At 72.0% G+C, this 56074-nt stretch carries 51 protein-coding genes and 1 riboswitch (1 of these 52 running past the window's edge); of the genes, 15 read left to right on the top strand and 36 right to left on the bottom strand.

Translation table 11 applies throughout. The annotated features are described in order from the left end of the window. Positions 1-121: 121 nt before the first annotated feature. Positions 122-1474, bottom strand: coding sequence for a class I SAM-dependent RNA methyltransferase (locus ACFYYN_RS06805; protein ID WP_500544934.1), 1353 nt, complete (start codon positions 1472-1474; stop codon positions 122-124). 77 nt (positions 1475-1551) lie between these two features. Further along, positions 1552-3603 (bottom strand): APC family permease, encoded by a 2052-nt coding sequence (locus ACFYYN_RS06800; protein ID WP_500544933.1) that lies wholly within the window; start codon positions 3601-3603, stop codon positions 1552-1554. Between the two features lie 137 nt (positions 3604-3740). Here ACFYYN_RS06800 and ACFYYN_RS06795 point away from each other — a divergent pair, with 137 nt between their 5' ends. Together ACFYYN_RS06795 and ACFYYN_RS06790 are read left to right on the top strand one after the other, a co-directional pair. After that, the gene (locus tag ACFYYN_RS06795; protein ID WP_026251763.1) at positions 3741-4409 is read left to right on the top strand and encodes a potassium channel family protein; all 669 of its coding nucleotides are present in this window, start codon (positions 3741-3743) and stop codon (positions 4407-4409) included. Beyond that, positions 4406-5083, top strand: a complete 678-nt coding sequence (locus tag ACFYYN_RS06790) for a potassium channel family protein (protein WP_500544932.1) — start codon at positions 4406-4408, stop codon at positions 5081-5083. Before ACFYYN_RS06795 ends, ACFYYN_RS06790 begins: the two co-directional genes overlap by 4 nt. A gap of 93 nt (positions 5084-5176) precedes the next feature. On the opposite strand, the gene ACFYYN_RS06785 is transcribed toward ACFYYN_RS06790, so the two are convergent. From ACFYYN_RS06785 to ACFYYN_RS06735, 11 genes are all read right to left on the bottom strand, one after another. Then, entirely contained in the window at positions 5177-5935 is a 759-nt protein-coding gene (locus ACFYYN_RS06785; protein WP_500321906.1) for a DUF3159 domain-containing protein, read from the bottom strand. 3 nt (positions 5936-5938) lie between these two features. Continuing rightward, a complete protein-coding gene (locus ACFYYN_RS06780) occupies positions 5939-6337 on the bottom strand; it encodes an OB-fold nucleic acid binding domain-containing protein (RefSeq protein ID WP_499514517.1) in 399 nt (132 codons plus the stop codon). A 39-nt stretch (positions 6338-6376) separates the two neighbouring features. Continuing rightward, positions 6377-7060 (bottom strand): response regulator, encoded by a 684-nt coding sequence (locus ACFYYN_RS06775; protein ID WP_500544931.1) that lies wholly within the window; start codon positions 7058-7060, stop codon positions 6377-6379. 58 nt (positions 7061-7118) lie between these two features. Next, positions 7119-9662, bottom strand: a complete 2544-nt coding sequence (locus ACFYYN_RS06770) for a DUF4118 domain-containing protein (protein ID WP_500544930.1) — start codon at positions 9660-9662, stop codon at positions 7119-7121. A gap of 1036 nt (positions 9663-10698) precedes the next feature. Next, positions 10699-11328: a potassium-transporting ATPase subunit KdpC gene (gene kdpC, locus ACFYYN_RS06765; protein WP_500544928.1), complete on the bottom strand. Its 630-nt coding sequence runs from the start codon at positions 11326-11328 to the stop codon at positions 10699-10701. A 20-nt stretch (positions 11329-11348) separates the two neighbouring features. Next, the gene (gene kdpB, locus ACFYYN_RS06760) at positions 11349-13451 is read right to left on the bottom strand and encodes a potassium-transporting ATPase subunit KdpB (RefSeq protein ID WP_500544927.1); all 2103 of its coding nucleotides are present in this window, start codon (positions 13449-13451) and stop codon (positions 11349-11351) included. A gap of 35 nt (positions 13452-13486) precedes the next feature. Next, the gene (gene kdpA, locus ACFYYN_RS06755; protein WP_500321916.1) at positions 13487-15148 is read right to left on the bottom strand and encodes a potassium-transporting ATPase subunit KdpA; all 1662 of its coding nucleotides are present in this window, start codon (positions 15146-15148) and stop codon (positions 13487-13489) included. A 9-nt stretch (positions 15149-15157) separates the two neighbouring features. After that, the gene (gene kdpF / locus ACFYYN_RS06750) at positions 15158-15247 is read right to left on the bottom strand and encodes a K(+)-transporting ATPase subunit F (RefSeq protein WP_499514510.1); all 90 of its coding nucleotides are present in this window, start codon (positions 15245-15247) and stop codon (positions 15158-15160) included. Between the two features lie 298 nt (positions 15248-15545). Next, a complete protein-coding gene (locus ACFYYN_RS06745; RefSeq protein ID WP_499601817.1) occupies positions 15546-16310 on the bottom strand; it encodes a DUF3710 domain-containing protein in 765 nt (254 codons plus the stop codon). A 1-nt stretch (position 16311) separates the two neighbouring features. Beyond that, positions 16312-16845: a dUTP diphosphatase gene (dut, locus tag ACFYYN_RS06740; protein WP_499514508.1), complete on the bottom strand. Its 534-nt coding sequence runs from the start codon at positions 16843-16845 to the stop codon at positions 16312-16314. Continuing rightward, the gene (locus ACFYYN_RS06735; protein WP_500337672.1) at positions 16842-17447 is read right to left on the bottom strand and encodes a PaaI family thioesterase; all 606 of its coding nucleotides are present in this window, start codon (positions 17445-17447) and stop codon (positions 16842-16844) included. Before ACFYYN_RS06735 ends, dut begins: the two co-directional genes overlap by 4 nt. Positions 17448-17552: 105 nt before the next feature. On the opposite strand from ACFYYN_RS06735, the gene ACFYYN_RS06730 reads away from it, so the two are divergent. Both ACFYYN_RS06730 and ACFYYN_RS06725 read left to right on the top strand, forming a co-directional pair. Beyond that, positions 17553-18437, top strand: a complete 885-nt coding sequence (locus ACFYYN_RS06730) for an SDR family oxidoreductase (protein WP_500321918.1) — start codon at positions 17553-17555, stop codon at positions 18435-18437. Positions 18438-18463: 26 nt separating this feature from the next. Beyond that, complete coding sequence (locus ACFYYN_RS06725) at positions 18464-18913, top strand: DUF3093 domain-containing protein (RefSeq protein ID WP_500321920.1); 450 nt, start codon at positions 18464-18466, stop codon at positions 18911-18913. Positions 18914-18955: 42 nt separating this feature from the next. On the opposite strand, the gene ACFYYN_RS06720 is transcribed toward ACFYYN_RS06725, so the two are convergent. From ACFYYN_RS06720 to ACFYYN_RS06705, 4 genes are all read right to left on the bottom strand, one after another. Then, entirely contained in the window at positions 18956-19702 is a 747-nt protein-coding gene (locus ACFYYN_RS06720) for a hypothetical protein (RefSeq protein WP_500321921.1), read from the bottom strand. Positions 19703-19716: 14 nt separating this feature from the next. Continuing rightward, positions 19717-20016 (bottom strand): DUF4193 domain-containing protein, encoded by a 300-nt coding sequence (locus tag ACFYYN_RS06715; protein ID WP_018561848.1) that lies wholly within the window; start codon positions 20014-20016, stop codon positions 19717-19719. Between the two features lie 398 nt (positions 20017-20414). Continuing rightward, positions 20415-21677, bottom strand: coding sequence for a sensor histidine kinase (locus tag ACFYYN_RS06710; RefSeq protein WP_500321922.1), 1263 nt, complete (start codon positions 21675-21677; stop codon positions 20415-20417). Positions 21678-21683: 6 nt separating this feature from the next. Further along, positions 21684-22337: a response regulator transcription factor gene (locus ACFYYN_RS06705; RefSeq protein ID WP_499514502.1), complete on the bottom strand. Its 654-nt coding sequence runs from the start codon at positions 22335-22337 to the stop codon at positions 21684-21686. A 335-nt stretch (positions 22338-22672) separates the two neighbouring features. Between ACFYYN_RS06705 and ACFYYN_RS06700 the strand changes: the two genes are divergently transcribed. Beyond that, positions 22673-22846 carry a hypothetical protein gene (locus tag ACFYYN_RS06700; protein ID WP_018561851.1) on the top strand — a complete coding sequence of 58 codons (174 nt, stop codon included), beginning with the start codon at positions 22673-22675 and terminating at the stop codon, positions 22844-22846. 123 nt (positions 22847-22969) lie between these two features. On the opposite strand, the gene ACFYYN_RS06695 is transcribed toward ACFYYN_RS06700, so the two are convergent. Beyond that, positions 22970-23770 carry an inositol monophosphatase family protein gene (locus ACFYYN_RS06695; protein WP_500544926.1) on the bottom strand — a complete coding sequence of 267 codons (801 nt, stop codon included), beginning with the start codon at positions 23768-23770 and terminating at the stop codon, positions 22970-22972. A gap of 29 nt (positions 23771-23799) precedes the next feature. Then, positions 23800-24933 (bottom strand): ferrochelatase, encoded by a 1134-nt coding sequence (locus ACFYYN_RS06690; RefSeq protein ID WP_500544925.1) that lies wholly within the window; start codon positions 24931-24933, stop codon positions 23800-23802. Between the two features lie 149 nt (positions 24934-25082). On the opposite strand from ACFYYN_RS06690, the gene ACFYYN_RS06685 reads away from it, so the two are divergent. The 3 genes from ACFYYN_RS06685 (at position 25083) to sepH (ending at position 29038) form a co-directional block, all read left to right on the top strand. Next, positions 25083-26330 carry an MFS transporter gene (locus ACFYYN_RS06685; RefSeq protein WP_500321925.1) on the top strand — a complete coding sequence of 416 codons (1248 nt, stop codon included), beginning with the start codon at positions 25083-25085 and terminating at the stop codon, positions 26328-26330. After that, positions 26287-27609 carry a D-arabinono-1,4-lactone oxidase gene (locus ACFYYN_RS06680; RefSeq protein WP_500544924.1) on the top strand — a complete coding sequence of 441 codons (1323 nt, stop codon included), beginning with the start codon at positions 26287-26289 and terminating at the stop codon, positions 27607-27609. Before ACFYYN_RS06685 ends, ACFYYN_RS06680 begins: the two co-directional genes overlap by 44 nt. A gap of 331 nt (positions 27610-27940) precedes the next feature. Then, positions 27941-29038, top strand: coding sequence for a septation protein SepH (gene sepH, locus ACFYYN_RS06675; protein ID WP_500321927.1), 1098 nt, complete (start codon positions 27941-27943; stop codon positions 29036-29038). 76 nt (positions 29039-29114) lie between these two features. Here sepH and ACFYYN_RS06670 read toward each other — a convergent pair whose 3' ends face one another. Then, positions 29115-29954 carry a sulfurtransferase gene (locus tag ACFYYN_RS06670; protein WP_500544923.1) on the bottom strand — a complete coding sequence of 280 codons (840 nt, stop codon included), beginning with the start codon at positions 29952-29954 and terminating at the stop codon, positions 29115-29117. A gap of 128 nt (positions 29955-30082) precedes the next feature. Between ACFYYN_RS06670 and ACFYYN_RS06665 the strand changes: the two genes are divergently transcribed. Further along, entirely contained in the window at positions 30083-30877 is a 795-nt protein-coding gene (locus tag ACFYYN_RS06665) for a VOC family protein (RefSeq protein WP_500544922.1), read from the top strand. On the opposite strand, the gene ACFYYN_RS06660 is transcribed toward ACFYYN_RS06665, so the two are convergent. The 4 genes from ACFYYN_RS06660 to ACFYYN_RS06645 are packed head-to-tail and all read right to left on the bottom strand — an operon-like array spanning position 30874 to position 36098. Beyond that, the gene (locus tag ACFYYN_RS06660) at positions 30874-31518 is read right to left on the bottom strand and encodes a thymidine kinase (RefSeq protein WP_499514494.1); all 645 of its coding nucleotides are present in this window, start codon (positions 31516-31518) and stop codon (positions 30874-30876) included. The genes ACFYYN_RS06665 and ACFYYN_RS06660 overlap by 4 nt on opposite strands. 56 nt (positions 31519-31574) lie before the next feature. Then, positions 31575-32759 (bottom strand): alkaline phosphatase family protein, encoded by a 1185-nt coding sequence (locus tag ACFYYN_RS06655; RefSeq protein WP_500544921.1) that lies wholly within the window; start codon positions 32757-32759, stop codon positions 31575-31577. Further along, positions 32759-33346: a DUF5998 family protein gene (locus ACFYYN_RS06650; RefSeq protein WP_500544920.1), complete on the bottom strand. Its 588-nt coding sequence runs from the start codon at positions 33344-33346 to the stop codon at positions 32759-32761. The genes ACFYYN_RS06655 and ACFYYN_RS06650 overlap by 1 nt, the downstream gene beginning before the upstream one ends. 28 nt (positions 33347-33374) lie before the next feature. Beyond that, positions 33375-36098 (bottom strand): bifunctional acetate--CoA ligase family protein/GNAT family N-acetyltransferase, encoded by a 2724-nt coding sequence (locus tag ACFYYN_RS06645; RefSeq protein WP_500544919.1) that lies wholly within the window; start codon positions 36096-36098, stop codon positions 33375-33377. A gap of 120 nt (positions 36099-36218) precedes the next feature. Between ACFYYN_RS06645 and ACFYYN_RS06640 the strand changes: the two genes are divergently transcribed. Next, positions 36219-36500, top strand: a complete 282-nt coding sequence (locus ACFYYN_RS06640) for an HPr family phosphocarrier protein (protein ID WP_499514490.1) — start codon at positions 36219-36221, stop codon at positions 36498-36500. Between the two features lie 215 nt (positions 36501-36715). On the opposite strand, the gene ACFYYN_RS06635 is transcribed toward ACFYYN_RS06640, so the two are convergent. Together ACFYYN_RS06635 and ACFYYN_RS06630 are read right to left on the bottom strand one after the other, a co-directional pair. After that, positions 36716-37408, bottom strand: a complete 693-nt coding sequence (locus ACFYYN_RS06635) for a GntR family transcriptional regulator (RefSeq protein ID WP_500544918.1) — start codon at positions 37406-37408, stop codon at positions 36716-36718. Between the two features lie 220 nt (positions 37409-37628). Then, on the bottom strand, positions 37629-38393 hold the full coding sequence (locus ACFYYN_RS06630) for a M23 family metallopeptidase (RefSeq protein ID WP_500544916.1): 765 nt from the start codon (positions 38391-38393) through the stop codon (positions 37629-37631). Positions 38394-38408: 15 nt separating this feature from the next. After that, a riboswitch (cyclic di-AMP (ydaO/yuaA leader) is annotated at positions 38409-38565 on the bottom strand. Between the two features lie 278 nt (positions 38566-38843). On the opposite strand from ACFYYN_RS06630, the gene ACFYYN_RS06625 reads away from it, so the two are divergent. After that, positions 38844-39689, top strand: coding sequence for a class I SAM-dependent methyltransferase (locus ACFYYN_RS06625; RefSeq protein ID WP_500544915.1), 846 nt, complete (start codon positions 38844-38846; stop codon positions 39687-39689). A 70-nt stretch (positions 39690-39759) separates the two neighbouring features. Here ACFYYN_RS06625 and ACFYYN_RS06620 read toward each other — a convergent pair whose 3' ends face one another. Next, positions 39760-41130, bottom strand: coding sequence for a M16 family metallopeptidase (locus tag ACFYYN_RS06620; RefSeq protein ID WP_500321996.1), 1371 nt, complete (start codon positions 41128-41130; stop codon positions 39760-39762). Positions 41131-41147: 17 nt separating this feature from the next. Then, positions 41148-42500, bottom strand: coding sequence for a M16 family metallopeptidase (locus tag ACFYYN_RS06615; protein WP_500357444.1), 1353 nt, complete (start codon positions 42498-42500; stop codon positions 41148-41150). Positions 42501-42706: 206 nt separating this feature from the next. On the opposite strand from ACFYYN_RS06615, the gene ACFYYN_RS06610 reads away from it, so the two are divergent. Beyond that, positions 42707-45157, top strand: a complete 2451-nt coding sequence (locus ACFYYN_RS06610; protein WP_500545196.1) for a DNA gyrase/topoisomerase IV subunit A — start codon at positions 42707-42709, stop codon at positions 45155-45157. 69 nt (positions 45158-45226) lie between these two features. Here ACFYYN_RS06610 and ACFYYN_RS06605 read toward each other — a convergent pair whose 3' ends face one another. From ACFYYN_RS06605 to ACFYYN_RS06585, 5 genes are all read right to left on the bottom strand, one after another. Beyond that, on the bottom strand, positions 45227-46876 hold the full coding sequence (locus ACFYYN_RS06605) for a glycoside hydrolase family 13 protein (RefSeq protein WP_500544913.1): 1650 nt from the start codon (positions 46874-46876) through the stop codon (positions 45227-45229). Positions 46877-46974: 98 nt separating this feature from the next. Beyond that, positions 46975-47856: a carbohydrate ABC transporter permease gene (locus ACFYYN_RS06600; protein WP_500321937.1), complete on the bottom strand. Its 882-nt coding sequence runs from the start codon at positions 47854-47856 to the stop codon at positions 46975-46977. Between the two features lie 15 nt (positions 47857-47871). After that, positions 47872-48846, bottom strand: a complete 975-nt coding sequence (locus ACFYYN_RS06595) for a carbohydrate ABC transporter permease (RefSeq protein WP_500544912.1) — start codon at positions 48844-48846, stop codon at positions 47872-47874. A 37-nt stretch (positions 48847-48883) separates the two neighbouring features. Beyond that, positions 48884-50296, bottom strand: a complete 1413-nt coding sequence (locus ACFYYN_RS06590) for an ABC transporter substrate-binding protein (RefSeq protein ID WP_500544910.1) — start codon at positions 50294-50296, stop codon at positions 48884-48886. A gap of 249 nt (positions 50297-50545) precedes the next feature. After that, positions 50546-51553, bottom strand: a complete 1008-nt coding sequence (locus ACFYYN_RS06585; protein WP_354796787.1) for a LacI family DNA-binding transcriptional regulator — start codon at positions 51551-51553, stop codon at positions 50546-50548. Between the two features lie 338 nt (positions 51554-51891). Here ACFYYN_RS06585 and ACFYYN_RS06580 point away from each other — a divergent pair, with 338 nt between their 5' ends. From ACFYYN_RS06580 to ACFYYN_RS06570, 3 genes are all read left to right on the top strand, one after another. Next, entirely contained in the window at positions 51892-52569 is a 678-nt protein-coding gene (locus tag ACFYYN_RS06580; RefSeq protein ID WP_500321940.1) for a DUF6082 family protein, read from the top strand. 143 nt (positions 52570-52712) lie between these two features. Further along, positions 52713-52949: a hypothetical protein gene (locus ACFYYN_RS06575; protein ID WP_500321942.1), complete on the top strand. Its 237-nt coding sequence runs from the start codon at positions 52713-52715 to the stop codon at positions 52947-52949. A gap of 159 nt (positions 52950-53108) precedes the next feature. Then, positions 53109-54014, top strand: a complete 906-nt coding sequence (locus ACFYYN_RS06570; RefSeq protein WP_500544909.1) for a ferredoxin family protein — start codon at positions 53109-53111, stop codon at positions 54012-54014. On the opposite strand, the gene ACFYYN_RS06565 is transcribed toward ACFYYN_RS06570, so the two are convergent. The 3 genes in view from ACFYYN_RS06565 to ACFYYN_RS06555 are tightly spaced (at most 48 nt apart) and all read right to left on the bottom strand, a layout consistent with a single transcriptional unit that may run on beyond the window. Then, positions 53981-55018 (bottom strand): ABC transporter substrate-binding protein, encoded by a 1038-nt coding sequence (locus ACFYYN_RS06565; protein WP_500321945.1) that lies wholly within the window; start codon positions 55016-55018, stop codon positions 53981-53983. The two genes, ACFYYN_RS06570 and ACFYYN_RS06565, sit on opposite strands and share 34 nt — an antisense overlap. A 48-nt stretch (positions 55019-55066) precedes the next feature. Then, complete coding sequence (locus ACFYYN_RS06560) at positions 55067-55945, bottom strand: ABC transporter permease (protein ID WP_500544908.1); 879 nt, start codon at positions 55943-55945, stop codon at positions 55067-55069. After that, positions 55935-56074: the 3' end of an ABC transporter ATP-binding protein gene (locus tag ACFYYN_RS06555; RefSeq protein WP_500544907.1), read on the bottom strand. Its footprint extends 676 nt past the window's final position; only the last 140 of its 816 coding nucleotides appear in the window; the start codon falls outside the window, past its right edge; it ends in the stop codon at positions 55935-55937. Before ACFYYN_RS06555 ends, ACFYYN_RS06560 begins: the two co-directional genes overlap by 11 nt.

The following is a 56074-nucleotide window of genomic DNA, read 5'->3' as shown; positions in this document are numbered from 1 at the left end:
ACCAACAACGCGGTCGCGGCAAACCGCCGTCGGAGCGTCCGCGGGTCAACACTTGGCGAACTTCGGGACGTTGGCGTCACCCTCCTGCCGGCCTCGGCGTGGGCCGGGGTACGTCGTCCGCTCAGACCGCCTCTCGCACCGGCTCCAGGATCGCCACGCACTCCACGTGGTGCGTCATCGGGAAGAGGTCGAACGCACGCATCCGCCGCGGGGCGTACCCGGCCGCCGCGAAGTAGCCGAGGTCGCGGGCGAGGGCGGCGGGGTCGCAGGCGACGTAGGCGATGCGGCGGGGGCCGAGGGAGGCGACGTGCTCCACGGTGGCGCGGCCGGCGCCGGTGCGGGGCGGGTCGAGGACGACGAGGTCGGCCTCGGTGATCCCGGTGCGCGGCAGTACGGACTCGACCTTGCCCTGCTCGATGCGGACGCGGTCGAAGTCGGCCAGGTTGTGCCGGGCGTCCTCCACGGCGCGCTTGCCGGACTCGATGCCGAGCACCGCGCCGGTCTCGCCGACCCGCTCGGCGAGGGCGCCCGCGAACAGGCCCACGCCGCAGTAGAGGTCCAGGGCGGTCTCGCCCTTGCGCGGCATGAGGCCCTGCATGACGGCCTCGACCAGGAGCCCGGGGGCCTGGGGGTGGACCTGCCAGAAGCCTCCGGAGCCGACGCGCCAGGTGCGGTCGATCGCGCGCTCGCGCACGAAGCCGCGGCCGTGCACGCGGTGGACGCCGTCCTGCTCGTCGACGCGCAGGACGGAGACGGGACGGTCCAGCTCGACCAGGGGGAGCCGGCCGCCGGGGCGGGGGGTGAGGATCACCTGGCGGTCGGAGGAGCCGGTGGCGGCGATGGCCTCGACCGAGGCGATGCCCGACCAGTCGCGGGACTCCACGCCCAGCTCGCGGACGCCGGGGGCGGCGATCAGGCAGCGGTCGACGCGCTCGACCTCGTGCGAGCGGTGGCGGCGCAGGCCCGCGTGGCCCTCGGCGTCCACGGCGTACTGGACGCGGGTGCGCCAGGCCGGGACCTCGCCCTTGGCGACCTTGTCGCCGGGGGCGGGTTCGACGGTGCCGTCCCAGCCGGCCTCCTCGGGGGTGAGGTGGGCGAGCCGCTGGAGCTGCTCGGTGATCACCTGCACCTTGAGCCGCCGCTGCGCGCCGGGTGCGGCGTGCTGCCAGTCGCAGCCGCCGCACTTGCCGGGGCCGGAGAACGGGCAGGGCGCCTCCACGCGGTCCGGGGAGGCCTGCAGGACCTCCACGGCGTCGGCGCGCAGGAAGCGCGAGTCCGGGCCGCCCTCGGTGATCTCGGCGATGACCCGCTCGCCGGGGAGCGCGTGCCGGACGAAGATCACCTGCGGCCGGTCGTGGCCCGGCAGGACCGTCCTCGCGATGCAGTGGCCGCCGTGCGCCACCGGGCCGACCTCGACCTCGTAGCGCTCGCCGACGAGGGCGTCGGCCTCAGGGGCCTTCGTACGGTGCTGCATGACGGAACAGGCTCCTGGGGGCAGGGGGCGGGGAAGGACGGCAGCTCACCAGTCTACGGCCCGCCGCCGCCCCGGGTTCACGCCCGCCCGCTGGGCTCCCGGTGCCGCTTGGACGGCCCTGCCTCGCCGCGACGCACGGAGCCCGGCGCGTTCCACTCGGCGCCCTTGCGGGCCCGCTGCTTGGCGCGCTCGGAGGACTCCAGCTGCCAGGGCACGGAGGTGACCATGACGCCGGGGGTGAACAGCAGCCGGCCCTTGAGCCGCAGTGCGCTCTGGTTGTGCAGCAGGTGCTCGTACCAGTGGCCGACCACGTACTCCGGGATGAAGATCGACACGACGTCGCGCGGGCTGCTGCGGCGCAGGCTCTTGACGTAGTCGATGATCGGCCGGGTGATCTCGCGGTACGGCGAGTCCAGCACCTTCAGCGGCACCTCGATGCCGCGGCGGTGCCACTCGGCCTGCAGCGCCTTCGTGTCGGCCGGGTCCACGTTGATGCTGAGCGCCTCCAGCGTGTCCGACCGGAAAAGCTTGGCGTACGACAGGGCCCGCAGGGTGGGCTTGTGCACCTTGGAGACCAGGACGATGGAGTGCACGCGGGAGGGCTTGACCTCCTCCTCGCTGCGCTCCTCGGCGGCCGCGAGTTCGCTGGAGACCCGGTCGTAGTGGCGCCGGATGGCCGTCATCATGCCGTAGAAGAGGACCATGCCCAGGACGGCGACCCAGGCGCCGTGCGTGAACTTGGTCAGCAGCACGACGACGAGGACGAGCCCGGTGAAGAAGGCGCCGAAGGTGTTGATCGCCCGGGAGCGGACCATGTGGCGGCGCACGGCGGGGTCGGTCTCGGTCGCCAGGTGCCGGTTCCAGTGCCGGACCATGCCGATCTGGCTGAGCGTGAAGGAGACGAAGACGCCGACGATGTACAGCTGGATCAGCCGCGTCGAGTCGGCCCCGTAGATGTAGACCAGCACGCACGCGAAGGCGGCGAGCAGCACGATGCCGTTGCTGAAGGCGAGCCGGTCGCCGCGGGTGTGCAGCTGGCGCGGCAGGTAGCGGTCCTGGGCGAGGATCGAGCCGAGCACGGGGAAGCCGTTGTACGCGGTGTTGGCGGCCAGGAAGAGCACCAGCGCCGTGGCCCCGGCCAGGAAGATGAAGGGGATCGACCCGTCGCCGAAGACGGCCGAGGCGACCTGGGCGATCACCGGGTCCTGGGTGTAGCCGGGGCCGACCGGCTTGCCGTTCACCAGCAGGTCGGCGGCCGGGTTCTCGGCCATGCGGACGTCGGTGTTGAGGGCGAGCGCGATGATGCCGCAGAACATGGTCACGGCGAGGACGCCCATCAGCGCCAGGGTCGTCGCGGCGTTCTTGGACTTCGGCTTGCGGAAGGCGGGCACGCCGTTGCTGATCGCCTCGACGCCGGTGAGCGCGGCACAGCCGGAGGAGAAGGCCCGCAGCAGGAGGAAGACGAGCGCGAAGCTCGCGAGTCCGGTGTGCTCGGCCTTGATCGTGTAGCCGGCGGTCGGCGCGTGCATCTCGTCGCCGATCGCGATCCGGAAGATCCCCCAGGCCAGCATGCAGAAGACGCCGAAGACGAAGGCGTAGGTGGGGATGGCGAAGATCGTGCCCGATTCGCGCACGCCGCGCAGGTTCATCAGCATGAGCAGGACGATCATGCCGATGGCGCCCAGCACCTTGTGCTCGACGAAGAACGGCACGGCGGAGCCGAGGTTCTCCACGCCGGAGGCGACCGACACGGCCACGGTGAGGACGTAGTCGACCAGCAGCGCGCTGGCCACGGTGAGCCCGGCGCGCGGGCCGAGGTTGGTCGTCGCGACCTCGTAGTCGCCACCGCCGGAGGGGTAGGCGTGCACGTTCTGCCGGTACGAGGCGACGACGGTGAACATCAGCACGACGACCGCGACCGCGATCCAGGGGCTGAAGTGGTAGGCCGACACTCCCGCGATCGACAGGACCAGGAGCACCTCTCCGGGCGCGTACGCCACGGAGGACAGCGGGTCGGAGGCGAAGACGGGGAGCGCCAGCCTCTTCGGGAGGAGCGTCTCTCCGAGCCTGTCGCTGCGGAGCGCCCGCCCGATCAGGATCCGTTTCGGAAGGTCGGTCAGTTTGGACACCCCGCGATGTTAGAGGATCGTCAAGATTTCCGATCCCCCGCCCACCTATCAAGGGCTTACGTGCGTGTGTAGCTTTGGGCGCGGTCTGAGACCCTGAGGGGGATCGGCCGGAATTGTTGACAGCCGGAAGGACGGTCGTGCACGTCGTGATTATGGGGTGTGGGCGAGTGGGTTCCACTCTCGCGCACTCCCTTGAGCAGCAAGGTCATACAGTGGCCGTGATCGACCAGGACCCGACGGCGTTCCGCCGCCTGGGCTCCGGGTTCAGCGGGCGCCGCGTGACCGGGGTCGGATTCGACCAGGACACGCTGCGCGAGGCCGGCATCGAGGAGGCGGGCGCCTTCGCGGCCGTCAGCAGCGGTGACAATTCCAACATCATCGCAGCCCGGGTGGCCCGGGAGATGTTCGGGATCGAGAACGTCGCCGCCCGGATCTACGACCCCCGGCGGGCGGAGGTGTACCAGCGCCTGGGCATCCCCACCGTCGCCACCGTCCGCTGGACGGCCGACCAGATGCTGCGCCGCCTGTTGCCGTCCGGCGCGGAGCCGCTGTGGCGCGACCCGAGCGGGGGTGTGCAGCTCGCCGAGGTGCACACGGACACCGCCTGGGTGGGCCACAAGATCAGCAGGCTCCAGGAGGAGACCGGAGTGCGCGTGGCGTTCCTCACCCGGCTGGGCGAGGCGATGCTCCCCACGTCGGAGACGGTCCTGCAGGAAGGCGACCTGGTGCATGTGATGATGCGCACGGGCGAGGTCGAACAGGTCGAAGCGGCGTTCGCAAAGGGCCCTGAGGAGGCGCACCGATGAGGGTCGCCATTGCCGGGGCCGGGGCCGTGGGCCGCTCGATCGCGGGTGAGCTGCTGGAGAACGGCCACGAGGTCCTGCTGATCGACAAGAACCCGACCTCGATCTCGGTGGAGCGGGTGCCCCAGGCCGAGTGGCTGCTGGCCGACGCCTGCGAGATCACGTCGCTGGACGAGGCCGCGCTGCAGCGTTGCAACGTGGTGATCGCCGCCACGGGCGACGACAAGGTCAATCTGGTCGTCTCGCTGCTCGCCAAGACCGAGTACGGCGTCCCGCGCGTCGTCGCGCGGGTGAACAACCCCAAGAACGAGTGGCTGTTCAACGAGGCCTGGGGCGTGGACGTGGCCGTCTCCACCCCGCGCCTGATGTCGGCGCTGGTGGAGGAGGCGGTGAGCGTCGGCGACCTCGTCCGGCTGATGCGCTTCAGCCAGGGCGACGCGAACCTGGTCGAGCTGACGCTCCCCGAGGAGGCCGCGCTGGTGGGCACCCGGGTCGGGGAGGTCGCCTGGCCGGAGGACACCTCGCTGGTCACGATCATCCGCGGCCACCGCGTGCTCACCCCGTCCAAGGACGACGCGCTCGAGGCGGGCGACGAGCTGCTGTTCGTCGCGGCCCCGCACCGCGAGGAGCAACTGGAGGACCTGCTCTCGGTGCGCAGCGCCGAGGCCGATGCGTAGGGCGTAGGACGTCCAGGCCGTACGACGAGGGGCGGCCGGAACCCGTGGGTTCCGGCCGCCCCTCGTGTGTTGCCGTCGGCGCGGGGCGCCGGGTCAGCGGTTGGCGGCCTCCTCGGCGGCGCGCTCGGCCTTCTCGGCCCGCTCGGCCTCCTCCATCTCCGCGATCACGTCGATCGGCGGCGGCGCCTTGGCCAGGAAGATCCAGGTCAGGTAGACGCAGAGCAGGAACGGCGGAATGCCGAGGGCGACCTTGACCCAGCCGAGCTGGGTGGCGTTCCCCCAGAAGTAGAGCGGGAAGAGGATCGCCGACTTGACCAGCAGGATGACGCCCCAGGCCCAGGTGGCCTTGGTGTACGCGACGAGCCGGCCCGGGTTCCGCGTCCGCCAGGACAGGTTCTCCTTGAGGATCGGGCCGAGCAGCAGTCCGATCAGCGGGTACTTCACCAGCGCGGAGACCACGTAGGCGACCGCGAGCCCGAGGGTGTAGAGCATGCCGGGCAGGTAGAAGTTCTTCGCGTCGCCGGACATCATCGCGAACACCGCGCCGAAGGCGACGCCGAAGACGCCGCTGAAGGCGTGCTTGAGGGTCTGCCGGCGCACCAGGCGGGCCAGTGCCAGCACCAGCGACAGGCCCAGGGCGGCGATGGCCGCGATGTGGATGTCCCGGTTGATCGTGTAGATCAGGACGAAGACGAGGCCGGGCACCGTCGTGTCGATCATGCCCCAGACGCCGCCGAAGGCCTCCAGGAGCGCATGGTCGGCGGCCGCCTTCGAGGCGGCCGCGTCCTGCTCCGGCCCGTGCTCGGTCCCGGTCGTGGGCTGTGCCCCGGTCCGCTTGTCGATCGACGCCACCGGCTACTCCTGTCCGACCGGACGCAACTCGTACTTGGGATTGAACAGCACCGGACGGCCGCGGTTCATGGAGATCCGCCCCGACGCGATGATCCTGCGGCCCGGCTCGATGCCGACGATGCTGCGCCGGCCCAGCCACACCACGTCCAGCGGTGCGGAACCGTCGAACAGCTCGGCCTCCAGGGCGGGAACGCCGGCCCGCGGCCGCAGAGTGACAGCGCGTAGCGTACCGGTCACGGTCACTATGTCGCGATCGGAGCAGTCGCAGATCCGGGTGCACCCGACGTCCGCGGTGTCCTGCCGCAGCTCGTCGGAGTGCAGCTCCTCCTGGGAGCTGGACAGTCGGTCGAGCATCCTGCGGAAGCGGCCGGCAGGCCGGTCCGAACGGGTGGTACCACTCATACCTGGAAGGGTACCGGGCCCGGGTGAACGGATCACCGATCACTGCTCGAAGCGGTAGCCCATGCCCGGCTCGGTGATGAAGTGCCGCGGGTGCGCGGGGTCGGCCTCCAGCTTGCGCCGCAACTGCGCCATGTAGACCCGCAGGTAGTTGCTCTCGGTGCCGTAGGACGGGCCCCAGACCTCCTGGAGCAGCTGCTTCTGGCTGACCAGACGGCCGGTGTTGCGGACCAGGACCTCCAGCAGGTGCCACTCGGTGGGCGTGAGCCGGACGTCGACGCCGTCGCGGTTGACCTTCTTGGCGGCGAGGTCGACAGTGAAGGACTCGGTCTCCACGGTCGCGGCGCCGTCCTCGGGGCCACCGGGCGTGGCGCGGCGGACGGCGGCGCGCAGCCGGGCCAGCAGCTCGTCCATGCCGAAGGGCTTGGTGACGTAGTCGTCGGCGCCCGCGTCGAGGGCCTCGACCTTCTCGTCGGAGGCCTGGCGGGCGGAGAGCACGATGATCGGCACCCGGGTCCAGCCGCGCAGTCCGCGGATCACCTCGACGCCGTCCATGTCGGGCAGGCCGAGGTCGAGCACGATGACGTCGGGGTGGCGGGCGGCGGCGAGCTGCAGCGCGGTCGCGCCGTCGTGGGCGGCGTCGACCTCGTACTTGCGGGCCCGCAGGTTGATCACGAGAGCGCGCACGATCTGCGGCTCGTCGTCGACCACGAGCACCCGGTTCATGGAGCCTGCCTTTCCTTCTCGGTGAGGGGGGTGGAGCGGGGGTGCGGTGCGGGCACGGTCAGGTCGTCGCCTCGGCCGGGAGGTCCGGGGCGGCGGGGGCGCTGCCGGGCGCGGCCGGGAGGGTGAGCACCATCGTCAGGCCGCCTCCCGGGGTGTCCTCAGGCTGGAGGGTGGCGCCCATGGCGTCGGCGAAGCCGCGGGCCACCGCGAGGCCGAGGCCCACTCCGTTGCCGCGGGGGGCGTCGCCGTACCGCTGGAACGGCTCGAAGATCCGTTCCTTGGCGACGTCGGGGACACCGGGCCCGCGGTCGACGACGCGCAGGTCGACGTGGCCGCCCAGGGCGCTGGCGGCGACCAGCACCCGGGTGCCGGCGGGGCTGTACTTGACGGCGTTCTCGACGATGTTGGCGACGCTGCGCTCGAGGAGCCCCGGGTCGACGGAGACCATCGGGAGGGTCTCGGGGACGTCCAGGGTGACGCTGCCGTCGGGGACTCCGCGCAGGGCCTTGGGAACGACCTCGTCGAGGTCCACCTCGCGGATCAGCGGGGTGACCGTGCCGGTCTGCAGGCGCGACATGTCGAGGAGGTTGCCGACCAGGTTGTCGAGCCGGTCCGCGCCCTCCTCGATGGCCTCCAGGAGCTCGGCCTCGTCCTCCTCGGACCAGGCGACGTCGTCGGAGCGCAGGGAGCTGACGGCCGCCTTGATGGCGGCGAGCGGGGTGCGCAGGTCGTGCGAGACGGCGGCGAGCAGGGCGGTGCGGATGCGGTTGCCCTCGGCGAGCTTGTGGGCCCTGGCGGCCTCGTCCTCCAGCCGCTGCCGGTCCAGGACGCCGGCGGCCTGGGCCGCGAAGGCGGAGAGCACCCGGCGGTCGGAGGCGGGCAGCACCCGGCCGACCAGGGCCAGCGAGAGGTTGTCGCTGACCGGCACCTCCACGTCCGCGTCCTCGGGGCGCAGGCACTGCCGGCTGCCGACGCCGGCGGCGCAGGTCCACACGTCGTGCTCGCTGGCCCGCTCCAGCAGCGACACGGCCTCCATGCCGAAGGTCTCCCGGACCCGTTCCAGCAGGGCGTCCAGGGAGTGCTCGCCGCGCAGCACGCTGCCGGCCAGGTACGACAGGATCTCGGCCTCGGACTGGAGTCTGGCTGCCTGGTGGGTGCGGCGCGCCGCCAGGTCCACCACGGAGGCCACCGCGATGCCGACCAGCACGAAGATCACGATGGCGATCAGGTTCTCGGGCTGGGCGATGGTGAAGGTGTGCAGGGGCGGGGCGAAGAAGTAGTTCAGCAGCAGTGAGCCGCCGACCGCCGAGACCAGCGCCGGGTAGAGGCCGCCGACGAGGGCCGCCGCGACCGTCAGGGTCATGAACAGCAGCATGTCGGTGGCGATGCCCAGGGCGGGGTGCAGCTGGGTGAGCACCAGGCAGAGCAGCGCGGGGCCGAGCACACCGGTCAGCCAGCCGGCGATCACCCGGGAGCGGCCGAGCTGGGCGCCGCGGGCCACGGGCAGGCCCCGGCCCTTGGCGGCGTGCTCGTGGGTGACGATGTGGACGTCGAGGTCCGGCCCGGACTCGCGGGCCACGGTCGCGCCGACGCCCGGCCCGAAGACGTACTGCCACGCGGGCCGGCGGCTGGTGCCGAGCACGACCTGGGTGGCGTTGACCCCGCGGGCGAAGTCCAGCAGGGCGCCGGGGACGTCGTCGCCGACGACGTGGTGGAAGGAACCGCCGAGGTCCTCGACGAGGGTGCGCTGGACGGCGAGTTCCTTGGGCGAGCCGGCCGTCAGGCCGTCGCTGCGCGCGATGTGGACGGCGAGGATCTCCCCGCCGGAGCCCTTGGCGGCCATCCGGGCGGCGCGCCGGATCAGCGTCCGCCCCTCGGGGCCGCCGGTGAGGCCGACCACGATGCGCTCACGGGCCTGCCAGGTGGCGGAGATCCGGTGGTCGGTGCGGTACTGCCGCAGGTATTCGTCGACCCGGTCGGCCACCCACAGCAGGGCCAGCTCGCGCAGCGCGGTGAGGTTGCCGGGCCGGAAGTAGTTGGACAGGGCCGCGTCGACCTTGTCGGAGGCGTAGATGTTGCCGTGCGCCATGCGGCGGCGCAGCGCCTGTGGGGACATGTCGACCAGCTCGATCTGGTCGGCGCGGCGGACCACCTCGTCGGGCACGGTCTCGCGCTGACGTACCCCGGTGATCGACTCGACGACGTCGCCGAGCGACTCCAGGTGCTGGATGTTCACCGTCGATATGACGTTGATGCCGGCCTGGAGCAGTTCCTCGATGTCCTGCCAGCGCTTCTCGTTGCGGCTGCCCGGGATGTTGGTGTGCGCCATCTCGTCGACGAGGGCGACCTCGGGCCGGCGCGCGAGCACCGCGTCGACGTCCATCTCGGTGAAGCCGGTGTCCCGGTACTCGATCTCCTTGCGCCGCACGACCTCCAGGCCGTGCAGCATGACCTCCGTACGGGCACGGTCGTGGTGCTCGACGAAGGCGACGACGACGTCGGTGCCGCGCTCCAGGCGCCGGTGGGCCTCGGAGAGCATGGCGTAGGTCTTGCCCACTCCCGGGGCCGCCCCCAGGTATATCCGCAAAGTCCCGCGTGCCATGGCTCCACGTTCCGCCTCGTGGCGTGCCCCTTCCGGGCGCGTCCGACGTTAAGAATCCTATGGTCCCAGCAGCGGACAAATCGGGCGTGATGTTCCTGCGGGGAGCACGTTGACGCGTCCTTGACGCCCTCCTCGTGCCGCCGCCCCCGGTCAGCGGAACTCCGCGAGCCGCGGCCTCAGGCCGAGGACGACCAGGGCCGCGGCGGCCACCAGCGCCCCGGCGAGGCCCAGGGGGACGGACAGCGCCCGGTCCGCGCCGTCCGCGGCGGCCCGCTCGTAGGCGGCGGAGTTGATGGCGATGACCTCGCCGAGCGCCCGGTCGAACGCCGCGAAGTCGTGGTTCGACTCCCCGGGTCCGTAGCCGGTGCCGTACGCGACGGCAGCGGGAAGCCGGCCGGCCCCGGCCAGGGCCCGGATCGTGCGGTCGTGCGGCGCACACGGCGAGGGCCGTCGCCCGCAACAGCCGTAACCGCGCGGGTACGGTGCCGGGGCGGCCGCGCAGCGACGCCGTCAACGTGCGACGCGGCCGGCCCGGCGACCCCCCACCGAGGGGAGGCCTGCGCGGAACACGGTGCCGTCTCCCTGACCCGGAATCCCCACCGCCGTCCGGATCCGGACCAGGTGGCACCTGCCGCCGCTCCTCAGCGGTAACGGTGTGCGCCATTCCGCAGCCCCCTCCGCACCGCCGAGCGGCCTCCGCCGGCCTCCCCTCCGTGCTTCCACTGTCTCCCCGCCGGCCCCGTCCCGGGCCCTGCGTTGTCGGCCCCTTGACGGCGGACCCCCGGCGCTTGACGCCTTCCTGACGCGACCCGCCCCCGGCCCCGCGACGGCGGCCGCGCACGGCCGGGCGCGGCGGTGCTTCACGCGTGGGGCCGAGGACGGCGACCGTCGTGACGGTCGGCGCCAGGTAGCCGGCCGTGGCGGCCGGGAACCGCCACCACGGGCCGGGCAACCAGGCGGCGCCGCGGGGCGTCCTCCGCGCGCGCCGAAGCCCACCCGGCGGGCGTGATGCCGGGTGGGTGGGGGCGGCGGTGGGTCAGCCGGCCAGCTTCTCCAGCGCGATGTTGAGCTCCAGGACGTTGACGGTCGGCTGGCCGAGGATGCCGAACTGCCGTCCGTCCGTGTGCTCCTTGACCAGCCGGGCGACCTCGGTGGTGCTCAGCCCGTTGGCCTTGGCCACGCGCGCGGTCTGGATGTCCGCGTACGCCGGGGAGATGTCCGGGTCGAGGCCGGAGCCGGACGCCTGGACCGCGTCCGCGGGGACCTTGGACTGCGGGACGCCGTTGAAGGCGGCGACCTCCTGCTTGCGCTCCTTCACCAGGTCGGTGAGGGCCTTGCTGGTGACCGCGAGGTTGGACGCGCTGGTGTAGGTCGGGTCGTACGGCCCGGCGCCGGCGCCCGCGTCGGCCGCCGAGGGGCGGGGCTGGAACCACTTGGGGTCCGGGGCGAAGTCCTTGCCCGTGGTGAAGTTCTGGCCGATCAGCGTGGAGCCGACGACCCTGCCGCCCACCTTCGCCTCGGAGCCGTTGGCCTGGTCGTGGAAGGCCGCCTGGCCCACCCCCCACACCGCGACGGGGTAGACGACGCCGAGGACGACGGTCAGCACCAGCAGCGCGCGCAGGGCGCTCCAGAGCAGCCGGGCGGAGTTGCGTACGGAAGTGTTCATGGTTCTCTGCACGCCTCGCGTCAGTGGATTCCGGGGATCAGGGAGATGGCCATGTCGATCAGCTTGATGCCGATGAACGGGGCGACCAGGCCGCCGAGTCCGTAGATCCCGAGGTTCCGGCGGAGCATCCGGTCGGCGCTGGTGGGCCGGTAGCGCACGCCGCGCAGGGCGAGCGGCACCAGCGCGATGATGATCAGCGCGTTGAAGATGACCGCGGACAGGATCGCGGACTGCGGCGAGGACAGCTGCATGATGTTGAGCTTGTCCAGGCCCGGGTAGACGATCGCGAACATCGCGGGGATGATCGCGAAGTACTTCGCCACGTCGTTGGCGATGGAGAAGGTGGTCAGCGCGCCGCGGGTGATGAGCAGCTGCTTGCCGATCTCCACGATCTCGATCAGCTTGGTGGGGTTGGAGTCCAGGTCCACCATGTTCCCGGCCTCCTTGGCGGCCGAGGTGCCGGTGTTCATGGCCACGCCCACGTCCGCCTGGGCCAGCGCCGGGGCGTCGTTGGTGCCGTCACCGGTCATCGCGACGAGCTTGCCGCCCGCCTGCTCCCGCTTGATCAGCGCCATCTTGTCCTCGGGCGTCGCCTCGGCCAGGAAGTCGTCGACCCCCGCCTCGTCCGCGATCGCCTTGGCCGTCAGCGGGTTGTCACCGGTGATCATCACCGTGCGGATGCCCATCCGCCGCAGCTCGTCGAACCGCTCCCGCATGCCCTCCTTGACCACGTCCTTCAGGTGGATGACACCCAGCACGCGGGCCGCGCCGTCCTCCTTGACCGCGACCAGCAACGGGGTGCCGCCGGCGGCGGAGATGGTGTCGACGGTGCGCTGCGCGTCGGGGGCGACGGTGCCGCCGTTCCCGCTGACCCAGGCGGCGATCGCACCGGCCGCGCCCTTGCGGATCTGGCGGCCGTCGACGTCGACGCCGGACATGCGGGTCTGCGCGGTGAAGGGCACGAACGCGGTGTGCCCGAGCTCGCCCTCGTTTCGCTCGCGGAGGCCGTACTTCTCCTTCGCCAGGACGACGACGGAACGGCCCTCGGGCGTCTCGTCGGCCAGCGACGACAACTGCGCGGCGTCGGCGAGCCCGGCCTCGTCCGCGCCCGCCACGGGCACGAACTCCGCGGCCTGGCGGTTGCCGAGGGTGATGGTGCCGGTCTTGTCGAGCAGCAGGGTGGACACGTCGCCGGCGGCCTCGACGGCCCGGCCGGACATGGCGAGCACGTTGCGCTGCACCAGGCGGTCCATGCCGGCGATGCCGATCGCCGACAGCAGGGCGCCGATCGTCGTCGGGATGAGGCAGACCAGCAGCGCGACCAGGACGATCATCGACTGCTCGGCGCCCGCGTAGATCGCGAACGGCTGCAGGGTGACGACCGCGAGCAGGAAGACGATGGTCAGCGAGGCCAGCAGGATGTTCAGCGCGATCTCGTTGGGCGTCTTCTGCCGGGCCGCGCCCTCCACGAGGGCGATCATCCGGTCGATGAAGGTCTCACCGGGCTTGGTCGTGATGCGGACGACGATCCGGTCCGACAGCACCTTCGTGCCGCCCGTGACCGCGCTGCGGTCACCACCGGACTCCCGGATGACCGGCGCCGACTCACCGGTGATCGCCGACTCGTCGACCGACGCGACGCCCTCCACGACGTCACCGTCACCCGGGATCACGTCGCCCGCCTCGCAGACCACCAGGTCGCCCACGCGCAGTTCCGTCCCCGGCACGCGCTCCTCGGCGCCGTCCATGAGACGGCGGGCGACGGTGTCGGTCTTGGCCCGGCGCAGCGTGTCGGCCTGGGCCTTGCCGCGGCCCTCGGCGACGGCCTCCGCGAGGTTGGCGAAGATCACGGTGAGCCAGAGCCATGCGGTGATCGCCCAGCCGAACCAGTCGGCCGGGGAGAGCAGCGCCAGCACCGTGGTGAGCACCGAGCCGATCAGGACCACGAACATGACGGGCGATTTGACCATCACCCGGGGGTCGAGCTTGCGCAGGGCGTCCGGGAGGGACCGCAGCAGCTGGGCCGGGTCGAAGAGCCCGCCCGAGACACGGGCGCCGTGGCCCGCGTCCGGGGCGTGCGGTGCCGGTCCCTCGGGCGCGCGTACGGGTGTGTCGGTGGACATGGTTTCCTCTGCGGGGGTGGGGGTGGTCGCACGGCTCATGACAGGCCTTCGGCGAGCGGGCCGAGGGCGAGCGCCGGGAAGTAGGTCAGTGCGGTGATGATCAGGATCGCGCCGACCAGCAGGCTCGCGAAGAGCGGCTTCTCGGTGCGCAGGGTGCCCGCGGTGGCGGGCACCGGCTTCTGCCGGGCGAGCGAACCGGCCAGGGCCAGGACGAAGACCATCGGCACGAAGCGCCCGAGGAGCATCGCGAGGCCGAGCGTGGTGTTGTACCACTGCGTGTTGGCGCTCAGGCCGGCGAAGGCGGAGCCGTTGTTGTTGCCGGCGGAGGTGTAGGCGTACAGGACCTCGGAGAAGCCGTGCGGCCCGCTGTTGAGCATGGAGTGCGGCGGGGTCGGCAGGGCCATCGCCAGGGCGGTGAAGACCAGCACGACGGTCGGGGTGACCAGGATGTAGAGGGCGGCGAGCTTGATCTCGCGGGTGCCGATCTTCTTGCCCAGGTACTCCGGGGTGCGGCCGACCATCAGGCCGGCGATGAACACCGCGATGATCGCCATGATCAGGATGCCGTAGAGGCCGGAGCCGACACCGCCCGGGGCGATCTCGCCCAGCATCATCCCGAGCAGGGTGATGCCTCCGCCGAGGCCGGTGAAGGAGGAGTGGAAGGAGTCCACCGCGCCGGTCGACGTCAAGGTGGTGCTCACCGCGAACAGCGACGAGGCGCCGACGCCGAAGCGCTGTTCCTTGCCCTCCATGGCGGCGCCCGCGATCTGGTTCGCCGAGCCGGGGTGCGCGAACTCGACCCAGGTCATCAGCGTGACGAAGCCGATCCAGATCAGGCCCATCGCCGCGAGGATCGCGTAGCCCTGCCTGATGTTGCCGACCAGCTTCCCGAAGGTGCGGGTCAGCGAGAGCGGGATCACCAGCATCAGGAAGATCTCGAAGAGGTTGGTGAACGCGTCCGGGTTCTCGAAGGGGTGGGCGGAGTTGACGTTGTAGAAGCCGCCGCCGTTGGTGCCGAGCTCCTTGATGGCCTCCTGGGAGGCCACCGCGCCTCCGGTCAGCGTCTGGTGGCCGCCGGCGAGGGTGGTGATCTCGTGCCAGCCGGCGAAGTTCTGGATCGCCCCGAAACCCACCAGCACGATCGCGGCGACGAACGCCACGGGCAGCAGGATGCGGACGGTGCCGCGGACCATGTCGGCCCAGAAGTTGCCGAGCTCACCGGTGCGCGAGCGCACGAAGCCGCGGACCAGCGCCACGGCCACGGCCATGCCGACCGCCGCCGAGACGAAGTTCTGCACGGCCAGGCCCGCGGTCTGGGCGGCGTGGCCCATGGCGTTCTCACCCATGTACGACTGCCAGTTCGTGTTGGTCACGAACGAGGCCGCGGTGTTGAACGCCTGGTCGGGCGTGATGGCGGCGAAGCCGAGCGACAGCGGAAGGTGGTCTTGGAGCCGCAGGAACAGGTACAGGAACAGCACGCCCACGAAGGAGAAGGCCAGCACCGCCCTGAGGTAGGCGGGCCAGCGCATCTCGGCGTCCGGGTCGGCGCCGAAGCAACGGTAGATCAGCCGCTCGACCCGCAGGTGACGGTCGGAGGTGTAGACGGCGGCCATGTAGTCGCCGAAGGGGCGGTACACCAGGGCCAGCGCCACGATGAGGGCGGTGACCTGGAGCACGTCAGCGGTGATGGGGCCCATGTCCGGAACTCAGAACCTCTCGGGTCGGACGAGCGCCAGGATCAGGTAGCCCAGCAGGGCGACGGCGACGACGAGTCCGACGACGTTCTCGGCGCTCACAGCTTCGCCACCCCCTTGGCGATGAGGGCCACCAGCGCGAAGACCGCGATTGTGGTGACCACGAAGGCCAGGTCGGCCATCGTGTGCTCCTAGCTTCGGATCGAACGTTTACCAGGCCAGGAAACCTCCGTCCCCGCCGTACGCGGGCCTCGTTGACGGCTTCCATACGGGCCCTCACGGCGCCTTGACGGACCTTTGACGTTCACCCCGATGACCTGCGAAAACGCCCGTGGGCCGACCTGTTCTCACAGGTCGGCCCACGGGCGTTCGGCGTGGCCGGGGCACTGGGCCCCGGGGTTCAGTGCACCTCGGTGATCTCCGGTCCGCGACGCATCGGGTCGATGCCGTCGGAGAAGCGACCGGCCTCCTCCTGGGCGATGCCCTCGGGCACCATCTGGGCGTCGTTGGGCAGCTTCAGCACGATCGGGTCGCGCGGCGCCATCGGCGACTCGCCGCGGACGACGACCGTGTCGCGGAAGATCTGCTCCAGCAGGCCGGCGGTCTCGGGCTGGACGGCGCCCTGCCCGGAGATGACGCCCCGCAGGAACCAGCGCGGGCCGTCACAGCCGACGAAGCGCACGACCTGGACGCCGTTGGCGCCGTTGGGCAGCTGCACCGGAACCTGGGCGCGCAGCTCCCAGCCCAGCGGACCCTCGACCTCGTCGACGATGCCGCCCTGCTTGGTGATGCCGGACGCGATCTCGTCGCGGACCTCGCCCCAGATGCCCTCCGACTTGGGGGCGGCGAAGCCCTGCAGCTGGACGGCGCTCTCCCGGAGCACCACGGTCGCGGCGACGATGGACTCCCCGGCCACCTCGACGCGCAGCTCCATGCCCTGCACACCGGGCACGAACAGCCCGCCCAGGTCGACCCGGCCCTCGGCCGGGTCCCTGACCTCGCTCACGTCCCACGGGCCGTCCGGCCTGGGGGCGGGCGGAAGGTTGTACCGACGGGACTCCATGGAGTCGTCCGACTCCTCGGCGTCTTCGGCCAGCTCGTCAGGGCTCTCGGCCTCGAGCTCGTCGAGGGCGTCTCCGCGCTCCTTGCGACGACGACGGAACACGTCACTGTCCTTCCCGGTCAGCGATGACCGATGCGTATCCATTGCCGGACGGACCGACCGGCGAGCCATCCACCGCGGCATGACCCCCCGTGGAGCCGAAGCCCCCTGCCGCCCGTTCCGAGCCGGGCAGCTCCGCCACCTCGTGGAAGCGGACCCGCTCGACCTGCTGGACGACCAGTTGGGCGATCCGGTCCCCTGCTGCGAACCGTACGCTCTCGCGCGGGTCCAGGTTGACCACGATCACCTTGATCTCCCCACGGTACCCGGCATCAACCGTTCCCGGGGCATTCACGAGCGCCACTCCGCACCTCGCGGCCAGGCCCGAGCGCGGGTGCACGAAGGCGGCGTAGCCGTACGGCAGCGCGATCGACACGCCCGTGGGCAGCACGGCACGCTCACCGGGGGCCAGTTCGGCCGCCTCGGTGGTGACGAGGTCGGCCCCGGCGTCGCCCGGGTGCCCGTACGAAGGAATCGGGACGTCCTCGTGCAAACGGTGGATGAGGACGTCGACCGGGGGGCGACCGCCGCCGGTCACGGGTTCACCTCGAAGGCGCGCGCGACCTTGACCTGGTCGGGGTCGGACATCGCGGCCCGGATCTCCTCGGGGCGGCCGTTGTCCGTGAAGTGCTCCAGCTTGACCTCGATGAACAACGCGTCCGCACGGACGGCGACCGGGCCGTCGGGGCCGCCGATGCGGCCGACCGCGGTGGAGTAGATCTTGCGCCCGGCCACGGCGGTGCAGCGGGCCTCCAGGTGGAGGGTGGCGCCGACCGGCACGGGCTGCACGAAGTCGGTCTCCAGCCGGCCGGTCACGGCGATGGTCCGCAGCAGCCAGGCCAGCGAGCCGAGCGTCTCGTCGAGCGCCGTGGCCAGCACACCGCCGTGCGCCAGGCCCGGGGCGCCCTGGTGGGCGGGCTGGACCGTGAACTCCGCGGTCACGCTGACGCCCTCACCGGCCGTGGCCTCCAGGTGCAGGCCGTGCGGCTGCGCCCCGCCACAGCCGAAGCAGTGGTCGTAGTGCGCGCCCAGCGGTTCGCCGGGAGCGGGGGCGTCGGGGTGCCGCTCGGGCGCGACGGCGTCGCTCGGCGGTGTCAGGCCCGGGCGGTCCGGGCCGGCGTCGGTCGTAGCTCCACTCACGCGGGAGACCCTACCCTCCTGCGGGATCCATTCCCGCCGCCCGGCCGTTGTCCTTGCGGCCCCGCGGCCCGCCCATCACCGGAGCACCCTCCCTTGGAGCACCACATGACCCCCAGGTCCGTCGTCGTCACAGGAGCCGGGTGCGGGATCGGCCTCGCCACCACCCTGGAACTCGCCCACGCCGGTTTCGACGTCATCGGGACGGTACGGAGCGAGGAGAAGGCGGAGGCGCTGCGGGAGGCGGTGGAGCGCACCGGCGCGTCGGTGCGCACCGTGCTGCTGGACGTCACGGACGCCACGTCCTCCGTCCGGGCGTTCACCGAGATCGCCACGATGACGGACGGCGGCCCGTGGGCGGTGGTGAACAACGCCGGGATCGCCCAGCCCGGCGCGATCGAGGACGTCGACGACGAGCAGGTCCGGCAGCAACTGGAGACCAACCTGGTGGCCCCGGCGCGCATCGCCCGCCTGGTGCTGCCCACGATGCGGGCCCGGCGCGCGGGGCGGATCGTCAACATCTCGTCGATCTCCGGTCGGGTCTCGATGCCGCTGCTCGGCTGGTACTGCGCCAGCAAGCAGGGCCTGGAGGCGGTGACGGACGCACTGCGGATGGAGGCCGCCCCGTTCGGGGTCAAGGTCGTGCTGGTGGAGCCCGGCTCGTACGGCACGGACATCTGGCAGCGCGGCGCGAGCCGGCTCCCGCAGCGCCGCAACTCCGCCTACCGGCACCAGTACGAGGCCGCGGAGGAGATGATCAAGCGGGAGCTGCCCTCGCCGCGCCCGGTGGCGCGCACGGTCCTGAGGGCGCTCACGGCACCGCGGCCGCTCCCCCGCTACCTGGTGGGCACCGACGCCCGGTCCTCCGCCGTCCTGGACGCCGCCCTGCCGACCGCCGCGACCGACTGGGCCAAGCAGGTCGCCACGGGGCTGCGGCGTCCCCCGCGCGCGGCGCACGCGCTGACGAGGCTGCGGTCCCGGGGCGGGCGCTGAGGACACGGCATGACAAGCTTGGTGTCATGACCGTCATGAGCTATGAGGAGCGGCTGACCGCGCCGCGTTCGTGGTGGGGCCTCGCCGTCGGCGCGGGCGTCTCACTGGCGCTGATCCTGCTGCCCTTCGGCCCCCTGGCGCTGCTCGGCGGGCTGGTGGGCGGTACGGCCGCCGGAGCGGCCCTGGTCAGCGCGTACGGCTCGCCGCGGCTGCGGGTGGTCGCCGGTTCGCTGGTGGCCGGGGACGCGAAGATCCCCGTGACGGCGCTCGGCGAGGCCACGGTGCTGGACCGGGACGAGGCCGTGGCCTGGCGGTCGTACAAGGCCGATCCGCGCGCCTTCATGCTGCTGCGCGCGTACGTGCCGACCGCGCTCAAGGTCGAGGTCACCGACCCGGACGACCCGACGCCCTACCTGTACCTGTCGACCCGATCGCCCGAGCGCCTGGCCGCGGCCCTGCGGGACGTGCGCGTCTGAGCGGACGGGCGCCCCGGCACGGGGTGCCCGGTGCCGGGTGGCTCAGCCACCGGGCCCGAGCGCGGGCGGGGGCTCCTCCTCGGCGGACAGCAGGCCCCAGGGCACCTGGCGGACGCGCAGGTCCTTGCGGATCTGCTCCGCGAGCTTCTTGGTGTCGCGCCGGTTCATCACGGCACCGACGGCCGCGCCGACCATGAACGGGGTCAGTGTCGGCAGGTTGCGCATGGTGCGCTTCATCAGCTGCTGGCGCAGCTCGCGCTTCATCCTGCCGCCGAGGGCGATGTTCAGCGTGGACGGCTTGGAGAAGTCGATCCCGCGCCGCTCGGTCCACTCGGCGAGGTACATCGTCGACCGCTGACGCAGCGTGCCCGGGGCGCGCAGCCCGTAGACCTCGTGCAGCTCGGCGATGAGCTTGTACTCGACCAGGGCGACGCCGAGGGTCTCCGAGGCCAGCTCCGCCGGCATGGCCGGCGGGGTGGGCAGCATGGCGGCGGCGCCGATGCCGGCGCCGACCGTCGCAGTGCCCATCGTGGCGGCGTTCACCAGCTTGTCGGCCAGTTCCTCGGGCCCGAGCCCGGGGAACTGGCGGCGAAGCGTCTCCAGGTCCCTGACGGGGACCCTCGGGGCCGTCTCGACGAGCCCGTCGACGAAGGTGTTCAGCGCCGCCTTGGCGCGTGCCCGTGCCCGTGCGGCACGGCCGGGGGGACGGAACGGGACGAGATCTCCCGCCGGCCCCTCCGTTGCGCCCGCGAGCGAGGCCTCATGGCCCCGCTCGTCGTCGCTCGCCACGGTCCGGCTCTCCGTCAGGCCGCGCAGTCGCGGCAGATCGGGTTGCCGTTCTTCTCCGTCGCCAGCTGGCTGCGGTGGTGCACGAGGAAGCAGCTCATGCAGGTGAACTCGTCCGCCTGCCGGGGCAGCACCCGGACCGACAGCTCCTCATTGGAGAGGTCGGCTCCGGGCAGCTCGAGGGACTCGGCCTGGTCGAACTCGTCGACGTCGACCGTCGAGGTCGACTTGTCGTTCCGCCTGGCCTTGAGTTCCTCGATGCTGTCCTCGTTGACGTCATCGTCGGTCTTGCGTGGGGTGTCGTAATCAGTAGCCATGTATCGCTCTCCCCCTCTGGGTGTCTGCGGTGTCTCCAGCGCACGTAACGCACGGGAGGCCGGTCTTGTGCCCGGCCCGAAGCGGAGATTTTGCCTTACATCAAGTGCCGTTACTCAATCGACACCCAAACGCACCCCCGAAGAGGTGATCGCATCCGCTGCCGGTCATGACCGGAAACGGCCCGCTTGTCGCACCTTGCTCGCGCCTCCACGTGTACTTCCCGTGATCATGACCTGCGGAAACATGGATTTTTCCGGTCTTTTCCCGGAGGTCGCCATCACGGAGAGTACCCGCGACCGGAATCGTATGTGTGATCGCTCACAGCATGCCCCCGAGGCGCGCAGACCGCAAAATTCAGCGCAAAGCGAACACGCCTCCGGGGGTGTCGTGTGACGGGTCACACGGGGATGACAACCCGCATGACCAGGCCACCTCCCTCGCGCGGGACCGCGCTGATCGTGCCGCCGTGGGCCCGGGCGACGGACTTGGCGATGGAGAGCCCGAGACCGACGCCCTTGTCACTGCCCGTGCGCTCGTTGCCCAGCCGACGGAAGGGTTCGAACAGGTTGTCGATCTCGTACGCGGGGACGACGGGCCCGGTGTTGACGACCGCCAGGACCGCGGAGCCCGCCTCGACGCCCGTGGTGACCTCCACCCAGCCCTCGTCCGCGACGTTGTACCGGACGGCGTTCTGCACCAGGTTCAGCGCGATGCGCTCCAGCAGCACCCCGTTGCCCTGGACGACCGCCTCGCCCAGCGCGGCACGCAGCTCCACGCCCTTGGCGTCGGCCTCGCTGCGGGTCTGCTCCAGCGCCTGGGTGGCCGCCTCGGCGAGGTCCACCGGTTTGCGGTCGACGATCTCGTTGTCGCTGCGGGCGAGCAGCAGCAGGCCCTCCACCAGCTGCTCGCTGCGCGTGTTGGTGACGAGCAGGTTCTTCCCCAGCTGTGCCATGTCCGGGGAGGCGTTGGGGTCGGCGAGCTGGACCTCCAGCAGCGTGCGGGTGATCGCCAGCGGCGTTCTCAGCTCGTGGGAGGCGTTGGCGACGAAGCGCCGCTGGGCGTCGAAGGACCGCTCCAGGCGCTCCAGCATGTCGTCGAAGGTGTCCGCCAGCTCCTTGAGCTCGTCGTCCGGGCCGGTCAGGTGGATCCGCTGGGTCAGGTCGGAGCTCACCACGCCGCGCGCGGTGCGGGTGATCCGGCCGAGCGGCGCCAGCACACGGCCGGCCAGCAGGTAGCCGAAGGCGAAGGCGAGCACGGCGAGACCGACGAGCGCGAACAGCGAGCGCTTGAGCAGAACGTTCAGGGCGGTCTCGCGCTGCACCGCCAGGCAGTGGACGTAGGCCTTGTTGAAGGCGTCGGGGTTGGTCGGGCCGGTGGGCAGCTCGGGACACAGCCCGGTGAGCGACAGCCGGCCGGCCTCGACGTGGAACTGCGCCTCGGTGCCCTGGCGGATGGCCTGGGCCGCCAGCAGGTAGATGATCCACAGCAGTATCACCCCGGCGATCAGGAACATGCCGCCGTAGAGCAGGGTGAGCCTTATCCGGATCGTGGGGCGCAGCAGCGGCATGGGGCGGGCGGCCGGCTTCGGGTCCCAGGTGGGCTTGGGCGGGATGGCCTGCGACGCGGGCGGGGTCGTCGGCGAGGACGAGGGCGCGGGCACGGCGGATCAGATCCGGTAACCGGAGCCGGGCACGGTGACGATCACCGCGGGCTCCCCGAGCTTGCGGCGCAGCGTCATGACGGTGACGCGCACGACGTTGGTGAAGGGGTCGGTGTTCTCGTCCCAGGCCTTCTCCAGCAACTGCTCCGCGGAGACCACGGCACCCTCGCTGCGCAGCAGCACCTCCAGCACCGCGAACTCCTTGGGGGCCAGGTGGACCTGCCGGCCCTCCCGGGTCACCTCGCGGCGGTTGGGGTCGAGCTTGATCCCGGAACGCTCCAGCACCGGCGGCAGCGGCGCCGTCGTACGGCGCCCGAGGGCCCGCACGCGGGCGGTCAGCTCGGTGAAGGCGAAGGGCTTGGGGAGGTAGTCGTCCGCGCCCAGCTCCAGCCCCTCCACGCGGTCGCTGACGTCGCCCGCGGCGGTCAGCATCAGGACGCGGGTCGGCAGGCCCAGCTCCACGAGCTTGCGGCACACGTCGTCCCCGTGGACGACCGGCAGGTCGCGGTCGAGGACGACGACGTCGTAGTCGTTGACCCCGATCCGCTCCAGGGCGGCGCCGCCGTCGTAGACGACGTCGACGGCCATGGCCTCACGGCGTAGTCCGGTGGCTACCGCATCGGCGAGCAGTTGCTCGTCCTCGACGACCAGTACGCGCAAGGCGCTGTTCCTTCCCTAGGCACTTCTCAAAGAGCCGTGCACAGCCCGCGTGCGCAGGCTGAACGCCCCTCCATCCTGCACCGGGAGGCCGTAAAACAGGGGTAAGAGCAGTTGGCGCCCAATTCTTCGCGTCCCGGAGGTTTCCCCTCCGGCGGGCCTGGGGAGGACGACTGCACACCCCCGATCACGCCCCCAGGGCGTCCGCAACTCCCGTGGCAGTAGCCGCTGTGTGATCCGAGGGGTCCCCGGACAAGACCTGTGAACGAACGACCCCGCACATCGCACGACCCCGAATATCCCTGTGTCAACCCACGACGACGAGGGGGCGCCACCTGATGGACGCATTCACCACTGGAATCCTGCAGCGCATACACAGCACCGAATCGGACCTTCTGCGCGCCCGCGAGGACGGGGACGAGTTCCTGGCCGAGGTCGAGGAGGCCGAACTGGCCGACCTGCGCCGCCTCGCCGCTGAGCACGGCGTCCAGGTGCTGCCCAAGATCGCCTGAGATCGCCCAGGGCGGCACAGCCGAACGCCGCGCCCCGGACACCTGGACAGGTGCCGGGGCGTTCGCGTGCCCGCCGCCGGTTCCGCACGGGGCGGCCGGCCGTCACGGGGGCGTCAGCGGCCCTCAGTCGTGCCAGGCGCCGAGTTCGTCGAGCCGGCGCTGCAGGGGCTCGAACAGTCCCGGCGGGGCCGCCACGGTCAGCTCCGTGGACTCCGGCACCCCGGGGCGGCCGCCGGTCAGGGCACCGGCCTCGCGGGCGAACAGCGCGCCCGCCGTGTAGTCCCACGGGTTCAGGCCGCGCTCGTAGTAGCCGTTGAGGCGGCCGCAGCCCACGTCGCACAGGTCGATGGCGGCGGATCCGCCGCGACGTATGTCCCGCACCTGCGGCACCAGCTCGCGCAGCACCCTCGCCTGGCCCTCGCGCCGCTCCTGCAGGTAGCCGAAGCCGGTGCCGATCAGCGCCTGGTCCATCGGCGGCGCCGGGCGCACGGCCGCGGGCCGGTCGCCCACCCACGCGCCCCGGCCCAGCACCGCGCGGTAGCTCTCGCCGCGCATCGGGGCCTCGACGACCCCGACGAGCGTCTCGCCGTCCCGCTCGGCCGCGATGCTCACGGCCCACGACGGCAGGCCGTACAGGTAGTTCACGGTGCCGTCCAGCGGGTCGATCACCCACCGGATCCCGCTGGTGCCCGGGGTGCTGGCGCCCTCCTCGCCCAGGAGCCCGTCGTCCGGACGGCGCTCGATGACGAAGGAGGCGATCAGCTTCTCCGCGGCGATGTCCATCTCGGTGACGACGTCGATCGGGCTGCTCTTGGTGGCGGCCACACCGAGGTCGGCCGGGCGGCCGTCGCGCAGCAGCTCGCCCGCCCTGCGGGCGGCCTCGAGGGCCACGGCCAGGAGTTCGTCCTTGAGGTGGTCGTTCACGGTACTCCTCGTGCGTTCGGGTACGTCGGTCACTCGGCGCCCGCGGCAGCGGGCCGCGGGCTGCGCGCCGGGCAGCAGCCCACGGGGCACACGTCGTGGCTGGGCCCGAGCGCGCCCAGCGCGCACCGCTCGGGGGTCAGGCCCCGCTCGGTGGCGGCGCGCTCCAGCACCAGCTCGCGCACGGCGGCCGCGAAGCGCGGGTCCGCTCCCACGGTGGCGGCACGGGCGACCGGCAGGCCCAGTTCCGCGGCCTTGGCGGTCGCCTCGGTGTCGAGGTCGTACTTGACCTCCATGTGGTCGGAGACGAAGCCGATCGGCACCATGACGGCGGCGGGTGCGCCGGAGGCGTGCAGCTCCTCCAGGTGGTCGCAGATGTCGGGCTCCAGCCACGGGATGTGGGGGGCGCCGCTGCGGGACTGGTAGACCAGCTTCCACGGGCGGTCGGTGCCGGTGGCCTCGCGGACGGCGTCGGCAATAACCCGGGCGGTGTCCAGGTGCTGGGCGACGTAGGCGCCGCCGGCTCCGTCCTCGGTGTGCGCCTCGGGCCGGCCCGAGGTGTCGGCGGCCGCGGTGGGGATCGAGTGGGTGGTGAACGCCAGGTGCGCCCCGTCCCGGACGTCCTCGGGCAGCGTGGCGAGGGCGGTCAGCACCGCGTCGGTCATGGGCCGGACGAAGCCGGGGTGGTTGAAGTAGTGCCGCAGCTTGTCCACGCGGGGGACGGGGTGTCCTTCGGCCTCAAGGGTGGCCAGGGAGTCGGCGAGGTTCTCGCGATACTGCCGGCAGCCGGAGTAGGAGGCGTACGCGCTGGTGGCCAGGACCAGGACCCGGCGGTGGCCGTCCCCGGCCAGCTCGCGCAGCGTGTCGGTGAGGTAGGGCGACCAGTTGCGGTTGCCCCAGTACACGGGCAGGTCGAGGCCGTGCTCGGCGAAGTCCTTGCGCAGCGCCTCCAGCAGCTCGCGGTTCTGCGCGTTGATGGGGCTGACCCCGCCGAAGAGGAAGTAGTGCTGCCCCACCTCCTTCAGGCGCTCGCGGGGGATGCCACGGCCGCGCGTGACGTTCTCCAGGAAGGGGACGACGTCGTCGGGCCCCTCGGGCCCCCCGAAGGACAGCAGGAGCAGTGCGTCGTACGGAGTGGCGGTGCCGGCCTCGGTGTGATCGGACATGTTCCGATCCTGCCACCCGGGGGTGACGGCCGAAGAACCGGGAAAATTCGCTTGCGCTCCCTTTGTAAGCTGTGTGAGGCAGTCACATTCCTTACTCCGGCCCCCACCTCAGCCCCCGAACATCGGCGACGAAGCCGTTGGAGCGCCCTGTGCCCAGTCCCTATCGCGCGATCTTCTCCACTCCGGGGACCAGGGGTTTCTCGGCGGCGGGCTTCATCGGCCGGATGCCGCTGTCCATGCTCGGCATCGGCATCGTGACGATGATGTCCCAGGTCACCGGCCGCTACGGGATCGCGGGCGCCCTGGCGGCCACCCTGGCACTGGCCGGGGCGGCGCTGGGTCCGCAGGTCTCCCGCCTGGTCGACCGGTACGGCCAGCGCAGGGTGCTGCGCCCGGCGGCCGGGGTGACGGTGCTGGCGGTGGCGGGCCTTCTGGTGTGCGTACGGACCGGGGCCCCGGACTGGGCGCTCTTCGTCTGCGTCGCGCCGGCGGGGACGACCCCGAGCCTGGGCGCCATGGTGCGGGCACGGTGGGCCATGATCCACCGGGGGTCGCCCGCGCTGCTGCACACCGCCTACTCCTTCGAGTCCGTCGTCGACGAGGTCTGCTTCATCGTGGGCCCGATCCTGTCGATCGGGCTGTGCACGATCTGGTTCCCGGAGGCGGGGCCGCTGCTGGCCGTGCTCTTCCTGGCGGCCGGGGTGTGGCTGCTGAGCGCGCAGCGCGCCACCGAACCGCCGCCCCACCCTCGCGAACAGCACACCCCCGGCTCCGCACTGCGCTCCCGCGGGCTGCAGGTGCTCGTGCTGACCTTCGTCGCGACCGGGGCGCTCTTCGGTGCCGTGGACGTCAACACCGTGGCCTTCGCCGAGGAACAGGGCCACAAGGCCGCGGCCAGCGTGGTGCTCGCGGTGTACGCGGCGGGTTCCTGCCTCGCGGGGGTGCTTTTCGGCCTGATGAAGCCGGCGGGAACGGCTTCCCGCCGCTTCCTCCTGGGCGTGGCGGCCATGGCCGTGAGTATGATCCCGCCACTACTGGTCGGGAACTTGACGTTCCTGGCCGTGGCGCTGTTCGTCGCGGGCCTGTCCATCGCACCGACGATGGTCACCACCATGGCGCTCGTCGAGCAGTTGGTACCGCGCGCGAAGCTGACCGAGGGCATGACGTGGACGAGCACGGGGCTCGCGGTCGGTGTGGCGCTCGGCGCCTCTCTGGCCGGGTGGGTGATCGACGCGGCGGGGGCCCGGGCCGCGTTCGCGGTGCCCGCCTCCGCCGCGGCGCTCGCCGTGGTGGCGGCCTTCCTGGGGTACCGCCGGCTGGAGCCGGCGCCTGAGCTGGAGGGGACGCGTGCGCATGGCTACGACGAACAGGACCGCCGGGAAGGCCACATGGCGTAACTGGGCGGGCAACGTGCGGGCCGTGCCCGCGCGGACCGCGTCACCCGCCTCGGTGGACGAACTGGCGGCCGTGCTCCGCAAGGCGGCGGCGGACGGGCTCCCGGCCAAGGCGGTCGGCACCGGGCACTCCTTCACCTCGACGGCGGCGACCTCGGGCGTCCTGATCCGGCCCGAGCGGATGACCGCGGTGCGGGGCGTCGACCGCGAGGCCGGCACGGTCACGGTGGAGGCGGGCGTCCAGCTCAAGCACCTCAACGCGCTGCTCGCCGCCGAGGGCCTGTCGCTCACGAACATGGGCGACATCATGGAACAGACCGTGGCCGGCGCGACCAGCACCGGAACGCACGGCACGGGCCGCGACTCGGGCTCCATAGCCGCCCAGGTCAAGGCGCTGGAAATGGTGCTCGCCGACGGTTCGGTGCTCACCTGCTCGGCGGAGGAGAACGCCGAGGTCTTCGCCGCCGCCCGGATCGGACTGGGCGCGCTCGGCGTGGTCAGCGCGCTCACCTTCGCGGTCGAACCGCTCTTCCTGCTCGCCGCGCGCGAGGAGCCCATGCGCTTTGACCGGGTGGTCTCCGAGTTCGACCAACTGGTCGAGGAGAACGAGCACTTCGAGTTCTACTGGTTCCCGCACACCGACGGCTGCAACACCAAGCGGAACAACCGCAGCCAGGGGCCCGCCGCCCCGGTCCCGGGCGTGCGCGGCTGGATCGACGACGAGTTCCTGTCCAACGGGGTCTTCCAGGCGGCCTGCGCCGTGGGCCGGGCGGCGCCCGCGCTCATCCCGGGCATCGCCCAGGTCTCCAGCCGGGCCCTGTCGGCCCGCGCCTACACCGACATCCCGTACAAGGTGTTCACCCATCCGCGTCGTGTGCGTTTCGTGGAGATGGAGTACGCGGTGCCGCGCGAGGCCGCGGTGGAGGTGCTGCGCGAACTGAAGTCCATGGTCGAGTCCTCGCGGTTCAGGATCAGCTTCCCCGTGGAGGTGCGGGTCGCCCCGGCGGACGACATCGCGCTGTCGACGGCCTCCGGCCGGGACACCGCGTACGTCGCGGTGCACATGTACCGCGGCAGCCGGTACCAGGAGTACTTCACGGCGGTCGAGCAGATCATGACCGCCCATCAGGGGCGCCCCCACTGGGGCAAGATCCACACCCGGGACGCGGACTACTTCGCCAAGGCCTACCCGCGCTTCGCCGAGTTCACCGCCCTGCGCGACCGGCTGGACCCGGACCGGCTGTTCCGCAACGACTACCTGCGGCGGGTGCTCGGCGAATAGTTCCACTTGTGTGGTTTTTGTGAAGATCCCGACCCAACTCCCTTGGCGCGCGCGAAGTTCGACGGCGCGGCGCCCCACCGACGTGGCCCAAATGGAGTACTGTGACAAATCCTGGCTCCGGGGGGAGACGGCGCACTCGTCCCGGGGTGCCGTCGATCGAACCGGAGACACTTGACGCCGGGTGGTTCGTTTGGTCACTCAGCGTTGCAAATAGGTAACCGTGCCATAACGGCGAGTCACGGCACATGCCCGACACGCCGGGAAACTCAGCAAGGTTGTGGCAGGCTGCACCCGGGCAGGTCACACTCGTCCATCGGGAGCAGCGACGCACGTGACGTCGGCAGGCACCACCCGGGAGGTAACCGTGCCCGAACTGCGTGTCGTGGCCGTCAGCAACGACGGCACACGGCTGGTGCTCAAGGCTGCCGACAGCACGGAGTACACGCTTCCGATCGACGAACGTCTGCGTGCCGCCATCCGCAACGACCGGGCGCGGCTGGGCCAGATCGAGATCGAGGTCGAGAGCCATCTGCGCCCGCGCGACATCCAGGCGCGGATACGAGCCGGTGCCACCGCGGAGGAGGTCGCGCAGCTCGCCGGGATCCCGGTGGAGCGCGTCCGGCGCTTCGAGGGCCCCGTGCTGGCGGAGCGCGCCTTCATGGCCGAGCGGGCCCGCAAGACCGCGGTGCGGCGTCAGGGCGAGAGCACCGGTCCGCAGCTCGGTGAGGCCGTCGCGGAGCGGCTGCTGCTGCGCGGCGCCGAGAAGGACAGCGTCCTGTGGGACTCCTGGCGGCGTGACGACGGCACCTGGGAGGTGCTCCTCGTCTACCGGGTGGCCGGTGAGCCGCACTCCGCGAGCTGGACGTACGACCCGCCGCGCCGGCTCGTCCAGGCCGTGGACGACGAGGCGCGCGCGCTCATCGGGGAGACGACCCAGGAGGCCGCACAGGAGCCGAGCTACCCCTTCGTGCCGCGGATCGCGCGGCTCCCGCGCGACCGTGCGCTGGAGCGGCCCGACCGCGCCGAGCGGGCGGAACGCACCGCCGAGGAGCGGGCGGAGGAGGAGCGCGACTCCCTGACCAGCCTCCTGGAGGCGGTCCCCAGCTTCCGCGGCGACATGGTGGTGCCGGCCCAGGCGGGGCCGCCCTCCGTCACGCCCGACACGCCGGCCGCGGCCACGGTCGCGGAGGACGGTCCCGACACGCCCGGGGCGGAGGAGGAGGCGCCGCCGGCCCCCGCCGCGAGTGCGGGCGCGGGCTCCGCGTACGCCGACGTCCTGATGCCGCGTTCGGTCGGCGCCCACCGCGACCGGCTGGTCGGCTCCACCGACCGCCAGGCCGAGGCGGACGGGGTCCGTCCGGGACGGCGGGCGACGGTGCCGAGCTGGGACGAGATCGTCTTCGGGAGCCGGCGCAAGAAGCAGGACTGACCGGGGCACGCCGCCCCTCAGGGGGTGCCCCGGTGCGGTCCTCCGTATGGGCCGGCCTCCAGCCGCCGGCGCCCTGTCAGCCCGGTTGCGGCCCGGTCGCGACGTCCCGGCCCGCCGTGGACCACTCGCTCCAGGAGCCGACGTAGAGCGCCGCGGGGATGCCGGCGACCGCCAGGGCCAGCACCTCGTGGGCGCCGGAGACGCCCGAGCCGCAGTAGACGCCGACCTCGGCGCCGGGCGTGGCGCCGGCCTTGCCGAAGCGCGCCGCCAGTTCGTCGGCGGCGAGGAAGACTCCGGTGTCCGCGGCGACGTTCTCCGTGGTCGGGGCGTTGACCGCGCCGGGGATGTGACCGGCGACGGGGTCGATGGGCTCGGTGTCGCCCCGGTAGCGCTCCGGCGCGCGGGCGTCCAGGAGGACGCCGCGGCGGGCCAGTGCCGCCGCCTCGTCGGCAGTGAGCACGGGGAGCGCGCCCGGCGCCGCGGTGAACTCGCCCTCCTCGTCGGCGGGGACGTCCGCCTCGAGGGGCAGTCCCGCCGCGGTCCACGCCGCGAGCCCGCCGTCCAGGACGCGGACCCGCTCGTGCCCGGCCCACCGCAGCAGCCACCACGCGCGGGCGGCGCCCCAGCCGGGACCGCCGTCGTAGACCACGACGTCGCGGTCCGGGCCGACGCCCGCGCGGCGCATGGCGGCGGTGAACACCGCGAGGTCCGGGAGGGGATGGCGGCCCGCCGCCCCGGGCGGTCCGGCGAGTTCGGTGTCGAGGTCGACGTAGTGCGCGCCGGGCAGGTGACCGGCCTCGTACGCGGGACGGCCGGGCGGCCCGCCCAGTTGCCAGCGGACGTCCAGAAGGGCGGCGCCTCCCGGGACGCCCTTCGGCAGCGCGGCCAATTCGGTTACGGTAATGACAGGATGCATAAGCCCATTGTGGTCACCCGACGCGGGAAACCTGCGGCGCGGCCCCGGTCCGCGGCACACCCGGTGGTGCGAGCATCGCTGTGGCACGTCCCCTGCAAGCCCGAGCGTTGCTCCCCAGGAGAGAATTGATGACCGAGGTAGGGAACCGCCACCCGCACGGCACCCCGTGCTGGGTCAGCCTGCTGGCTCACAGCGTCGAGGCCACGCAGGAGTTCTACAGCCATCTGTTCGGCTGGGAGTTCCACCCCGGTCCGCATTCCCTGGGCCTGTACGTGCGCGCCACGCTGGACGGGAAGAGCGTGGCCGGCATCGGCGAGCTGCCCAGGGACCGGCACCTGCCGATCGCCTGGACGACCTACTTCGCCACGGACGACGCCGACAAGACCGCCGAGCTGATCCGGATCTGTGGCGGCACGGTGGGCGTCGGCCCGCTGGACGCGGACGACGCGGGACGGCTGGCCGTCGCCTCGGACCCGATGGGCGCGGTGTTCGGGGTGTGGCAGGCCCGGCACCACCGCGGGACCGAGCTCTTCGGGGTACCGGGCGCGCCGGTCTGGAACGAGCTGGTCACCCGGGAGACCTCGCTGGTCGGCAAGTTCTACTCGGTGGTCTTCGGGCTGGAGACCGACGCGGTCGTCTCCACCGACTTCGACTACCTCACGCTCCACCTCGCCGGCCGTCCAGTCGGCGGGATCCACGGCGTCGGCCGGGCCCTGCCGCGCGACCGCGGGGCGCACTGGATGACGTACTTCGAGGTCGCCGACACCGACGCCGCCGCCCGCCAGGTGACGGACCTGGGCGGGACGGTCATCCGCACGCCGCGCGACTCCGAGTACGGCCGGCTGGCCACCGTGGCGGACCCCGAGGGCGCCGTCTTCACCGTGATCCGGTCCCGGCCGCAGCCGGGGGCCGGCGGCAGCTAGTCGACCGGCAGGACGTCCGGCGAGATCGCCGCCGCGCGCGCCGCGGCCGCGGTCATCCGCCGGATGTGGTGGCGGCGGCAGAGCACCTCGTAGCCGATGTCCGCGCCGGGGCGGTTGACGTCGCCGACGACGACCTGCTCGCCCTCGACGACCATCTCCCCGCCCACCGTACGGGCGTTGTGCGTGGCACGGGCGCCGCACCAGCACAGGGCCTCGACCTGGAGCACCTCGATCCGGTCGGCCATCTCCACCAGGCGCCGGGACCCCGGGAAGAGCTTGGTGCGGAAGTCGGTGGTGATCCCGAAGGCGAAGACGTCCAGCCGCAGGTCGTCGACGATGCGCGCGAGCTGGTCGATCTGGTCCGGGGTGAAGAACTGGGCCTCGTCGACGATGACGTAGTCGGCGCGGGCGCCGCCGGACAGGTGGGTGACGAGGTAGCCGTAGAAGTCGAAGTCGTCGGCGGCCTCGACGGCCTTGGTCTCCAGGCCGAGCCGGGAGGAGAGGACGCCCTCGCCGGCCCGGTCGTTGCGGGTGAAGATCAGGCCCTCCAGGCCGCGTGCCGAGCGGTTGTGCTCGATCTGCAGGGCGAGGGTGCTCTTCCCGCAGTCCATCGTTCCGGAGAAGAACACGAGCTCAGGCATGAGGAGGCGGCGGCCTTTCGGGGCGGTGGTGGGCGGTGGGCAGGGAGGGCGGTGCGTCAGGTGCGGACTTCCAGCAGCGGCACCAACTGCTCCACGGGGGTCATCGAGCCGTGCAGGCCGACCATGGTGGACTCCCCCGGCTCGGAGCGGGTGGCGACGATCGCGACGTCGTCCCGGGCGACGGCGACGACGTCTCCGATGCGGCCGAGCACCCGGTCCTCCACGACGGGCCCGAACCAGCCCGCGGCGACCGCCTCTTCACGGGAGGCCACCCACATCTGCTCGCCGAGCACCTCGCTCCACACCGCGTGCACGTCGGCTGCGGCGCCTGGCACGGCGTAGACGTGACGGGCCCGGGCCTCGCCGGCGAGGACGGCGACGCCGGCGCGCAGCTCCCAGTCCTCGTCGAAGTCGATCCGGGACTCCGGGTCGAAGGGGATGTCGATCATGCCGTGGTCGGCGGTGATGTAGAGCGCGCTGCGCGGCGGGAGCTGCTCGGCGAGCCGCTGGGCGAGCCGGTCGGCCATCATCAGCTGGCCGCGCCAGGCGTCGGAGTCGACCCCGTGCCGGTGACCCATGGAGTCCAGCTCGCTGTAGTACGTGTAGACCAGCGCCCGGTCGGTCGCCGCGAGCCGCTCGGCGGTGAGGTCCATGCGCTCCTCGCCGCTGAGCCGCCCGTGGAAGGTGCCGCCGCTGAGGGCGATCTTCGTCAGCGGGGTGTGCTGGAAGGTCGGCGAGGTGACCTGGCAGGTCTCGATGCCGGCGGCCTGGGCGAGCTGGAAGACCGTGGGGTACGGCTGCCAGACGTAGGGGTCGGTCCACGGCTGCCAGCGCAGCTGGTTCATCAGCTCGCCGGTGTCCGGGTTCAGCACGGTGTACCCGGCCAGGCCGTGCGCGCCGGGCGGCAGCCCGGTGCCGACGGAGGCGAGCGAGGTCGCGGTGGTGGAGGGGAAGCCCGCGGTGATCGGCCGGCCGCTGCCGGTGGCCGAGACGGCGATCAGGGAGGTGAGGAACGGCGCCTCGTCGGGATGCTTGCGGATCAGCTCCCAGCCCATGCCGTCGACGAGGAACACGCAGACCCGGTCGGCGGGCACCAGGTCGAGCGCCGTCCGCGGGGCGCCGGTGATGCCGAGCCCGGCGGCGACCGCGGGCAGCAGGTCGCTCAGGGAAGCGCTGCCGTAGCGCGGGGCGGGCGCGGCGTACGGATCGAGCGGTTCGTAGGACGGGGCGGGATGGACCATCAGGAGGCCGCGCCCGCGGTCGCCTCGGAGAGCGCCTGTGCGAAGGCGAGGGCCTGGCGGACGGTCTCGGGGCCGTCGCCCGCCTCACTGACCCGCAGGCTCAGGTCGTCGGCGCTGGAGGAGCCGGTGTAGCCGTGGTCGGCCTCGCAGTTGGGGTCGCCGCAGGCGGCGGGCTCCAGGTCGATGCGGCTGACCGCGCCCCAGCCGATGGTCAGCACGACCTCGCGGGGCAGGGTGCCCGGGGTGTACGACTCGGGGTTGGCGACGACCCGGCTCAGCACGACCGACGAGATCCGCTCCAGCTTGACCGACTCGGTGGAGGTGGTGGCGTAGGGGCTCGGGGAGGTGTCGTCGGCGCTCTGCTCGTCGGTGTGGCTGACGATGAAGCGGGTGCTGGTCAGGACCAGGACGGTGACGTGCCGGCGGACCTCGTTCGCGTCGAAGGTGGTCTCCTGGTGGACCAGGTACGAGGCGACCGCCTCCCCACCGACGGAGGCCTCCACGGCCTCGGCCACGAGGGCGGGGTAGTAGCCGCTGCGCTCGATCGCCGCGCGCAGCCCCTGGGTCGTCGTACTGGTCTTCGCCATGGCGACCATCCTAGTGCGGAGCACGTGTTCAGAAGGACGACAGTGCACGAGGCCCGAGGTCCGTGCGGGCCGGGGGCCGCGCGAGGCGCACGGAGGCGCCGAGCACGGTGAGGCCTGCGGGGGCCACCACGACCGGTTCGAGGTCGACGGAGACCACCTCGGGCAGGTCGTCGACCAGCCGCGACACCCGCAGCAGCAGCTCCTCCAGGGCGCCGGTGTCCACCGGCTCCGCGCCGCGCCAGCCGAACAGCAGCGGGGCGGCCTTGATGGAGCGGACCAGCTCGGCGACGTCCCGGTCGGTGGCCGGGACCAGCCGGTGCGCCATGTCGTCGAGGAGTTCGGAGGGGGCGCCGGCGATGCCGAAGGAGAGCACGGCGCCCGCGGCCGGGTCGACGGTGGCGCGTACGACCGTGTCGACGCCGCGCGGTGCCATGGCCTGCACGACCAGGTGCAGCTCCTCGGGCTTGCCCAGCCGGGCGGTCAGCTCCTCGAAGGCGCGGCTGAGGTCGTCGGGGCCGGCGATGTCCAGGCGTACGCCGCCGAGGTCGGCGCGGTGCCGCAGGTGGGGCGCGGTGGTCTTGAGGGCGACCGGGTAGCCGAGCCGCCGGGCCGCCTCCAGGGCCGCGTCGATCCCGGGGGCGGGCAGCGTGGGCCGGACCGTGATGCCGTAGCGGGCCAGCAGGGCGGCGGCCGCGGAGTCGTCGAGGGGGACGCCGTGGGCATCCCCGGCGGGCTCCGCCGCCTCGTCGAGCAGCCGGGTGACGTCCTGGCAGGCGCCCGCCTCGTCGACGTCCTCGAACTCCGGCACCCTGCCGGGAACCTGGGCGTCCCTGCGCCACTGAGCGTACGCGGCGGCCCTGGCCAGTGCCTTCACGGCGCGCTCGGCGGCGCCGTACGCGGGGATGCGGACGGCGGCGAGGCGGGTGGCCATGGCCTCCAGGGCGGTGTGGACGATCACGACGGGCTTGCCGGTGCCGGCCTCGTCCGCGGCGGCGTGGAGGGCTTCGGCCAGCGCGGCGTCGTCGCTGCTCGCGGGGGCCTCGCCGAGGTCGGAGCCCACGCGCGGGATGGCGGTGACCACGACGGCGTCGTGGGCGGGGTCGGCGAGGGCGGCGGAGAGGGCGGCCCGGAAGTCCTCGGGGCCGGCGGCCGTGGTGAGGTCGAGCGGGAGGCCCGGTTCCAGCCCGGCGGTGAGGCAGGCGTCGTAGGTGAGCAGGCCGAGCGACTCCGAGTTGCCGAGGACCGCGACGCGGGGGCCAGCGGGCAGCGGGCGGCAGGACAGCAGCAGTCCGGTGTCGAGGAGCTCGGTGACGGTGTCGGTGCGGATGACGCCGGCCTGCCGCAGCAGGGCGGAGACCGTGCTGTCAGCGATGCGGGCGGGGGGCACCGCGTGTCCGGGCGGGGCGGCCGCCGAGTGCCGGGCGCCCTTGACGACGACGACCGGCTTGACGGCGGCGGTGCGCCGGGCGAGGCGGTAGAACTTGCGCGGGTTGCCGAGGGTTTCGAGGTAGAGCAGGGCGACGTCGGTGGCCGGGTCGTCGTACCAGAACTGCAGGATGTCGTTGCCCGAGACGTCCGCCCGGTTGCCGGCGGAGACGAAGGACGACAGTCCGGCGCCGCGCCGGCGCAGCCCGGACAGCAGGGCGATGCCGATGGCGCCGGACTGGGTGAACAGGCCGAGCCGTCCGGCGTCCGGGGTCTGCGGCGACAGCGAGGCGTTGAGCCGGACGTCCTCGGCGGAGTTGAGGATGCCGAACGCGTTGGGGCCGATGACGCGCATCCCGTACGAGTGGGCCTGCCGCACCAGTGCGCGCTGCCTGCGGCGGCCGTCGGCGCCGGACTCGGCGTAGCCGGAGGAGATCACCAGCAGGCCCAGGACGCCGTGCCGGCCGCATGCGTCGACGGCCTCGGCGACGTCGTCGGCGGGCACGGCGATCACGGCGAGGTCCACGGTGTCGGGGATCTCGGCGACGGAGCGGTGGGCGGGGACGCCCTCGGGGTCGAGGATGCGCAGGTCCTCGGGGAAGGAGCGGTTCACGGCGTGGACGCGGCCGGTGTAGCCGCCCGCGACGATGTTCCGGAGCACTCCGCGGCCGACGCCGCCCGGCCGGCGGCCGGTGCCGATGACGGCCACGGAGGCGGGGGCGAGCAGTCGCTGGACGGAGCGGGCCTCGGCGCGCTGCTCGCGGGCGCGCATGACGGCGAGGGACTGCTCGGTGGGCTCCAGGTCGCATTCGAGCCGGACGACGCCGTCGGTGAAGCTGCGCTGCTGGGTGTAGCCCGCGTCGGTGAAGACCTTGATCATCTTGCGGTTGGAGGGCAGCACCTCGGCGATGAAGCGACGGATGCCGCGCTCGCGGGCCACCGCCGCGATGTGCTCCATCAGGGCGGAGGCCACCCCGCGGCCCTGGTGCGCGTCCTGGACCAGGAAGGCGACCTCGGCCTCGCCGTCGTCGGTGCGGTCGTAGCGGACGGTCGCGATGAACTCGCCGCCGACCAGGGCCGCCAGGCCGACGCGGTCACGGTAGTCGTGGTGGGTGAAGCGGTGCACGTCCCGGTCGGAGAGCCGGGGGTAGGGCGCGAAGAAGCGGTAGTACTTGGACTCGTCGGAGACCTTCTCGTAGAAGCTGACCAGCCGTCCCGCGTCGTCCGGCGCGATGGGCCGGACGTGGGCGATCCCGCCGTCGCGCAGGACCACGTCCGCCTCCCAGTGGACCGGGTAGTCGCGCTCTGCGGCGGACGGCGTCGTCATGGCCCAAGCGTACGGGCACCTGCCGGTCGCGGGACCGGTGCGACGATGTGGGGACGGACCGGTGTCCGAGGCATGGCAGACTGGTCTAGACCTCCCAGGAACGACCCGAAGGGCAACACCATGGCTGAGCGCCGCGTCACCATCGGCTGGGCCGAGGGCCTGCACGCACGTCCCGCTTCGATCTTCGTCCGCGCCGCCACCGCCGTGGGCGCCCCCGTCACCATCGCGAAGGCGGACGGGGCCCCGGTCAACGCCGCCTCGATGCTCGCCGTGCTGAGCCTGGGCGTGGCCGGCGGCGAGGAGGTCGTGCTGGCCTCCGACGCGGAGGGGGTGGACGCCGCTCTGGACAGCCTTGCCAAGCTCGTCTCCGAAGGCCTGGACGAACTCCCCGAGACCGTCTGACAGCGCGCGGAGCCGCGGTGCGGCAAAAGGGGCGGGCCTGCGCGTGAAATCCGGCCGGATTTCGCGGACCCGCCCCTTCGTCATTGCGAGGTCATTTTCGGGCAGCGCGCAGCACAATAGGGCACGGAAATACCCCGCGCACAATTCCCCAAGTTGTATACGGCACTTCTGTTAAACCCGGCCGCGCGAAGTGTGTACGGCGTGTTTCCGATTCCTCACCGCGCCGCGGCGCCGCGCCCCGTGCTCTCCGGACGGCGCAGCCGGTGCACCGCCGTCGCCCGCTCCACATGGGCCGCCATCAGCCGCCGGGCCCGCTCCGCGTCACCGCGTGCCACCGCGTCCACGACCGCCCCGTGCTCCTCCCAGGACTCCACGGCCCGCCCAGGGGTGTCCACCGCGTACACCCAGGCGATCTTGTGCCGCAGCTGGGTCAGCAGCGCCACCAGGGTCGGGCTGCCGGAAGCCTGGGCCAGCGTCTCGTGGAACCAGCCGTCCAGCGCGGGCAGGTCGGACAACTGGCGCCGGAGGGAACGTTCCTGGCCCAGCCGGACGAGCCCGCGCAGCACCTTCACATGGGCCTCGGTGCGCCGCTGCGCCGCCCGCGCGGCGCCCAGCGGCTCCAGCAGGGCACGGATGTCCAGCAGGTCGGCGGCCTCCTGCTCGGTCGGCTCGGCCACGGACGCCCCGGCGTGCCGGCGGGTCCGCACGAAGCCCTCGGACTCCAGGGTGCGCAGCGCCTCGCGCACCGGGACCCGGGACACCCCGTAGCGCTTGGCCAACTGCTCCTCGGTCAGCCGGCTCCCCGGCGCGAAGAACCCGCTGATGATGTCGTCACGGATCGCGGTGCACACCGCCCGGGCCGAAATCGGGCGGCCCGCGCCGCCGACCCCCTTCACGTACGACCCCACATCGCAGGTTCCTTTCGGTGCGCGCCGACGGCCGTCCTTTAATCCCCGTGTAACGGAGGAGCCGGCGTTTCTGCCGCGACTCTATTCCAGCACGCCGCCGATTCCGACGGCTGCCCTGAATTCATGGAGCATTTTTGGACACCCCGCGGCCGGGAAGCGCCGGCATGCCGAAGGCCCCGGCGGGGGAACCGGGGCCTTCGTGTGGGGGGAGGGGAATGGCTCAGATGCGGACGCCCTTGGAACGCAGGTACGCCAGCGGGTCCACGTCGGCGCCGTAGGACGGTGCCGTACGGGCCTCGAAGTGCAGGTGCGGCCCCGTCACGTTGCCGGTGGCGCCCGACAGGCCGATCTGCTGCCCCGCGGAGACGGTCTGGCCCACGGACACGCCCAGCGAGGACAGGTGGGCGTACTGGGTGTACATGCCGTCCGCGTGGCGGATCACGACGTTGTTGCCGTAGGAGCCGCCCCAGCCCGCCTCGACGACGGTGCCCGCGCCGGCGGCGTGCACCGGGGTGCCGACGGAGGCCTGGAAGTCCACGCCGGTGTGGTAGCCGGAGGACCACAGGCTGCTGGTCGCGTGGTAGGGCGTGCCGATGGAGCCGGCGACCGGCAGCATCCAGCCGCCGAGCGTGCCGCGGCCCTTCGCGGCGCTCCGGGAGGCGTGCGCGGTGCCGCTCTCCCGGGCCGCCTTGGCCTTGGCCGCCTTGGCGGCGGCCTCCTTGGCGGCACGCTCACGAGCGGCGCGCTTGGCGCGCGCGACCAGGGCGTCGTGGCGCTTCTGCGCGACGACCGCGGCCCGGTGCTGGGCCGAGGCCTGGTCGGCGAGGTGCGCGGCGAGGTCCCCGGCGACCGCGGCGCAGCGGGCGAAGGCGGAACCCTCGGCCCTGGCGTCGGCAGCCGCGGCGGGCACGACGAACGCGCCGGTGGTGACGGTGGTCAGCGCGGCGGCGCCGGCCAGGGTGGAACGTATGGAGAACGACGCCATGGGCAGGCGGGGATCCTTTCCTTCCTTCTCGCCTACCGGGTTAGCTGACGGGTTCGGAGCAGGAAGGTCTCCTACGGGCGGCGGCAGGCCGCCCGATTCACCCCAGGGACATCTCAGGTGGGTCCCCGGCTCCCCAGGCTCACGCCTGACGGGGACTCGGCGATCGTTGCTCCGGTGCCGCGGGAGGCGGCTGCTTCCGCCGGGCAACCCGAGGACGTTAACCAGGCGTTGCTCCCGGTTCCAAAAAAATCCGGCAATATGTGCGGGATGCCACACCGGCCGCCAACCGGTCGCAACCGTCCGCAATACCGCGATGCCGCAGCTCCCCGGCGGTGCGCACCCCTCCCGGAAGCCCCCGCACGGCCGTGGCGCGGGCCGCGGTGACCGGCGTCACCGTCCGGCCCGGCCGAACGGGACCCGGTGGCGGCACCGCGTACGTAGGGTCACGGGGTGACCACGACACCAGGGGCGGCCACCGACGCCGCCCGCGCCGCCGAGGACTTCCTGCGCGCCTTCCACGACCGGATGCCCGGCCGTCAGTCGAAGGGGACCGAGGCCGCCCCCACCCGCGACGGGCGGACGAGTTACGCGGTGCTCGCCGAGCGTGTCGCCGGCGCCCGGCGGGTCCTGGACCTCGGCTGCGCGGACGGTGCCCTGCTGGAACTGCTCGCCGGGCGCGGGGTCGCGGTTCCCGCCGGCGTCGACCTGTCGGAGGGCGAGCTGGCCCTCGCCCGCCGGCGGCCCGCGCTGGCCGGCGCCGACCTGCGGCAGGGGCGTGCGCAGGAGCTGCCCTTCGCCGACGGCTCCTTCGACGCCGTGGTCTCCCACATGGCGCTCATGCTGATGCCGGACGCCGACCGGGTCGTGGCCGAGGCCGCCCGGGTGCTCGCACCGGGCGGTACGTTCGCCGTCGCCGTCGGCGGCGGGCCCGTCCCCGGCGAGGCCGTGGAGCTCTTCCTGACGCTGGCCGTGCCGTACTTCAAGGCGGCGCAGCGGCGTCTTCCGCGGCTGGGCGACCGCAGGACACGGAGCCGGGAGGGGCTCGACGGGCTCCTCGCACCCCTCGGCTTCGCACCGCTGTCCTGGGAGACGGTCGTCATCGGCATGGACGGGACGCCCCACGAGGTCTGGTCCGCCCTCACCGGGACGTTCTACGACATGGAGGTCCTGGACGAGGAGCCGACCGAGGAGCTGCGCGCCGTGTTCCTGGACCGGGCCGCCGGCCTGAGCGGAGCCGGCGGACGCGTTCCGTGCGGCATGCGGATCAACGTGGCGGCGGCCCGGCTGGGCCGCTGAACGGGTAGCCCCGCGCACCGCGGCCCCGGGTGCCGCAAGGGCATCCGGGGCCGCGGTGCGGAGCTACCGGTCAGCCGCCCGTGACGACCTCGACCGGGCCGATGCCCAGCTCGCGGATCGGGTCCGCGATGACGGAGGCGTCGCCGACGAGGACGACCACGAGCCGGTCCAGGGGGAAGGCGTTGACGGCCGCGGCCGTCGCCTCCACCGTGCCGGTGACGGCCAGCCGCTCGTAGAGCCGGGCCTGGAAGTCGTCCGGCAGGGACTGCTCGACCTGGTCGGCGAAGGTCCCGGCCACCGCCGAGGCGGTCTCGTAGCGCAGCGGCGCGACGCCCACCAGGTTCTGCACGGCGGCGTCGCGCTCCTCGTCGGTGAGCCCCTCCGCCGCCAGGGTGCGCAGCACCTGCCAGGTGTCGGCCAGCGCGGGCGCGGTGACGTCGGTCGCCACGGACCCGCTGATGCCGAGCAGGGAGACGCCGGTGCCCTCGGGCGTGGACAGCAGCACCTGACCGAAGGCCCGCACGCCGTAGGTGTAACCCTTCTCCTCGCGCAGGACGCGGTCCAGGCGCGAGGTCAGCGTGCCGCCGAGGCAGTACGTGCCGAGCACCTGGGCGGCCCACACGGGATCGTGGCGGTCCGCGCCGGCGCGGCCGATGAGCACCTGGGTCTGGACGGACCCGGGCCGGTCGACGATCACGACGCGCGCGGTGTCGTCCGCGGTGATCGCGGGCAGCGGGCGGCGCTCGGCGGGCTTGCCGCTCCACTCCCCCAGCGTGCTCTCGAGCAGCGCCTCCAGGTCGATCCCGGTGAAGTCGCCGACCACGACGGCCGTCGAGGTGGACGGCCGTACGTGCGTGTCGTAGAAGGCACGGACGGCGGAGGCGTCGATGCGCGCGACCGTCTCCTCGGTGCCCTGGCGCGGCCGGGAGCAGCGCAGGTCGGCGGCGAACAGCTCCTTGGACAGCGCCATGGCGGCGCGCCGCGCGGGGTTGGCCAGCTCGTGCGGGATCTCGTCGAGGCGGTTGCGCACCAGCCGCTCGACCTCGCCGTCCGGGAACGCCGGGGCGCGCAGCGCGTCGGCGAGCAGGCCGAGGGCCTTGTCGAGACGGGAGGCGGGGACCTCCAGGGAGACCCGCACGCCGGGGTGGTCGGCGTGCGCGTCGAGGGTGGCCCCGCAGCGCTCCAGCTCGGCGGCGAACTCCTCGGCGGTGTGCTTGTCGGTGCCCTCGGACAGGGCCCGGGCCATGATCGTGGCGACGCCGTCCAGGCCCTCGGGCTCGGCGTCGAGCGGCGCCGTGAGCAGCACCTCGACGGCGACGACCTTCTGGCCGGGGCGCCGGCTGCGCAGCACCGTCAGCCCGTTGGGCAGCGTGGACCGCTCGGGGGCCGGGAAGTCCCAGGGCTTGGGCTGTCCCGGCCGTGGCTGCGGGTGGAACGTCATGGTGGTGTGGACGTCGGTCACTGGTCCGCGCCCTCCTCGTCCTCGTCGGAGTCCTCGCCGGACGCGTCCGCCGAACCCGTGGGCTCGTAGACCAGCACGGCGCGGTTGTCGGGCCGCAGGGTGGCCGCGGCGACGGCGCGCACCTCGTCCGCGGTGATGTCCAGGATGCGCTTGACGGCGGTCAGCGCGAGCTGCGGGTCGCCGAACAGCACCGCGTACCGGCACAGTTCGTCGGCACGGCCGCCGACCGTGGCGAGCCGGTCCAGCCACTCGCGCTCGAGCTGGGCCTGCGCCCGCTCCATCTCCTCCGGGGTCGGGCCCTCCTCGGCAAAGCGGGCCAGTTCCTCGTCGACTGCGGCCTCGATGGTGGGCACCTCGACGCCGCTGGACGTCTTCACGTCGAGCCAGCCGAGCGACGGCGCCCCGGCCAGCCTCAGCAGGCCGAACCCGGCCGCGACGGCGCTGCGGTCCCGGCGCACCAGGCGGTTGTGCAGCCGGGAGGACTCACCGCCGCCGAGGACGGTCAGCGCCAGGTCCGCGGCGTCGGACTCGCGGGTCCCGTCGTGCGGCAGCCGGTAGGCGGCCATCAGGGCGCGCGAGGGGACGTCCTCCTCGACGACCTCGCGGAGCTCCCCGCCGATCACCCCGGGGAGTGAACCGTCACGGGGCGCCGGCTTGCCGTCGTGGGACGGGATGGTGCCGAAGTACTTCTCGATCCAGGCCAGCGTCTGCTCCGGGTCGATGTCCCCGACGACCGCGAGGACGGCGTTGTTCGGAGCGTAGTAGGTCCGGAAGAAGGCCCGCGCGTCCTCCAGGGAGGCGGCGTCCAGGTCCGCCATCGAGCCGATGGGGGTGTGGTGGTACGGGTGGCCGTCCGGGTACGCCATCGCGGTCAGCCGCTCGAAGGCGGTGCCGTAGGGGACGTTGTCGTACCGCTGGCGGCGCTCGTTCTTGACCACGTCACGCTGGTTGTCCAGGCTCTGCAGGTCCAGTGCGGACAGCAGGCTGCCCATGCGGTCGGCCTCGAGCCAGAGCGCGAGCTCCAACTGGTGGGCCGGCATGGTCTCGAAGTAGTTGGTGCGCTCGAAGCTGGTGGTGCCGTTGAGGGAGCCGCCGGCGGACTGGACCAGTTCGAAGTGGCCGTTGCCCTTGACGTTCGCCGAACCCTGGAACATCAAGTGCTCGAAGAGGTGGGCGAGTCCGGTACGGCCCTTCACCTCGTGGCGGGAACCGACGTCGTACCAGAGGCAGACCGCGGCGACCGGGGTGAGGTGGTCCTCGGAGAGCACGACGCGCAGGCCGTTGGCCAGGCGGTGCTCGGTCGCGGTGAGGCCGCCGGATTCTGCCTCCGGCGTGGCCGTGTGACCCATGGGCAAGCTGTCCTTCCGGTCGCGTACTCGTTGTTTTGTGCTGAGACCTGCCACTCTAGGCAGCGGACAAACGGCCCGCGAAGTTCCCGTCACCGCCACGTATGAGGCGGGGGGGTGGTCCGGGCTGTCGGTGGGGCGGTCCACAATGGTCCGCGACAGTCCCGTGTCCTTATCCGATGAGGTCCAGCCGAAGGAGCAGCGCCCTGATGGCCCGCCGCACCACGAAGACCCCGCCGCCGGACGATTTCGAGGAGCGCATCCTCGACATCGACGTCGTCGACGAGATGCAGGGGTCCTTCCTCGAGTACGCCTACTCGGTCATCTACTCGCGCGCCCTCCCGGACGCCCGCGACGGGCTCAAGCCGGTGCACCGGCGGATCGTCTACCAGATGAACGAGATGGGGCTGCGCCCCGAGCGCGGCTTCGTGAAGTGCGCCCGCGTCGTCGGCGAGGTGATGGGCAAGCTCCACCCGCACGGCGACTCCTCGATCTACGACGCACTGGTGCGCATGGCCCAGCCGTTCTCGATGCGCGTGCCGCTGGTCGACGGCCACGGCAACTTCGGCTCGCTCGGCAACGACGACCCGCCGGCCGCGATGCGGTACACGGAGTGCCGCACGACGCCCGCCGCGATGCTGATGGTCGAGTCGATCGACGAGGACACCGTCGACTTCACGCCGAACTACGACGGCCAGGAGCAGGAGCCGGTGGCCCTGCCCGCCGCCTACCCGAACCTGCTGGTCAACGGCGCCTCGGGCATCGCGGTCGGCATGGCGACCAACATGCCGCCGCACAACCTGGGCGAGGTCATCGCGGCCGCCCGCCACCTGATCCGCTACCCGAACGCGGACCTCGAGACGCTGATGCGGTACGTCCCCGGCCCGGACCTGCCGACCGGCGGCCGGATCGTGGGCCTGGACGGCGTCCGGGACGCGTACGAGACCGGCCGCGGCACGTTCAAGATCCGCGCCACGGTGGCCGTCGAGGACGTGACGGCCCGCCGCAAGGGCCTGGTGGTGACCGAGCTGCCGTTCGCGGTCGGCCCGGAGAAGGTCATCTCCAAGATCAAGGACCTGGTCGGCTCGAAGAAGCTGCAGGGCGTCGCGGACGTCAAGGACCTCACCGACCGCGAGCACGGACTGCGGCTGGTCATCGAGGTGAAGAACGGCTTCCACCCCGAGGCCGTCCTGGAGCAGCTGTACAAGCTGACCCCCATGGAGGAGTCCTTCGGCATCAACAACGTGGCGCTGGTCGACGGCCAGCCGCTCACGCTGGGCCTGAAGGAACTGCTGGAGGTCTACCTCGACCACCGCTTCGAGGTCGTCCGGCGGCGCAGCGAGTTCCGCCGCGGCAAGCGCCGGGACCGCCTCCACCTGGTGGAGGGCCTGCTGGTCGCCCTGGTCGACATCGACGAGGTCATCTCGATCATCCGCTCCAGCGACAACGCCGCCCAGGCCAAGGAGCGCCTCATCGAGCGCTTCGCGCTGTCGGAGATCCAGACCCAGTACATCCTCGACACCCCGCTGCGCCGGCTGACCCGCTTCGACCGGATTGAACTGGAGTCCGAGCGGGACAGGCTGACCGCCGAGATCGAGGAGCTCACCCGGATCCTGGAGTCCGACACCGAGCTGCGCAAGCTGGTCGGCGCCGAGCTGGCGGCGGTCGCCAAGAAGTACGCCACCGAGCGCCGCACCCTGCTGATGGAGCCGGGCGCGGCCCCCGTCGCGGCCGTGCCGCTGGAGGTCGCCGACGACCCGTGCCGCGTGCTGCTCTCCTCCACCGGGCTGCTGGCCCGTACGGCGAACGGCGAGGCCCTGGCCCCGGGCGACGGCAAGCGCGTCAAGCACGACGTGATCGTCTCGGCGATCCCGACGACGGCGCGGGCCGACATCGGGATGGTCACCTCCACCGGGCGCCTGCTGCGGATCGCCGTGATCGACCTGCCGATCCTGCCGGAGACCTCCGGTGCGCCGAACCTGGCGGGCGGGGCGCCGCTCGCGGAGTTCCTGTCGCTGGAACCGGACGAGCAGGTGCTCTGCCTCACCACGCTCGACGAGTCCTCGCCGGGTCTGGCGCTCGGCACCGAGCAGGGCGTGGTCAAACGCGTCGTGCCGGACTACCCGGCGAACAAGGACGACCTGGAGGTCATCGCGCTCAAGGAGGGCGACCGCATCGTGGGTGCGGTCGAACTGCGCACCGGCGAGGAGGACCTGGTCTTCATCACCGACGACGCACAGTTGCTGCGCTACCCGGCGGGTCAGGTCCGTCCGCAGGGCCGCCCGGCGGGCGGCATGGCCGGCATCAAGCTGACGGACGGCGCGAAGGTGATCTCCTTCACCGCCGTCGACCCCTCGGCCGACGCCGTGGTCTTCACCCTCGCCGGGGCCCGGGAGACGCTCGCGGGCGCCGAGGAGGGCACGGCCAAGCTCACGCCGTTCGACCAGTTCCCGCGCAAGGGAAGGGCTACCGGCGGCGTGCGCTGCCAGCGCTTCCTGAAGGGCGAGGACATGCTGCTCCTCGCCTGGGCCGGCTGCACCCCGGCCCGTGCCGCCACCTCCACGGGCGCGCCGGCCGACCTCCCGCCCAAGGACCCGCGCCGGGACGGCTCGGGCGTGGCCCTCACCAAGCGGGTCTCGGTGGTCGCCGGCCCGGTGTGACCGGCACGTCCACAGCGATGAGGGGCGCGGCACCCGGTACGGGTGCCGCGCCCCTCGGCGTACGCGGTGTCAGGACGCGTACGCCTGCGCCCCGCCGGGTCCGGCCGGGTCGTCCAGGCGCAGCCACACGCAGGTGTCCCGGGGCAGCCGGCCGTCCTCGGCGAGCGGTCCGCTGGCCAGCAGGAGCTGCCGGTGCGCGGGGAGCGCGGCGGGGTCCGCGGACAGGTTGACCACGCAGGCGAACCCGCCCGCACGGCGGAAGGCGAGCACGTCGCCGGGACCGTCGAGCCAGTCCATCGGGCCCTCGCCGAGGCCGGGTTCCGCGCGGCGGAGCTCCAGTGCCGTCCGGTACAGGCTCAGCAGGGAACCGGGGTCCGTCTCCTGCACCTCGGCGGTGTAGCGCGCCCAGTCCGCCGGCTGCGGCAGCCAGGGGTGCTCGCCCCCGAAGCCGTACGGCGGCGCGTCCCCCGACCAGGGCAGCGGCACCCGGCAGCCGTCACGGCCCGGGTCGGTGCCGCCGGAGCGGAAGTACATCGGGTCCTGCAGCAGTTCGGCCGGGATGTCCTCGACCTCGGGCAGCCCCAGTTCCTCACCCTGGTACAGGTAGACCGAGCCGGGCAGGGCCAGGGTCAGCAGGGCGGCGGCGCGGGCGCGCCGGGTGCCGAGCTCCAGGTCCGTGGGGATGCCGTGGGCCTTGGTCTTGAAGTCGAAGCCCGTGTCGGCGCGGCCGTACCGGGTGACCGTACGCGTCACGTCGTGGTTGGCCAGCACCCAGGTCGCGGGGGCACCGACCGGGGCGTGCGCGGCGAGCGTCGCGTCGACGGAGGCGCGCAGCCGGCCGGCGTCCCACGGGCAGGCGAGGAAGTCGAAGTTGAAGGCGGTGTGCAGCTCGTCGGGACGCAGGTAGCGGGCGAACCGCTCGGTGTCCGGCAGCCACACCTCGCCGATCAGCACGCCGTCGTAGGGGTCGGCGACGCTGCGCCAGGAACGGTAGATGTCGTGCAGCTCGTCGCGGTCGATGTAGGGGTGCGGGTCGGTGCCCTCCACGAAGTCGGGCAGGTCCGGGTCCTTGGCGACCATGGCCGCCGAGTCGATGCGCACCCCGGCCACGCCGCGCTCGAACCAGAAGCGCAGGACGTCCTCGTGCTCCCTTCGCACCGCGGGGTGGGCCCAGTTGAGGTCGGGCTGCTCCGGGGCGAACAGGTGCAGGTACCAGTCGCCGTCCGGGAGCCGGGTCCAGGCGGGGCCGCCGAACTGCGAACGCCAGCCGTTGGGCGGCAGCTCGCCGTCCTCGCCGCGGCCGGTGCGGAAGTGGAACAGCTTGCGCTCGGCGCTGCCGGGCCCGGCCTCGAGGGCCGCCTGGAACCAGACGTGCTGGTCGGAGATGTGGTTGGGGACGATGTCGATGATGGTGCGGATGCCCAGGGCGCGTGCCTCGGCGATCAGCTTCTCGGCGTCGGCCAGGGTCCCGAAGGCCGGGTCGATGGCCCGGTAGTCGGCGACGTCGTAGCCGCCGTCGGCCATCGGCGAGGGGTACCAGGGGTTGAACCAGAGCGCGTCCACACCCAGCGCGGCCAGGTACGGCAGTCTGGACCGCACCCCGGCGAGGTCGCCGGTGCCGTCCCCGTCTCCGTCGGCGAAGCTGCGTGCGTACACCTGGTAGATGGCGGCGCCGCGCCACCACGCGTCGGTGGCCTCGGCCGGGTGGGTGTCTGCCACGTGACTGGTCCTTTCGGGCAGCTGGGACCGCGCCGCCAGCCCCGTGGCGGGCGGCGTGGTGCTGGACGGGTGCGGCCGGAGGCCGTCGGGGCCGGGTCTCAGCCCTTGAGGCCGCCGGCGGTGAGGCCGCTCATGATGTTGCGCTGGAAGATCAGGAAGATCAGCAGGGTGGGCACCGAGGCCATCGCGATGGCCGCGACCAGCCAGTTCTCCGGCACCCCGCTGGCGAGCGAGTAGATGCCGACGTTGAGCGTCTGCTTCGTCGGGTCGGGCAGGGTGAGCATCGGCCAGAGGAAGTCCTTCCAGACCCCGACGATCGCGAAGATGGAGACCACTCCGAGGATCGGGCGGGAGATCGGCAGGACGACCGACCACAGGGTGCGCAGCTGGGAGGCCCCGTCGATGGCGGAGGCGTCCAGCAGTTCCTGCGGCACCGAGTCGAAGAACCGCTTCAGCAGGAAGATGTTGAAGGCGTTGGTGACCGACGGCAGCCAGATCACCCAGGGCGAGTTGAGCAGGTTGCGCTGGAAGATCGGCACGTCCAGCACGGTCAGGTACTGCGGTACGACCAGGACGGTGGCCGGGATCATCAGCGTGGCGAGCATCATCCCGAGGATCACGTTGCCCAGCACCGGACGGAGCTTGGACAGCGAGTAGGCGGCCGCCACGTCGAACACGAGCTGGAAGGCGAGTGCCCCGAACGCGTACCAGAGGGTGTTGAGCAACAGGTGGGACAGGTCCATCACGTCCCAGGCGCTCTTGTAGTTCTCGGGGTGCAGGGCCTGCGGGAAGGCGGTGGGCGGGATCTGCGCGAACTCCTGGGTGGACTTCAGGCCGTTGGAGGCCATCCAGTACAGCGGGCCGAGGAAGACCAGCGTGAAGGCGACCAGTACCAGGGCGAGGACGGTCCGGTAGACGATCCTGCCGCGGCGGCTGGCCAGCTGCGTCGGTGATATCAGCGTTCGGGTGCTGCTGCTCATCGGTGGTTGCCCGCCCTACTCGTCCGTGGCGCGGCTCAGCCGCACGTACCCGGCGGAGAAGACCGCCAGCAGTACGAGCAGGACCAGGCCGAGCGCCGCGGCGCTGCCGTAGTTGTTGAAGCTGAAGGCGTACTGGTAGATCAGGTAGACGACGGTGGTGGTGGAGCCCTCCGGGCCGGCGCCGCCGGTCAGCAGGAACGGCTCGGTGAAGACCTGCATCGTGGCGATGATCTGCATGAGCAGCATCAGCGACAGGATCAGCCGGGTCTGCGGGATCGTCACGTGCCAGATCTTGCGCAGGAGCCCGGCGCCGTCGAGCTCGGCGGCCTCGTAGAGCTCGCCGGGGATGCCCTGGAGCGCGGCCAGGTAGATCAGGGTGGCGCCGCCCATGTTCATCCACGTGGAGGCGATGACCACCGACAGCATCGAGGTGCTGGTGGACTGCAGCCACTGCTGCTGGGGCAGGTGCAGCACCTCGAAGATACGGTTGAACAGGCCGTACTCGGGGTTGTAGAAGTTCTTGAAGAGCAGCACCGAGGCCACCGGCGGCAGCATCACCGGCAGGTACACCAGCAGTCTCAGGTAGCCACGCGCGTGCCGCAGTTCGTTGAGCAGCAGGGCGATGACGAACGGCACCGCGAAGCCGAGCAGCAGCGCCAGGGCGGTGAAAAGCAGGGTGTTGCGCCAGGCCTGCCAGAACGCGGGGTCGTGGAAGATGTAGTTCAGGTTCGACCAGCCGGCCCAGGTGGTGGCCCCGTTCTCGGTCTTCTGGAAGGCGAGCAGGACCTCCCTGACCATCGGGTACCAGGAGAAGAACCCGAAGCAGAGCACGGCGCCGATCAGGAAGCCGTGCGCGGTGAGGTTGCGGCGCAGGGCGCGGCCGGCCCGCCCCGGACGGCGGCCGTCCGGGGCGGGGCGGCGCACCGTACGGCGCGACCGGCTCTTCGCGGGAGTGCTGGTGGGCAGGGTGGGGGCGCTGGGGGCCGACATCGTCGCTCCTGGGTGCCGGGTGCCGAGGGGACCTGGGCTACTGGTTGGCGAGGACCTGGTTGACCTGGGTCTCCGCGGTGGACAGCAGCTTGGCGGGGTCCGCGTTCTTGTTGGTGAGGACACCGGACATCACGTTGTCCAGGACCTTGTAGATCTCCTGGGCCTTCGGCGGCTCGGCCTTGCCGGGGATCGGGTTGTCCATGAAGGCGCGGAAGTTCTCCACCGGCATCGTGGCGCTCTCGGTCTTCAGCTGGTCGTCCTTGGTCTTGCTGGCACCGATGAAGAAGGCCGGCTGGGGCAGACCGACGGGCAGGCCGTCCGCCTTGGAGCGCGCGTACTCGAACTGGCCCTTGCCGACGCTGAGCGTCTTGAAGTTCAGCCAGGCGATGGCGGCCTTGATCTTGTCGGGCGAGCTGCCCTTCTTGATCATGTAGTCGTTGCCGCCGAAGAGGGTGGCCTTGCCGCCGGGGATCGGGCCCATGCCGAAGTTGGCGTAGTCGGCGCCGAGCTGCTGGACCATGTACGTGATGTCGTCCGGCGCGGCCAGGAACATGCCGAGCTTGTCGGTGGCCATCTGCTTCTGCAGGTCGCCCCACTTGAGCAGCTGCGTCTGGCCCATGCTGTTGTCGGTCCAGCGCATGTCGTGCAGGTTCTGCACGACCTGCTTGCCGAGGTCGGTGTTGAACCCCGCCTTGGTGCCGTCGGCGGAGACGACGTCGCCGCCCAGGCCGTACATCGTGGCCGTGAAGTGCCAGCCGCCGGTGTTCTGGGCGCTGTAGTCGCCGTACCCGGCGATGCCCTTGCCGAGGCCGGCGATCGCCTTGGCCGCGGTGCGCACGTCCTCCCAGGTGGTGGGCGGCTTGTTGGGGTCGAGGCCGGCCTGCTGGAAGAGCTTGCGGTTGATCAGCAGGCCCATGGTGTAGTTGCTGGTGGGCAGGCCGTAGAGCTTGCCGTCCTTCTTCAGGACGTTCAGCACGTTGGGGTCGATGTCGTTCAGGGCCGGGACGGTCTTGTCGGTGACGTACGCGGAGATGTCCGCGGCGCCGTCGTTGTCGAGCACCTGCTGCAGGTCGGTGAAGTACGTGTAGAACACGTCCGGCTGGGACTTGGCCTTCAGCGCGGCCGTGAAGCGGGCCGGCTCCTCGCACTGGCCGGGCGTCGACTTACCGTCGATCGTCACGTTCGGGTACTTCTTGTTGAAGGCGGCGACGTCCTCCTTCCACTCCTTGAGCTCCGCCTTCTTCGCGGCCGGCGGCATGCAGTCGATGGTCAGCGTGACCTTGGCCTTCGGGTCCAGCGGGGCGGTGGGGTCGGACGAACCGCCGCCCGCGTCGTTGTCGTTGTCCGCACTGCTGCTGGTGCCGCAGGCGGTGAGGACGGCCAGGGCCATCACGGAGACGAGCGTGGCCGCGGAGGCACGGCGAGCGGGGCGGAACCAGGAGCTTGTCATCGGTGGTCCCCTTCGGGCATGAGCGTGGAAGCCCCCGACCACACGCAGCGGGGGCGTCGCACACTCAAGCACCACAAACAGGTGTCCGCAATATCTCGCGCAGATTTCGCAAAAGATTGACGGCCTTGCGCAGCTCGGCAACGAAGCACGCGAACACCGGGAACGGAGCGGGAACCCCGAGGCCGCAAACGCGGACCGGGCGGTTCCGACGTCGTCGGAACCGCCCGGTCCGCGGGGGCGCGCGGCCGATCAGCCGCGCACGGGCCCCGTCGTCCCGCGGACGACCAGCTCGGGCTCGTACAGCAGCTCGTCGGAGGCCACCTGCTTGCCCGCGATCTTCAGTGCGAGCAGCTCGACGGCGGTGCGGCCCATCGCCTCGATGGGCTGCCGCACCGTGGTCAGCGGCGGGTCGGTGCAGGTCATGAACGCCGAGTCGTCGTAACCGACCACGGAGACGTCGCCGGGCACGGACAGCCCCAGCCGGCGCGCCGCCCGCACCGCGCCGAGCGCCATCGGGTCGTTGGCGCAGATGATCCCGGTGACCCCGCGCTCCCAGAGCTTGGCGGCCGCGGCCTGGCCGCCCTCCAGCGTGAACATCGCCCGCCCGACGTGCTCGTCGGGCAGCGACCCGCCGCCCGCGGCGGCCGCGGCCCGCGCCGCGGTCAGCTTGCGCCGCGACGGCATGTGGTCGGTGGGCCCGAGCAGCAGGCCGATCCGCTCGTGGCCCAGCGAGGACAGGTGCCGCCAGGCCTGCTCCACGGCGACCGCGTCGTCGCACGACACCCGCGGGAAACCGAGGTCCTCTATCGCGGCGTTGATCAGCACCACCGGCAGGTTCCGCTCGGCCAGCAGGCGGTAGTGGTCGTGCGGCGCGTCCGCCTGCGCGTACAGGCCGCCGGCGAAGACCACGCCGGAGACGTGCTGCTGCAGCAGGAGCGAGACGTAGTCCGCCTCCGACACCCCGCCCGCGGTCTGCGTGCACAGCACCGGCGTCAGGCCCTGCTGGGCGAGGGCCGCCCCCACGATGTCGGCGAAGGCCGGGAAGATCGGGTTCTGCAGCTCCGGCAGCACCAGCCCGACCAGCCGGGCCCGGTTCCCCCGCAACTGCGTCGGCCGCTCGTACCCCAGCACGTCCAGCGCCGTGAGCACCGCCTGCCGGGTGCCCTCCGACACCCCCGGCTTCCCGTTCAGCACACGGCTGACGGTGGCCTCACTGACCCCGACCTTCTTCGCTACTTCGGCAAGCCGTCGCGTCATGAGCGCAAGCATACGACATGACATGCAAGTGGTTTGCGCTCATGCGCAAGACCGTTGGGACGCCCGGCACCCGGGGGTGCCGCCGTGGCAGGAGGGACCGAAGCGTCGCCTCACCCTCAACCTGGGCCAATACAGCGCCCACCTGTCCTGAATAGCGCGCTTCACGACCGTTCCCTGTGGGTAACACTCATTCGACGGCGGGTGCCGGACCCGTACGTCCCTGCGTGCTTCTCACCTCTCCGAGGCAGTCGATCAGAGCCGCTCGTACCTGCCCGGAGCTTCGCTTCTTCGGGCTGCCGCCGCCATGACGGGCGGGCGTGCGCCGATCGGGGGGTCACATGGCGCGTTCCAGAGAGGTGGGCGGAATCGCCGCCCTGCTGGTCATCGGGGTCACCGCCGTCCTGGTGCTCACGGCCGCCGTCGCCGTGGCCCTGGGCAAGCTCATGGTGACTCTCGCCTCCCCCTCGGGCCCCGGCCAGGACTCCGCCGCCCCCACCTTCATGGCCGCCAACGCCGCGTTCTCCGGGCTGGCGCTGGCGGCGGTGCTCGTGACCTTCGGCGTACAGCAGCGGAAGGCCCACCTCCAGCGACGGGAACTGGCGGCCCAGCGGAAGGAGTTGAGTGGCACGCACAACCAGCTCTACCGCACCGCCGAGGCGGAGCTGCGCACCTTGCACGTCGAACTCCTCAAGATCGGCATTGAGCACCCGGAGTTGGCTTCCGTGTGGCCGGAGTTAGAGACCGTTCCCGCCGATCAGGCCCGAGAACTGTTGTACGCCAACATGATCTTCACCCATCACCTCTTTGTGTTGCGCCTGGGCAGCCTGTCCGCGATCGAGTTCCAACAGGTGCTGCGCGACCTGGTGAAGAGCCGCCGGTTCCGCGAGTACTGGACGTGGTCCCGACCGTTCCGTCAGGCCCGCCTAGACCCCACCGGCGACGAAGCGCGGCTCGGGGCGATGGTGGACGCGTTCATCAGAGAACTGGAAGCCAATGGCGGAGGTCGGTACCCCTGATCGGCTGAATTTCTGTCACGGCTACACCAAAACTGCACCCTGGAAGCACTCGATCCACTAGAGAGAAAGGATCTTCGAAGCCTCATGGGAGGGAAGGGGCCATTCACGGAACGGCGCGACCTCCCGGAACGGGATGGATCAGCGTGGAGATCGTGCGCAGAATCGGGGCCTCACCTCGCGAACGCGGAAGCACCGCCGCCGCGACATGCCCCGATATCTTCGAGTTGTCCGATGGCAACTTTGCAGTCATCGGCACCGATGCCACAGCTGACCTGGACGGCAAACTTCCGGGCGACGCGGCCCGGGCGGACTACGAGCGGATCGTCGTGATCACTCGCGACACGCTCCTTCGCGCCAAACAGGACATCCCCGACCTCTAATCCGCCGCTCGCGAACTGTCGGCCTCCCCCGCGAACCGCTCGGAGGGGGAGGCCGCACCATGCCGTGTCGGGCCATCCCGAGCCCCTTCGACGAGCACCCGACGTCATACGGGAGGGGCGGGAGAGCTGGGGGTGGTGCGGAAGGTTAGGCTTACCTTCATGAGCACCTGCACCTCCGCGTCCAGCTCGCTGGCGGAGCCCGTCGCCGCGACGGCGGCCACCGCGCGGACCTGGCTGCTGCTGGAGCAGCCGGGGCCGTGGGGTCCCAAGGCACTGACCGGGAGCCATCTGGATCCGCGGGTGGGCAGGGCGCTGGAGCGTGCCGCGGCCGGTACCGGGGTACGGGTCGGGCTGATCCGGCGGCCCGGGCGGCACGCGGACCGGCATGACGTGCGGCGGCGCACGGCGTACGTGGCGCACACCGTGCCGGGTGGCTCCTGGGTGCGGGACGCGGTCGTGGAGGACCCGGCCGCGCTGCTGGGCCTGGACTTCGAGGCGCTGGGCCGCGGCGACCACCGCGGCTTCGGGATGCCGTACGAGGGCGACCCGCTCGCCCTCGTCTGCACCAACGGCAAGCGCGACCGCTGCTGCGCCCTCAACGGCCGGCCGCTCGCCGCGGAGCTGGCCGCCTCGGGGCTCGGTGAGGTCTGGGAGGTGACCCACCTGGGCGGGCACCGGTTCTCGCCGACGATGCTGGTGCTGCCGTACGGCTACGCCTACGGCCGGGTCGACGCCGCGCTGGCCCGGCAGGTGCTGGCGGCCGCCCGCGAGGGCGGCATGGTGCTGGAGGGCTGCCGCGGACGTTCCGCGTGGGAGCGTCCGGGCCAGGCCGCTGAACTGGCCGTTCGGCGGCTGACCGGCGAGCTGAACGCCGAGGCGCTGACCGTGGACGGCGAGCACGGTACCCGCGTGCGGCACCGCGACGGCCGGGCCTGGGACGTCGCGGTGACGCCGGTCGCGGCGGAGCCGCCCCGGCCCGAGAGCTGCGGGGCGGCCGTGGGGGCGCCGCTGCGGATGGAGATCAGCGGCATTCAGCCGGCGCTCTTGACGAACTCCGTGGTGTAGGTCTTGCCCAGGTCCACCTGGGCGTTCTGCAGGTTGGGGTTGAAGGCCTTGAGGACCCGTTCCACCGTCTCGGGTCCGCCTTCGGGCATCACGCCGTCCTTGGTGAACATCGGCAGCGTGCTCTCGATCGCCTTGACGTAGAGCTCCTGCCCGCCGCCCTGCGCGTAGTCGGCGGGCATCTTCGCGGCGATCTCCGCGGCGCTGTGCGTCGACATCCAGCGGAGCGTCTTCACGAAGGCGTTGGCGAGCTTCTGCACCGTCTCCTTGTGGCTGTTGACCCATTCCGTCTGCATGTAGAGGCTGGAGGACGGGTAGAGCCCGCCGAGCGCCTGCCGCGATCCCTCCGGCGTGCGCATGTCGATGAGCACCTTGCCGAGCCCCTTGTCCAGGATCGTGGCCACGGTCGGGTCCGTGGTCATGCCGCCCTGGATCGAGCCCTGCTCCATCGCGGAGATGAAGGTCTGCCCGGCGCCGACCGCGACCGGGGTGAACTCGCTGGTCTTCACGCCGTTGCTGACGGCCAGGTACTTGGTGAGGAAGTCCGTGGACGAGCCGATGCCGGTCACGCCCAGCTTCCTGCCCTTGAAGTCCTCAGGGCCCGTGAGGTCGCCGGCCGCCGCGTTGGAGACGATCTCCACCTCGCCGGGCGCCTGCGAGAACTGCACCACGGACTCCACCTGCTTGCCCTTCACCTGCAGGTCGAGCGTGTGGTCGTAGAAGCCGACGGTGCCCTGCACGTCGCCGGAGACGAGCGCGGTCTCGGCCTGTACGCCGGCCGGCTCGGTGAGCAGTTCGACGTCCAGTCCCTCGGCCTTGAAGTAGCCGAGCCGCTCGGTGAGCATCGCGGGCAGGTAGATGACCTTGTCCAGGCCACCGACCATGATCTTGACCTTGTCGCCCTTGCCGCCGGAGGCGGAGGCGGAGTCGCCGCCGCACGCGGTCAGCGTGGTGAGGGCGACGGCGGAGGCGGCGACGGCGGCCGCGGCCCTGAGGGTTGCGCGCATCTGGTTCACGTCCTTGTGAAGGGGGGTGGGCGGGAGGCGGTGGCGGGGTCAGCGGGCGGAGCCGGCCTCGCCCGGCTTCCAGCGGAAGAGCCGCTTCTCCAGGAAGGTCAGCAGGCCCTCGGCGAGCAGCGCGACGACCGCCAGGATCGCCATCGCGGCGTACACGCCGGCCGAGTTGAAGGTGCCCTGCGAGGCGGCGACCAGCAGGCCCAGGCCCTTGGTGGCGCCGATGTACTCGCCGACGATGGCGCCGATGAGGGCGAAGCCGAAGCTCACGTGGAGGCTGGTGAAGATCCACGAGGTGGCCGAGGGGATGACGACCTGGAAGGTGACCTGACGGTCGCGGGCGCCCAGGATGCGGGAGTTGGCGACCAGGTTGCGGTCGACCTCGCGGGCGCCCTGGAAGGCGTTGAAGAACACCGGGAAGAAAACCAGGACGACGGCGGAGGCCACCTTGGAGGCCGGGCCGAGTCCGAACCAGATCAGGAAGATCGGCGCGAGCACGATCCGCGGCAGCGCGTTGAGCACCTTGATGTACGGGCCGAGGACGTCGGCGAGGAAACGGATCCGCCCGAGGGCGATGCCGAGCACCACACCCGCGACGACGCCGATGACCCAGCCGAGCAGGGCCTCGTAGAGCGTGTACCAGATCTGCTCCCACAGGGTGCCCTGCGCGGTGCCGTCCACGGCCCAGGTGCGGATCTGCTCCCAGATCCTGGAGGGCATCGAGAAGTGGAAGGGGTCGACGGCCCCGGCCCTGGCCAGCCACTCCCACAGCCCGAGGACGGCGACCAGCAGCAGCACGCGGCTGCCGTGGACGAGGTAACTCCGGTTGCGGGCGGCGCGGGCGCGCGAGCGCGCGCGGTCGGTGCCCGCGGGGTCCACGGTGGCGGCGGCCGAAGGGGCCGCCACGGTCTCAGGCGACATCGGCCGCACCCCTCTCGCGGGTGATGCGGACCTCTTCGCCGAGCGAGGCCCAGATCTCCCGGTAGATCTCGATGAACCGCGGCTCCAGCCGCACGGACTCGACCTGGCGCGGGCGCGGCAGGTCGATCT

The sequence above is a fragment of the Streptomyces sp. NPDC001902 genome (assembly GCF_042891295.1).
Taxonomy (GTDB): domain Bacteria; phylum Actinomycetota; class Actinomycetes; order Streptomycetales; family Streptomycetaceae; genus Actinacidiphila.
This window is presented reverse-complemented; position numbering and strand designations above follow the sequence as displayed.

Coding starts and splice junctions, on each gene's coding strand:
- ACFYYN_RS06650 (WP_500544920.1), bottom strand. CDS start 33,346: ATGGCGAAGACCAGTACGACGACCCAGGGGCTGCGCGCGGCGATCGAG.
- ACFYYN_RS06660 (WP_499514494.1), bottom strand. CDS start 31,518: ATGCCTGAGCTCGTGTTCTTCTCCGGAACGATGGACTGCGGGAAGAGC.
- ACFYYN_RS06700 (WP_018561851.1), top strand. CDS start 22,673: ATGGACGCATTCACCACTGGAATCCTGCAGCGCATACACAGCACCGAA.
- ACFYYN_RS06725 (WP_500321920.1), top strand. CDS start 18,464: ATGACCGTCATGAGCTATGAGGAGCGGCTGACCGCGCCGCGTTCGTGG.
- ACFYYN_RS06780 (WP_499514517.1), bottom strand. CDS start 6,337: ATGAGTGGTACCACCCGTTCGGACCGGCCTGCCGGCCGCTTCCGCAGG.
- ACFYYN_RS06680 (WP_500544924.1), top strand. CDS start 26,287: ATGGCTACGACGAACAGGACCGCCGGGAAGGCCACATGGCGTAACTGG.
- ACFYYN_RS06590 (WP_500544910.1), bottom strand. CDS start 50,296: ATGACAAGCTCCTGGTTCCGCCCCGCTCGCCGTGCCTCCGCGGCCACG.
- ACFYYN_RS06610 (WP_500545196.1), top strand. CDS start 42,707: ATGGCCCGCCGCACCACGAAGACCCCGCCGCCGGACGATTTCGAGGAG.
- ACFYYN_RS06655 (WP_500544921.1), bottom strand. CDS start 32,759: ATGGTCCATCCCGCCCCGTCCTACGAACCGCTCGATCCGTACGCCGCG.
- ACFYYN_RS06600 (WP_500321937.1), bottom strand. CDS start 47,856: ATGAGCAGCAGCACCCGAACGCTGATATCACCGACGCAGCTGGCCAGC.
- ACFYYN_RS06595 (WP_500544912.1), bottom strand. CDS start 48,846: ATGTCGGCCCCCAGCGCCCCCACCCTGCCCACCAGCACTCCCGCGAAG.
- ACFYYN_RS06790 (WP_500544932.1), top strand. CDS start 4,406: ATGAGGGTCGCCATTGCCGGGGCCGGGGCCGTGGGCCGCTCGATCGCG.
- ACFYYN_RS06615 (WP_500357444.1), bottom strand. CDS start 42,500: ATGGGTCACACGGCCACGCCGGAGGCAGAATCCGGCGGCCTCACCGCG.
- ACFYYN_RS06630 (WP_500544916.1), bottom strand. CDS start 38,393: ATGGCGTCGTTCTCCATACGTTCCACCCTGGCCGGCGCCGCCGCGCTG.
- ACFYYN_RS06715 (WP_018561848.1), bottom strand. CDS start 20,016: ATGGCTACTGATTACGACACCCCACGCAAGACCGACGATGACGTCAAC.
- kdpC (WP_500544928.1), bottom strand. CDS start 11,328: ATGAACACTTCCGTACGCAACTCCGCCCGGCTGCTCTGGAGCGCCCTG.
- ACFYYN_RS06770 (WP_500544930.1), bottom strand. CDS start 9,662: ATGGCACGCGGGACTTTGCGGATATACCTGGGGGCGGCCCCGGGAGTG.
- ACFYYN_RS06565 (WP_500321945.1), bottom strand. CDS start 55,018: ATGCGCGCAACCCTCAGGGCCGCGGCCGCCGTCGCCGCCTCCGCCGTC.
- ACFYYN_RS06670 (WP_500544923.1), bottom strand. CDS start 29,954: ATGCATCCTGTCATTACCGTAACCGAATTGGCCGCGCTGCCGAAGGGC.
- ACFYYN_RS06580 (WP_500321940.1), top strand. CDS start 51,892: ATGGCGCGTTCCAGAGAGGTGGGCGGAATCGCCGCCCTGCTGGTCATC.
- ACFYYN_RS06585 (WP_354796787.1), bottom strand. CDS start 51,553: ATGACGCGACGGCTTGCCGAAGTAGCGAAGAAGGTCGGGGTCAGTGAG.
- ACFYYN_RS06775 (WP_500544931.1), bottom strand. CDS start 7,060: ATGAACCGGGTGCTCGTGGTCGACGACGAGCCGCAGATCGTGCGCGCT.
- ACFYYN_RS06560 (WP_500544908.1), bottom strand. CDS start 55,945: ATGTCGCCTGAGACCGTGGCGGCCCCTTCGGCCGCCGCCACCGTGGAC.
- kdpB (WP_500544927.1), bottom strand. CDS start 13,451: ATGTCCACCGACACACCCGTACGCGCGCCCGAGGGACCGGCACCGCAC.
- ACFYYN_RS06570 (WP_500544909.1), top strand. CDS start 53,109: ATGAGCACCTGCACCTCCGCGTCCAGCTCGCTGGCGGAGCCCGTCGCC.
- ACFYYN_RS06665 (WP_500544922.1), top strand. CDS start 30,083: ATGACCGAGGTAGGGAACCGCCACCCGCACGGCACCCCGTGCTGGGTC.
- ACFYYN_RS06620 (WP_500321996.1), bottom strand. CDS start 41,130: ATGACGTTCCACCCGCAGCCACGGCCGGGACAGCCCAAGCCCTGGGAC.
- ACFYYN_RS06690 (WP_500544925.1), bottom strand. CDS start 24,933: ATGTCCGATCACACCGAGGCCGGCACCGCCACTCCGTACGACGCACTG.
- kdpA (WP_500321916.1), bottom strand. CDS start 15,148: ATGGGCCCCATCACCGCTGACGTGCTCCAGGTCACCGCCCTCATCGTG.
- ACFYYN_RS06640 (WP_499514490.1), top strand. CDS start 36,219: ATGGCTGAGCGCCGCGTCACCATCGGCTGGGCCGAGGGCCTGCACGCA.
- ACFYYN_RS06645 (WP_500544919.1), bottom strand. CDS start 36,098: ATGACGACGCCGTCCGCCGCAGAGCGCGACTACCCGGTCCACTGGGAG.
- ACFYYN_RS06730 (WP_500321918.1), top strand. CDS start 17,553: ATGACCCCCAGGTCCGTCGTCGTCACAGGAGCCGGGTGCGGGATCGGC.
- ACFYYN_RS06805 (WP_500544934.1), bottom strand. CDS start 1,474: ATGCAGCACCGTACGAAGGCCCCTGAGGCCGACGCCCTCGTCGGCGAG.